Origin of the sequence: Mesorhizobium sp. B3-1-7 (assembly GCF_006439385.1) — a bacterium.
In the GTDB taxonomy this organism is placed as follows: Bacteria; Pseudomonadota; Alphaproteobacteria; order Rhizobiales; family Rhizobiaceae; genus Mesorhizobium.
The window spans coordinates 1-48,902 of sequence record NZ_VFTL01000048.1 but is presented as its reverse complement, the minus strand read 5'-3'; the positions used below and the strand labels follow the sequence as shown (position 1 = coordinate 48,902).

The 48,902-nt window shown below is 63.1% G+C and carries 54 protein-coding genes and 3 tRNA genes; 31 read left to right on the top strand and 26 right to left on the bottom strand.

All coding sequences use genetic code 11. The annotated features are described in order from the left end of the window. Positions 1-307 precede the first annotated feature (307 nt). A complete protein-coding gene (locus tag FJ417_RS29760) occupies positions 308-739 on the top strand; it encodes a CBS domain-containing protein (protein ID WP_140646924.1) in 432 nt (143 codons plus the stop codon). A gap of 47 nt (positions 740-786) precedes the next feature. Here FJ417_RS29760 and FJ417_RS29755 read toward each other — a convergent pair whose 3' ends face one another. Then, complete coding sequence (locus FJ417_RS29755) at positions 787-1,038, bottom strand: YjhX family toxin (protein WP_140785904.1); 252 nt, start codon at positions 1,036-1,038, stop codon at positions 787-789. 326 nt (positions 1,039-1,364) lie between these two features. On the opposite strand from FJ417_RS29755, the gene gatB reads away from it, so the two are divergent. From gatB to FJ417_RS29740, 3 genes are all read left to right on the top strand, one after another. Further along, positions 1,365-2,864, top strand: a complete 1,500-nt coding sequence (gene gatB, locus FJ417_RS29750; protein ID WP_140785903.1) for an Asp-tRNA(Asn)/Glu-tRNA(Gln) amidotransferase subunit GatB — start codon at positions 1,365-1,367, stop codon at positions 2,862-2,864. 2 nt (positions 2,865-2,866) lie between these two features. Continuing rightward, positions 2,867-3,361 (top strand): GNAT family N-acetyltransferase, encoded by a 495-nt coding sequence (locus tag FJ417_RS29745; protein ID WP_140657553.1) that lies wholly within the window; start codon positions 2,867-2,869, stop codon positions 3,359-3,361. Positions 3,362-3,517: 156 nt separating this feature from the next. After that, positions 3,518-4,216, top strand: coding sequence for an AIM24 family protein (locus FJ417_RS29740; RefSeq protein WP_140785902.1), 699 nt, complete (start codon positions 3,518-3,520; stop codon positions 4,214-4,216). 29 nt (positions 4,217-4,245) lie between these two features. Here FJ417_RS29740 and panC read toward each other — a convergent pair whose 3' ends face one another. Continuing rightward, positions 4,246-5,097: a pantoate--beta-alanine ligase gene (panC, locus tag FJ417_RS29735; protein WP_140785901.1), complete on the bottom strand. Its 852-nt coding sequence runs from the start codon at positions 5,095-5,097 to the stop codon at positions 4,246-4,248. Next, on the bottom strand, positions 5,094-5,933 hold the full coding sequence (gene panB / locus FJ417_RS29730; protein WP_140785900.1) for a 3-methyl-2-oxobutanoate hydroxymethyltransferase: 840 nt from the start codon (positions 5,931-5,933) through the stop codon (positions 5,094-5,096). The genes panC and panB overlap by 4 nt, the downstream gene beginning before the upstream one ends. Positions 5,934-6,204: 271 nt before the next feature. Between panB and FJ417_RS29725 the strand changes: the two genes are divergently transcribed. The 3 genes from FJ417_RS29725 (at position 6,205) to FJ417_RS29715 (ending at position 7,763) form a co-directional block, all read left to right on the top strand. Beyond that, entirely contained in the window at positions 6,205-6,603 is a 399-nt protein-coding gene (locus FJ417_RS29725; RefSeq protein ID WP_140678429.1) for an NADH:ubiquinone oxidoreductase subunit NDUFA12, read from the top strand. Between the two features lie 136 nt (positions 6,604-6,739). Then, positions 6,740-7,312: a DUF2155 domain-containing protein gene (locus tag FJ417_RS29720; RefSeq protein ID WP_140646932.1), complete on the top strand. Its 573-nt coding sequence runs from the start codon at positions 6,740-6,742 to the stop codon at positions 7,310-7,312. A 58-nt stretch (positions 7,313-7,370) separates the two neighbouring features. Next, the gene (locus FJ417_RS29715; RefSeq protein ID WP_140785899.1) at positions 7,371-7,763 is read left to right on the top strand and encodes a hypothetical protein; all 393 of its coding nucleotides are present in this window, start codon (positions 7,371-7,373) and stop codon (positions 7,761-7,763) included. On the opposite strand, the gene aat is transcribed toward FJ417_RS29715, so the two are convergent. The 6 genes from aat to FJ417_RS29685 all read right to left on the bottom strand — a co-directional run bounded on the left by aat (position 7,754) and on the right by FJ417_RS29685 (position 13,100). Then, on the bottom strand, positions 7,754-8,371 hold the full coding sequence (gene aat, locus FJ417_RS29710) for a leucyl/phenylalanyl-tRNA--protein transferase (RefSeq protein ID WP_140785898.1): 618 nt from the start codon (positions 8,369-8,371) through the stop codon (positions 7,754-7,756). The two genes, FJ417_RS29715 and aat, sit on opposite strands and share 10 nt — an antisense overlap. A gap of 12 nt (positions 8,372-8,383) precedes the next feature. Continuing rightward, positions 8,384-9,727 carry an acetyl-CoA carboxylase biotin carboxylase subunit gene (gene accC, locus FJ417_RS29705; protein WP_140707607.1) on the bottom strand — a complete coding sequence of 448 codons (1,344 nt, stop codon included), beginning with the start codon at positions 9,725-9,727 and terminating at the stop codon, positions 8,384-8,386. 19 nt (positions 9,728-9,746) lie between these two features. Then, on the bottom strand, positions 9,747-10,208 hold the full coding sequence (gene accB, locus FJ417_RS29700) for an acetyl-CoA carboxylase biotin carboxyl carrier protein (RefSeq protein WP_140785897.1): 462 nt from the start codon (positions 10,206-10,208) through the stop codon (positions 9,747-9,749). A gap of 26 nt (positions 10,209-10,234) precedes the next feature. Beyond that, complete coding sequence (aroQ, locus tag FJ417_RS29695; protein WP_140785896.1) at positions 10,235-10,669, bottom strand: type II 3-dehydroquinate dehydratase; 435 nt, start codon at positions 10,667-10,669, stop codon at positions 10,235-10,237. Between the two features lie 131 nt (positions 10,670-10,800). Continuing rightward, positions 10,801-11,628, bottom strand: a complete 828-nt coding sequence (locus FJ417_RS29690; RefSeq protein WP_140785895.1) for a DsbA family protein — start codon at positions 11,626-11,628, stop codon at positions 10,801-10,803. Positions 11,629-11,687: 59 nt separating this feature from the next. Further along, positions 11,688-13,100, bottom strand: coding sequence for a M48 family metalloprotease (locus FJ417_RS29685; protein ID WP_140785894.1), 1,413 nt, complete (start codon positions 13,098-13,100; stop codon positions 11,688-11,690). 187 nt (positions 13,101-13,287) lie between these two features. Between FJ417_RS29685 and FJ417_RS29680 the strand changes: the two genes are divergently transcribed. Both FJ417_RS29680 and FJ417_RS29675 read left to right on the top strand, forming a co-directional pair. Beyond that, positions 13,288-14,436 carry an aminotransferase class I/II-fold pyridoxal phosphate-dependent enzyme gene (locus FJ417_RS29680; RefSeq protein WP_140785893.1) on the top strand — a complete coding sequence of 383 codons (1,149 nt, stop codon included), beginning with the start codon at positions 13,288-13,290 and terminating at the stop codon, positions 14,434-14,436. Between the two features lie 5 nt (positions 14,437-14,441). Beyond that, positions 14,442-15,371, top strand: a complete 930-nt coding sequence (locus FJ417_RS29675) for a glutaminase (RefSeq protein ID WP_181183332.1) — start codon at positions 14,442-14,444, stop codon at positions 15,369-15,371. A 134-nt stretch (positions 15,372-15,505) separates the two neighbouring features. On the opposite strand, the gene FJ417_RS29670 is transcribed toward FJ417_RS29675, so the two are convergent. Then, a complete protein-coding gene (locus FJ417_RS29670; protein ID WP_140785891.1) occupies positions 15,506-18,445 on the bottom strand; it encodes a ribonuclease E/G in 2,940 nt (979 codons plus the stop codon). A gap of 702 nt (positions 18,446-19,147) precedes the next feature. Here FJ417_RS29670 and FJ417_RS29665 point away from each other — a divergent pair. The 9 genes from FJ417_RS29665 to FJ417_RS29630 all read left to right on the top strand — a co-directional run bounded on the left by FJ417_RS29665 (position 19,148) and on the right by FJ417_RS29630 (position 27,603). Continuing rightward, positions 19,148-20,347, top strand: coding sequence for an N-acetylmuramoyl-L-alanine amidase (locus tag FJ417_RS29665; RefSeq protein WP_246687589.1), 1,200 nt, complete (start codon positions 19,148-19,150; stop codon positions 20,345-20,347). Positions 20,348-20,572: 225 nt separating this feature from the next. Beyond that, positions 20,573-23,029 (top strand): penicillin-binding protein 1A, encoded by a 2,457-nt coding sequence (locus FJ417_RS29660; protein ID WP_140646943.1) that lies wholly within the window; start codon positions 20,573-20,575, stop codon positions 23,027-23,029. 17 nt (positions 23,030-23,046) lie between these two features. After that, positions 23,047-23,229 carry a hypothetical protein gene (locus FJ417_RS33290; RefSeq protein ID WP_181167089.1) on the top strand — a complete coding sequence of 61 codons (183 nt, stop codon included), beginning with the start codon at positions 23,047-23,049 and terminating at the stop codon, positions 23,227-23,229. Then, positions 23,158-24,289, top strand: a protein-coding gene (prfB, locus tag FJ417_RS29655; protein WP_140646944.1) for a peptide chain release factor 2 whose coding sequence is annotated in 2 segments (ribosomal slippage) — positions 23,158-23,223 and positions 23,225-24,289 — 1,131 coding nt in all. Because the reading frame shifts where the segments join, the coding sequence is not laid out codon by codon here. Before FJ417_RS33290 ends, prfB begins: the two co-directional genes overlap by 72 nt. 30 nt (positions 24,290-24,319) lie before the next feature. Further along, positions 24,320-24,724, top strand: a complete 405-nt coding sequence (locus tag FJ417_RS29650) for a GFA family protein (RefSeq protein ID WP_140646945.1) — start codon at positions 24,320-24,322, stop codon at positions 24,722-24,724. Positions 24,725-25,018: 294 nt separating this feature from the next. Next, positions 25,019-25,396 (top strand): hypothetical protein, encoded by a 378-nt coding sequence (locus FJ417_RS29645; RefSeq protein WP_140646946.1) that lies wholly within the window; start codon positions 25,019-25,021, stop codon positions 25,394-25,396. A 187-nt stretch (positions 25,397-25,583) separates the two neighbouring features. Beyond that, complete coding sequence (locus tag FJ417_RS29640; RefSeq protein WP_140646947.1) at positions 25,584-25,952, top strand: GFA family protein; 369 nt, start codon at positions 25,584-25,586, stop codon at positions 25,950-25,952. Positions 25,953-26,089: 137 nt separating this feature from the next. Then, positions 26,090-26,740 carry an OmpA family protein gene (locus tag FJ417_RS29635; RefSeq protein WP_112099652.1) on the top strand — a complete coding sequence of 217 codons (651 nt, stop codon included), beginning with the start codon at positions 26,090-26,092 and terminating at the stop codon, positions 26,738-26,740. Between the two features lie 254 nt (positions 26,741-26,994). Next, the gene (locus FJ417_RS29630) at positions 26,995-27,603 is read left to right on the top strand and encodes a hypothetical protein (RefSeq protein WP_140657581.1); all 609 of its coding nucleotides are present in this window, start codon (positions 26,995-26,997) and stop codon (positions 27,601-27,603) included. A 94-nt stretch (positions 27,604-27,697) separates the two neighbouring features. Here the strand turns inward: FJ417_RS29630 and FJ417_RS29625 are convergent, their stop codons facing one another. Both FJ417_RS29625 and FJ417_RS29620 read right to left on the bottom strand, forming a co-directional pair. After that, positions 27,698-29,251 carry a DEAD/DEAH box helicase gene (locus FJ417_RS29625; protein ID WP_181181703.1) on the bottom strand — a complete coding sequence of 518 codons (1,554 nt, stop codon included), beginning with the start codon at positions 29,249-29,251 and terminating at the stop codon, positions 27,698-27,700. A gap of 190 nt (positions 29,252-29,441) precedes the next feature. Continuing rightward, complete coding sequence (locus FJ417_RS29620) at positions 29,442-30,215, bottom strand: NAD kinase (protein WP_140646950.1); 774 nt, start codon at positions 30,213-30,215, stop codon at positions 29,442-29,444. Between the two features lie 245 nt (positions 30,216-30,460). Here FJ417_RS29620 and FJ417_RS29615 point away from each other — a divergent pair, with 245 nt between their 5' ends. After that, a complete protein-coding gene (locus FJ417_RS29615) occupies positions 30,461-30,625 on the top strand; it encodes a hypothetical protein (RefSeq protein WP_224532355.1) in 165 nt (54 codons plus the stop codon). A 19-nt stretch (positions 30,626-30,644) separates the two neighbouring features. On the opposite strand, the gene FJ417_RS29610 is transcribed toward FJ417_RS29615, so the two are convergent. From FJ417_RS29610 to FJ417_RS29590, 5 genes are read right to left on the bottom strand one after another with little or no spacing between them, the layout of a single operon-like run. Continuing rightward, on the bottom strand, positions 30,645-31,403 hold the full coding sequence (locus FJ417_RS29610; RefSeq protein ID WP_140785889.1) for an MBL fold metallo-hydrolase: 759 nt from the start codon (positions 31,401-31,403) through the stop codon (positions 30,645-30,647). A 3-nt stretch (positions 31,404-31,406) separates the two neighbouring features. Beyond that, positions 31,407-32,471 (bottom strand): ABC transporter ATP-binding protein, encoded by a 1,065-nt coding sequence (locus FJ417_RS29605; RefSeq protein WP_140785888.1) that lies wholly within the window; start codon positions 32,469-32,471, stop codon positions 31,407-31,409. Then, positions 32,468-33,250, bottom strand: coding sequence for an ABC transporter permease (locus tag FJ417_RS29600; protein ID WP_140785887.1), 783 nt, complete (start codon positions 33,248-33,250; stop codon positions 32,468-32,470). The genes FJ417_RS29605 and FJ417_RS29600 overlap by 4 nt, the downstream gene beginning before the upstream one ends. A 2-nt stretch (positions 33,251-33,252) precedes the next feature. Continuing rightward, positions 33,253-34,098: an ABC transporter permease gene (locus tag FJ417_RS29595; RefSeq protein WP_140785886.1), complete on the bottom strand. Its 846-nt coding sequence runs from the start codon at positions 34,096-34,098 to the stop codon at positions 33,253-33,255. A gap of 8 nt (positions 34,099-34,106) precedes the next feature. Next, a complete protein-coding gene (locus FJ417_RS29590) occupies positions 34,107-35,189 on the bottom strand; it encodes a spermidine/putrescine ABC transporter substrate-binding protein (RefSeq protein ID WP_140785885.1) in 1,083 nt (360 codons plus the stop codon). 93 nt (positions 35,190-35,282) lie between these two features. Here FJ417_RS29590 and FJ417_RS29585 point away from each other — a divergent pair, with 93 nt between their 5' ends. Next, positions 35,283-35,897 carry a TetR/AcrR family transcriptional regulator gene (locus FJ417_RS29585; RefSeq protein ID WP_140785884.1) on the top strand — a complete coding sequence of 205 codons (615 nt, stop codon included), beginning with the start codon at positions 35,283-35,285 and terminating at the stop codon, positions 35,895-35,897. Positions 35,898-36,173: 276 nt separating this feature from the next. On the opposite strand, the gene FJ417_RS29575 is transcribed toward FJ417_RS29585, so the two are convergent. The 4 genes from FJ417_RS29575 to FJ417_RS29560 form a co-directional block, all read right to left on the bottom strand. Beyond that, positions 36,174-36,401, bottom strand: a complete 228-nt coding sequence (locus tag FJ417_RS29575) for a hypothetical protein (RefSeq protein ID WP_140707641.1) — start codon at positions 36,399-36,401, stop codon at positions 36,174-36,176. An 8-nt stretch (positions 36,402-36,409) separates the two neighbouring features. Continuing rightward, a complete protein-coding gene (locus FJ417_RS29570) occupies positions 36,410-36,655 on the bottom strand; it encodes a hypothetical protein (protein ID WP_140657593.1) in 246 nt (81 codons plus the stop codon). 83 nt (positions 36,656-36,738) lie between these two features. Further along, on the bottom strand, positions 36,739-37,440 hold the full coding sequence (locus FJ417_RS29565) for a Crp/Fnr family transcriptional regulator (RefSeq protein ID WP_140785883.1): 702 nt from the start codon (positions 37,438-37,440) through the stop codon (positions 36,739-36,741). 331 nt (positions 37,441-37,771) lie between these two features. After that, positions 37,772-37,847: transfer RNA gene (locus FJ417_RS29560), tRNA-Thr, on the bottom strand. Positions 37,848-37,997: 150 nt separating this feature from the next. Between FJ417_RS29560 and FJ417_RS29555 the strand changes: the two genes are divergently transcribed. From FJ417_RS29555 to FJ417_RS29540, 3 genes are all read left to right on the top strand, one after another. Further along, positions 37,998-38,165, top strand: coding sequence for a hypothetical protein (locus FJ417_RS29555; RefSeq protein ID WP_095767587.1), 168 nt, complete (start codon positions 37,998-38,000; stop codon positions 38,163-38,165). Between the two features lie 168 nt (positions 38,166-38,333). Then, entirely contained in the window at positions 38,334-38,540 is a 207-nt protein-coding gene (locus FJ417_RS29550; protein ID WP_140785882.1) for a hypothetical protein, read from the top strand. A 203-nt stretch (positions 38,541-38,743) separates the two neighbouring features. After that, a complete protein-coding gene (locus FJ417_RS29540; protein WP_140785880.1) occupies positions 38,744-39,052 on the top strand; it encodes a BA14K family protein in 309 nt (102 codons plus the stop codon). 100 nt (positions 39,053-39,152) lie between these two features. Here the strand turns inward: FJ417_RS29540 and FJ417_RS29535 are convergent, their stop codons facing one another. After that, a complete protein-coding gene (locus FJ417_RS29535; RefSeq protein ID WP_246687587.1) occupies positions 39,153-39,524 on the bottom strand; it encodes a hypothetical protein in 372 nt (123 codons plus the stop codon). Positions 39,525-39,724: 200 nt separating this feature from the next. On the opposite strand from FJ417_RS29535, the gene FJ417_RS29530 reads away from it, so the two are divergent. Next, positions 39,725-40,084 (top strand): hypothetical protein, encoded by a 360-nt coding sequence (locus tag FJ417_RS29530; protein ID WP_140657601.1) that lies wholly within the window; start codon positions 39,725-39,727, stop codon positions 40,082-40,084. Here FJ417_RS29530 and bhcR read toward each other — a convergent pair whose 3' ends face one another. After that, the gene (gene bhcR / locus FJ417_RS29525; RefSeq protein WP_140785878.1) at positions 40,085-40,906 is read right to left on the bottom strand and encodes an HTH-type transcriptional regulator BhcR; all 822 of its coding nucleotides are present in this window, start codon (positions 40,904-40,906) and stop codon (positions 40,085-40,087) included. It lies immediately after the preceding gene. Between the two features lie 203 nt (positions 40,907-41,109). Between bhcR and gcl the strand changes: the two genes are divergently transcribed. Genes gcl through FJ417_RS29510 form a run of 3 tightly spaced genes read left to right on the top strand, consistent with a single transcriptional unit; the run spans position 41,110 to position 44,738 of the window. Continuing rightward, a complete protein-coding gene (gene gcl, locus FJ417_RS29520; protein WP_140785877.1) occupies positions 41,110-42,891 on the top strand; it encodes a glyoxylate carboligase in 1,782 nt (593 codons plus the stop codon). 26 nt (positions 42,892-42,917) lie between these two features. Then, entirely contained in the window at positions 42,918-43,715 is a 798-nt protein-coding gene (gene otnI / locus FJ417_RS29515; protein WP_140785876.1) for a 2-oxo-tetronate isomerase, read from the top strand. 33 nt (positions 43,716-43,748) lie between these two features. Beyond that, positions 43,749-44,738: a 2-hydroxy-3-oxopropionate reductase gene (locus FJ417_RS29510; protein ID WP_281405934.1), complete on the top strand. Its 990-nt coding sequence runs from the start codon at positions 43,749-43,751 to the stop codon at positions 44,736-44,738. A gap of 117 nt (positions 44,739-44,855) precedes the next feature. Here FJ417_RS29510 and FJ417_RS29505 read toward each other — a convergent pair whose 3' ends face one another. Then, entirely contained in the window at positions 44,856-45,713 is an 858-nt protein-coding gene (locus tag FJ417_RS29505) for an RNA methyltransferase (protein WP_140785874.1), read from the bottom strand. A 199-nt stretch (positions 45,714-45,912) separates the two neighbouring features. On the opposite strand from FJ417_RS29505, the gene FJ417_RS29500 reads away from it, so the two are divergent. Continuing rightward, a tRNA-Tyr gene (locus tag FJ417_RS29500) sits at positions 45,913-45,997 on the top strand. A gap of 87 nt (positions 45,998-46,084) precedes the next feature. Beyond that, positions 46,085-46,158 (top strand) — tRNA-Gly (locus FJ417_RS29495). 74 nt (positions 46,159-46,232) lie between these two features. On the opposite strand, the gene FJ417_RS29490 is transcribed toward FJ417_RS29495, so the two are convergent. Then, positions 46,233-46,682: a YidB family protein gene (locus FJ417_RS29490; RefSeq protein ID WP_140785873.1), complete on the bottom strand. Its 450-nt coding sequence runs from the start codon at positions 46,680-46,682 to the stop codon at positions 46,233-46,235. A gap of 130 nt (positions 46,683-46,812) precedes the next feature. Between FJ417_RS29490 and FJ417_RS29485 the strand changes: the two genes are divergently transcribed. Further along, entirely contained in the window at positions 46,813-47,070 is a 258-nt protein-coding gene (locus FJ417_RS29485) for a GlsB/YeaQ/YmgE family stress response membrane protein (RefSeq protein WP_027170387.1), read from the top strand. Positions 47,071-47,145: 75 nt separating this feature from the next. On the opposite strand, the gene FJ417_RS29480 is transcribed toward FJ417_RS29485, so the two are convergent. Continuing rightward, positions 47,146-48,033 carry a DMT family transporter gene (locus FJ417_RS29480; protein ID WP_140785872.1) on the bottom strand — a complete coding sequence of 296 codons (888 nt, stop codon included), beginning with the start codon at positions 48,031-48,033 and terminating at the stop codon, positions 47,146-47,148. Between the two features lie 228 nt (positions 48,034-48,261). Between FJ417_RS29480 and FJ417_RS29475 the strand changes: the two genes are divergently transcribed. Next, a partial coding sequence (locus tag FJ417_RS29475) for a GTP-binding protein (protein ID WP_140785871.1) occupies positions 48,262-48,902 on the top strand: 641 nt, incomplete at its 3' end.

Here is a 48,902-nt window from a genome sequence, read left to right as displayed (position 1 = left end):
TGCAAGACACTACCTTGCAATCGTAACCCTAGCCGCAACCATATTATGGCTCAGATAACTGTCCACACTTCCTAGAGCATGACCCCGAAAAGTGGGAACCGGTTTTCGGAGAAGATCATGCTCCAACAAGAGATAGATCAGGATGGCGATTCAACGAAACGCCGTCCTGATCTAGTCCTTAGGCGCACTTGAAATGCAATCAATCACGGCGCACCATGTTGCCCAAGCACCCAGTGTCTTCCTAAGGGCGCCGGGGCTCAAAAGCCGGTCAGGGCGGGAGCCGGCGTCAAAGGCAGTGGAGGACGCCATGACGGTTAAGGCAATTCTTGAAAGCAAGGGCCATGACGTGTTCACGCTCGGGCCCAATGAAAAACTCAGCGAGGCCATTCGCATGCTGGCCGAGCACAGGATCGGCGCGCTCGTCATCACCAATGGCGATCGCAAGATCGTCGGCATTCTCTCGGAACGCGATATCGTCAGGGTGGTGGCCAAGGAGGGCGCCGCGGCGCTCGACATCGCCGTGCGCTCGGCGATGACGCCGAAGGTCAAGATCTGCAACGAAAACCACACGGTCAACGAGGTCATGGAGATCATGACGCGTGGCCGCTTCCGTCATCTGCCGGTGGAAAAGGGCGGCCAGCTTGATGGCATCGTCTCCATCGGCGACGTGGTCAAGCGCCGCATCGAGGATGTCGAGCGCGAAGCCGAAGAGATGAAAGCCTACATCGCCACGGCCTGAAGCAAACGGAAAGGTGCCGCCGGCGTTTCGGCCGGCGGCATTGGGCATTAGCGATTGTCGAACTCGGCGCGCACGAGCGCGAGCCCGCGTCGGGTGATGCGGTAAGGACCGCCGTTCGTCGAAGAAACTGCCTTCTTGCGCCTCAACTTTCGGAAGAGCTCTAAGTCGAAGCCCGGATAGCGCCAGCCATCGCGGGTCAGGCACAGGACCGAGGCGATCTTCCTGCTTTCGTTCTTTTTGATTTGAATACGCCCGCCCTGCGCGAGCAGGATGCGCTGTTCATTGCGCGAATTATCCATTGGAGAAGTCCCGGGAAAAACAACAAAACCGCCGCCGCGAGACGTCGCGGCACGGGGTTCCAGGTTTTTCCGCCCCGCCTCGCTTAGGAGGTCAGGGCTTCACCGGGACCGAGCGTAAGTGGACATCCACTCTCCATTGGGATGGACGTTTCTTAGGCGAAGGTGGCGGAAAAGGCGAGCGTGCGGGCTTTGCGCTTGTCTCGCAGGGCGGTTTGCACTAGCGAAGTTGCGCACCCAAAATGTGCATTAATGCATCTCGGTGTGCATTAATGCATCTCAATGAGTGCATTAATGCAACTCCGAGAATTCAAAGTCCGTAGGCCTCCATGAGCATCATCGATACCCGCACCCCCGACGCAAAACGGCTGATCCCCGGCGCCACCGGCGACTGGGAGATCATCATCGGGCTCGAAGTGCATGCGCAAGTGATCTCTGAGGCAAAACTCTTTTCCGGCGCCTCGACGTCGTTCGGCGGGGCGCCCAATGCCAATGTCAGCCTTGTCGACGCGGCGATGCCGGGCATGCTGCCGGTCATCAACGAGGAATGCGTCAAGCAGGCGATCCGCACGGGGCTCGGCCTGAAGGCCGCGATCAATCATAAGTCGGTCTTCGATCGGAAGAACTATTTCTATCCGGACCTGCCGCAGGGCTACCAGATCTCGCAGTTCAAGCAGCCGATCGTCGGCGAGGGCAAAGTGATCGTCTCCGTCGGGCCCGACCGCCAGGGCGAGTTCGAGGACATCGAGGTCGGCATAGAGCGCCTGCATCTGGAACAGGATGCCGGCAAGTCGATGCATGATCAGCATGCGACCATGTCCTATGTCGATCTCAACCGCTCCGGCGTGGCGCTGATGGAGATCGTCTCGAAGCCCGATATCCGCTCCGCCGACGAGGCCAAGGCCTATGTCACCAAGCTGCGCTCGATCATGCGCTATCTCGGCACCTGCGACGGCAACATGGACGAAGGCTCGCTGCGCGCCGACGTCAACGTCTCGGTGCGCCGTCCGGGCGGCGAGTTCGGCACGCGCTGCGAGATCAAGAACATGAACTCGATCCGCTTCATCGGCCAGGCCATCGAATATGAGGCGCGTCGCCAGATCGCCATCCTGGAGGACGGCGGCAAGATCGACCAGGAGACGCGCCTGTTCGACGCCGTCAAGGGCGAGACGCGTTCGATGCGCTCCAAGGAAGAAGCGCATGACTACCGCTATTTCCCGGATCCCGACCTTTTGCCGCTGGAGTTCGACCAGGCCTATGTCGATGCGCTCGCCAGGAACCTGCCGGAGCTGCCCGACGACAAGAAGGCGCGGTTGGTCGATGCGCTCGGCCTCTCGGCCTATGACGCCTCGGTCCTGGTATCGGAAAAGCCGATCGCCGATTATTTCGAGAAGGTGGCGGCAGGGCGCGACGGCAAGCTCGCCGCCAACTGGGTCATCAACGATCTCCTTGGCCAGCTGAACAAAGCTGGCAAGGGCATTGAAAATGCTCCAGTTTCGCCCGAGCAGCTCGGCGCTGTTCTCGACCTGATCAAGGAAGGCACGATCTCCGGCAAGATCGCCAAGGACCTATTCGAGATCGTCTGGAACGAGGGCGGCGATCCGCGCCAGCATGTCGAGAGCCGCGGCATGAAGCAGGTCACCGACACCGGCGCCATCGAGAAGGCGGTCGATGAGGTCATCGCCGCCAATCCGGAAAAGGCCGAGCAGGCGCGCGCCAAGCCCACCATGGCCGGCTGGTTCGTCGGCCAGGTCATGAAGGCGACCGGCGGCAAGGCCAACCCGCAGGCGGTCAACGATCTCGTCAAGGCCAAGCTCGGCATCGAATAACGGTGTTTGTCCGCACCGCCAGCGACCGTGACATTGCGGCTATCCGGGCACTGCTGGCCGAGACCTGGCACGCGGCCTGCGACGCCATCTATGGCGCCGAGCGGATCGATCGAACCATCGCGCTTTGGTGTTCGCCGGAAAAGTTGAAAGCGCGCATCGAGCGGCCGGATGCGGAGTTCCTGGTCGCCGACGATGGCAAGCGCATCGGCGGCGTCGCCTATGCGGAAAGCGCTGACCAGGGCGCTTCGATCGATCTGGAGCAGCTTCATGTTGCACCGGACCTGCAGGGCCGCGGGATTGGCGGCATGCTGCTGGACGAAGTGATGGAGAGCTTCCCCGAAGCGCGCGCGGTACGCGTCGAGGTGGCGGAAGCGAACAAGCGCGCCGTCGCCTTCTATATGGCGAACGGTTTCGTCCAGATCGGCCGCGCCGACAATCGCGGGCCTGCGCAGTCCGGCGTCGCGTCACTGCTCCTTGAGCGGCCGCTGATCGCCTGATCGCTCGACGCCGCCGCAATTGCTTCACGTTGTTGCGAGCGGTGCGCCCAATGCCAGCTTTCATTTGACGGCCGAAAGCCCGGCGGCAATGCTGCCGCAGCCGACGCGCCGGCGACAGTCCGGTCGACCGGCAGCACGGTGATGAGGGGGACTGCCATGCCGAGCTTGCCGGAACTGATGCCGACCGAAGTGTCGGACGAGACGTTTGGCGGCGTGACCTATCACGTCGCCGGCGAATTGGTGCCCGTGCTGTCGGTCGATGTGACCAACATGCCGGTCTATTTCGAACACCACATCCTTTTGTGGAAGAACACCACGATCACCATCGGCCTGAAATCGCTGAAGGGCGCGCTGAAGCGCATGATCGCGGGCATGCAGATCTTCGTCACCGAGGCGTCCGGGCCGGGCGTCATCGCCTTCAGCCGCGACGGGCCGGGCCATATCGTGCCGATCCATCTTCGGCGCGGCGAGGAGATACAGGTGCGCGAGCATCAGTTCTTGGCCGCGACCGCCAGTGTCGACTACACGTTCGAGCGCGTCCGCGGCCTTGGAACGATGCTATTCGGCCAGAGCGGCTTCTTCATCGACCGTTTCCGCGGCGAGACAGGCGACGGCATCGTCTGGCTGCACGGCTACGGCAATGTCTTCGGGAAGGTGCTGGCGCCCGGCGAGACCATCGACATCGAGCCAGGCGGCTGGCTGTTCAAGGACGCTTCGGTCAAGATGGATACAAAGATCGACCGCCTTTCCAGCGGCTTCTTCGGCGCCAACATGAACTTCGTCGTCAACCGCTTCACCGGTCCTGGGCGCGTCGGCATCCAGTCGATGTATCTGCACATGCCGTCGGAAGAGTAGGTGCCGAGCCTGATCGAACGAACGTCCGATCAGGCGGAGGGAATTTCCATATTGTCGATCAGCCGCGTCGTGCCGAGCCAGGCCGCCGCCAGCAGGCGGCCGTCACGATCCCGCTGCCAGGGCTCGAGCGTGACACTCGCGCGGGCGGCGACGTAGTCGACCTTTTGGAAACCCGCGGAGGCCAGGGCCTTCGCGGCGGCATCAATAGCGCCGGCTTCATCCGCGCCGGTTGAAAGTGCTGCCGCCGTGCGGCGCAGGATCAAATTGAGCTTGCGCGCGATGTTGAGCTCGGCTTCGCCCAGATAGGCGTTGCGCGACGACATGGCGAGGCCATGAGCATCGCGCACGGTCGGTGCGCCGACGATCTCGACGGGCAGGTCGAGATCGCGGCAGAGCTGCCTGACGACGCAGAGCTGCTGGTAATCCTTCTCGCCGAACACGGCGCAATCGGGCGCCGCCTGCAGGAAGAGCTTGGCCACCACGGTCGCGACGCCGTCGAAGAAACTCGGCCTGAAGTCGGTCTCCAGGCCGCGGGAGGGGCCGCCGACCGAGATTTTCGTAGCGAAGCCGGAGGGGTACATCTCGCTCACGTTTGGCGTGAAGGCGAGATGCGCGCCCGCATCCCGCAACCGGTCGAGATCCCGCGCCAGCTGGCGCGGGTATTTGTCGAGATCTTCCGTCGGCGCGAACTGCGTCGGGTTGACGAAGATCGAGACAACGCAGCGCTCGGCCCGTTCGAGCGCGATCCTGACCAGCGAGATATGACCGTCGTGCAGCGCGCCCATGGTCGGCACCATGGCCACCTTGAGGCCGGCCTGCCGCCAGTCCCGGACCAGCGCCCGAAGGGCGGTGACGCTGTCGACGACGATTGGCGCGTTCATGTCTTGTCCTTGCCGGATGCCGTCGTGAAGACGTGGTCGGGGCCGGGGAAGGCGCGGCTCCGCACCTCGGCTGCGTAGCGCGCCGCCGCATCCGCTATCGCGCTGCGCAAATCGGCGTATTCCTTGACGAATTTCGGCACGCGGTCGACGGTCAGGCCGACCATGTCGTCGATCACCAGGATCTGGCCGTCGCAGTCGGCGCTGGCGCCGATGCCGATGGTCGGTATCAAAATGTGATGGGTAAGCTTCGCGGCCACGGCCTCCATCGTGCCTTCGATGACGACCGAGAAGGCGCCGGCTTGTTCCACCGCCTCGGCATCGCTGAGCAGCGCGGCGATATTGTCCTCCGTCCGGCCCTTGATCTTGTAGCCGCCGTCCTTCTCCACCGATTGCGGTTGCAGGCCGATGTGGCCCATGACCGGTATTCCCTCGGCGGCGATCGCGGCGATCCGGGAGGCCATGTCGACGCCGCCTTCGAGCTTCACGGCCTGGCAGCCTGTTTCCCCGACGATCCGCCTTGCCGACGCCGCGGCCTGCGCCGGCGAGGCCTCATAGCTGCCCGCCGGCATGTCGACCACGACGCAGGCCTTGGCCGAGCCGCGCATCACGGCCTGGCCGTGCGCGATCATCATCTCCAGCGTGGCGCCGAGCGTTGTGGTGTGGCCATGCAGGACCATGGCGACGCTGTCGCCGACCAGCAGCAGATCGACATGGGGATCGAGCAGGCGGGCGACGGGATAGGTGTAGGCGGTAAGGCAGACGATCGGCACGCCGCCTTTGCGGCGGCGAATGTCTTCGGCGCTGATCCGGCTGTCGGCGGACGGATCCCGGGTCAATCGTCACCTCCCTCAAGGCGCGCCCGAAACGGGCGGGCCGAGCTTTAGAAAGACAGGCGGCGCTTGGCAAGCCGCGTTGCCGCCGGCGGCACAACTGCATCGATTTAATGCATGTCGCCCAGAGGCGCGGAGCGGTTCTGGGACGACGACATGCTTCAAGACAAGGACGCACGAAGCATTTACGTCGGGACATGGCAAAACCCTTGCCTTCGCGGTGGCGTGACGCCATAAGCAGGGGAAAGGCGCAGCCGCTGCCGCCGCGAGGATGTGGATGAAAACTTTCCTGCTGCAGTTTTTCACCTGGTGGAACAGCCAGACGCTCGGCACGCGCTTCCACACCTGGCGCTTCGGCAAGAGGGTCGGCGAGGACGAAGCCGGCAATGTCTACTATGAGGGCGGCATCGATTCGGAAGGCCGCACCCGCCGCTGGGTCATCTATCGCGATTATTCGGAAGCCTCGAAGATCCCGCCGGGCTGGCATGGCTGGATCCATCATCGCGTCGATACACCTCCATCGAGCGAGAGCTACAAGGCTCGCGAGTGGCAGAAGGAGCATCGGCCGAACCTGACCGGAACGCCCGGCGCCTATCGTCCGCAGGGTTCCATCCTGACCAACCAGCATCGCCCGCAGGTGACTGGCGACTACGACGCCTGGACGCCGGGGTCGTAATCCCTCGGATCGTAATCCAAGACGCCGCTTCGGTCCTTTATCGCCACAATTGGCATTTAGCTGCTTGCTGACTGCGCAGCCATGACTAGCCTTGGGCGTTGAGAGAATCACCCGGGCGCAACCACCGGTATTTTGCATGAGTTCTTTCGGCCATACCTCAAAGGCGCTGATCGCGGCGGCGTCCATTCTGGTTGCCTCGACGGCGGCCTTCGCCGCCGCGCAGGCGCCGGCCGCGGCACCCGCGGCCTCCGACCGCGTCACCAATGCGGTGGCCGAGTTCGCCGGCATCGACAAGATCACCGGCCGCATCATCACCTTCGACGTCTATATCGACGAAACCGTGCAGTTCGGCGCTTTGCAGGTGACGCCGCGCGTCTGCTATTCGCGGCCGGATACGGAGCAGCCGAAGACCGATTCCTTCGTCGAGGTCGACGAGATCACGCTCGACCGCAAGATCCGCCGCATCTTCACCGGCTGGATGTTTGCCGAAAGCCCGGGCCTCAACGCCGTCGAGCACGCCGTCTATGACGTCTGGCTCAAGGGTTGCAAGCAGAAGTCGGACGTGCCGCCGCCGACCGCGGCCAAGGCCGACACGGCCAAGCCGAAGACCGAAGCCGCCAAGCCCAAGGCTCCGGCGCAACCGGCCGACGCCGCATCCGAGCCGGCTGACGCGGCGCCGGCCCCGGACGATACCACCGACACGAACTGATCTCGGAACCTGCCTGCCCTTTGGCCGTTCAAATCGGCAAGGCGAGGAGGATTCCGCGATGACTGTCACGAAAACAATCACCGCCAACAAGCAGGAGCTTCTCGATATCGAGAAGGGCTTTTGGTCAGGCGATTCCGCCTACTATGAAGCCAATGCCGATGTGGAGTGCCTGGTGGCGTTCCCGCAGATGGCGCAGGCGATGACCAATGCCGATCTCGCAAAGACCGCAACCAAGCCCAACAAATGGCGCGACCTGGACATCAAGTTGAAGGGCATGGTCGAGCCCGGCAGTGACATCGTCATGCTGACCTACGAGGCGCGCGCGACGCGCGAGAACGGCGAATCCTATGTCGCTTTGGTCAGCACCGGCTATGTCCATCGCGCCGACGGCTGGAAGATGATGTTCCATGCGCAGACGCCGATCGAGGCGGCAGAGCGAACTCAAGGATAAAAGACGGCCTCGCCCTTCAGCGCTTCGGCGAGCAGCTTCTCATACTGGCCGCGCGGCACGTCGACGGCCCCGAAGCGCTTCAAATGCTCGGTGGTGAACTGCGTGTCGAGCAGCGCGAAGCCGCGCGCCTTCAGCCGCTCGACGAGATGGTGGAGGCAGGTCTTTGAAGCGTCGGTCTCCCTGGCGAACATGCTTTCGCCGAAGAACACGCGTCCGAGCGAGACACCGTATAGGCCGCCGACCAGGCGTTCCTCGCGCCACGCCTCGACCGAATGGCAGTGGCCCAGGCGATAGAGATCGACATAGGCTTCGCGGATCGGCGCATTGATCCAGGTCGAGCGGCGCTCCTCGCGCTTTTCGGCGCAGCCGTCGATCGTCGCCTCGAAATCGAAGTCGTAGCGGATCTCGAACGGATGCTTGCGGATCGTCTTCTTCAGGCTGCGCGGCGTGTGGAACCGGTCCAGCGGAATGATGCCGCGCGTTTCCGGCCGCACCCAGAACACTTCGGGGTCGTTGGCGCTCTCGGCCATCGGGAAGACACCAGAGGCATAGGCCCTGAGCAACAGGTCGGTCGGAATGCGATAGCCTGGCGCGTAGGGGCGGGTCATCGCATCCCCGTGCTATTCACCCTTGGCCAGGTATTTTTCCAGCCAGTGGATGTCGTAGTCGCCATTGGCGATGTCGGGATTGCCGACAAGGTCGCGGAACAGCGGCAGCGTCGTCTTGATGCCGTCGACGACGAATTCGTCGAGCGCGCGGCGCAGCCGCATCATGCATTCGACGCGGTTGCGGCCATGCACGATCAGCTTGCCGATCAGACTATCGTAATAAGGCGGGATTTTGTAGCCGGAATAAACGCCGGAATCGACGCGGATGCCGAGGCCGCCGGGCGTATGGAAATGCGTGATCGTGCCGGGCGAGGGCGTGAAGGTGCGCGGATCCTCGGCGTTGATGCGGCACTCGATGGCATGGCCGTTGAACTTGATGTCTTCCTGCCTGACCGACAGCCCGCCGCCCGAGGCGACGCGGATCTGCTCGTGCACGAGGTCGATGCCGGTGATCGCTTCGGTCACCGGATGCTCGACCTGAAGACGCGTGTTCATCTCGATGAAATAGAACTCGCCATTTTCGTAGAGGAACTCAATCGTGCCGGCGCCCGAATAGCCGAGATCGGCAATCGCCTTGGCGCAGATGCCGCCGATGCGCGAACGCTCCTCGGCATTGAGCGCCGGCGAATTGGCTTCTTCCCAGACTTTCTGGTGGCGCCGCTGCAGCGAGCAGTCGCGCTCGCCGAAATGCACGCCGCGGCCGGCGCCGTCGCCGAACACCTGCACCTCGATATGGCGAGGCTTCTCCAGGTATTTCTCGATATAGACGGCGTCGTCGCCGAAGGCGGCACCCGCTTCCGACTTGGCCGTCTGCAGCGCGACTTCGAGGTCCGCTTCGCTATGCGCCACCTTCATGCCGCGGCCGCCGCCGCCGGCAGAGGCCTTGATGATCACCGGATAGCCGATCTCGGCGGCGACGCGCTTGGCTTCCTTCTCCTCGCTGATCGCGCCGTCGGATCCAGGCACGACCGGGATGCCGAGACGCTTTGCCGTGCGCTTGGCCTCGATCTTGTCGCCCATGATGCGGATATGGTCGCCCGACGGGCCGATGAAGGTGATGTTGTGAGCCGCCAGGATGTCGGCGAACTTGGCATTCTCCGACAGGAAGCCGTAGCCCGGATGCACGGCGTCGGCGCCGGTGATCTCGCAGGCGGCGACGATCTGGTGGATGTTGAGATAGCTTTCGCGCGAGGGCGGCGGGCCGATGCAGACGCTCTCGTCGGCAAGCCGAACATGCATGGCGTCGGAATCCGCGGTCGAGTGGACCACCACCGTCTGGATGCCGAGCTCCTTGCAGGCGCGCAGCACCCGGAGCGCGATTTCGCCGCGATTGGCGATGAGGATCTTCTGGAACATCTCTTGGTTGTTCCCGGCTCTACTCAAGGACCACCAGCGGCATGCCGTATTCGACCGGCTGGGCATCCTCGATGAGGATCGCCGTCACCGTGCCGGCCCGCGGCGAGGGGATCTGGTTCATCGTCTTCATCGCTTCGATGATGAGCAGCGTCTGGCCTTCCTTGACCTTCTGGCCGACCTCGATGAACGCCTTGGCGTCGGGCGAGGGTGCCAGGTAGGCGGTGCCGACCATCGGCGAGGGCACTGCGTTCTTGGACACATCGGCGGCCGCGGCTGCCGTTGCGGGCTGAGCCGCTACCGTGGCAACAGGAGAAGCCGCGGCAAGCGGCGCGGCGACGGCGTGGACGGCCTGCGTTTGGCGCGAGACGCGCACCTTGAGGTCGCCGAGTTCGACCTCGATCTCGGTCAGATTGGTGTCGTTCAGAATGCCCGCCAGATCGCGGATCAGCTGCTGGTCAACACCGGTCTTTTTTATCGACATTTTCGAGCCTTCTGTTTGGGGGCCGGTCACAGGCGAGCCGCCAGTGCCTGCAGCGCGAGGGTGTAGCCGAGCGGCCCGAACCCACAGATCATGCCGACAGCGACCGGCGCGACCATGGAGACGTGGCGGAAGGGCTCCCGCGCGTGGATGTTGGAAAGATGGACTTCCGCGACGGGCAGCGGTGCTGCGGCGCGGATGGCGTCGTGAATGGCGATCGATGTGTGGCCGTAGGCGCCGGGATTGATGACGATGCCTGCCGCCTTCTCGCTGGCTTCCTGGATCCAGTCGACCAGATCGCCCTCATGGTTGGATTGGCGAAAATCGATTTCGAGCCCGAGCGCGGCGCCGGCCGCCTTGCAGTCCTCGGCGATGGCCGCAAGCGTCTTGCCGCCATAGATCCCCGGTTCGCGCTTGCCGAGCGCATTGAGATTGGGACCGTTGAGGACGAAAATCGTTTTCAATATGCCGACCTTGTTCTACGCCGACCCCAAGCCGGCGCACTGCGCCTCTATAATGGGCATAGCCGCCCGCGAAAAGAGCGCAAGTGCGTTCTTTCGCTGTCCACAGCGGCCGGCTTTTGCACTGCGGGCGTCTAGAGCGCGCTCTTTGCCTCTTCGATCTTTTCCGCCAGAACCTGCTGGCCGAGCGCTCCGAAGATCACCTCGTTGCCAACCACATAGGACGGCGTGCCGGTGATCGACAATTTCGTCGCAAGGTCATAGGTGCGCGAAAGCGTTTCGGCGATGCGCGGATCCTTCATCTTCTCGCGCAGCGCTGCCTCGTCGGCGCCGAGCGAAAGCGCAACCTTCATGGCGGTCGCTTCGGTGGCGCGACCCTGGCCGCCGAGCAGCGCGGTGTGGAATTGGCCGTATTTTTCCGGATGCATCAGGTGGAACGCCATGGAGACGACGCTGGCCTTCTGCGAATCCGGGCTGAGGATCGGGAATTCCTTGAGCACGAAGCGCAGGTCCGGGTCGGACTTGGTCAGCACCTGCATGTCCTCGATGGCGCGTTTGCAGAAGCCGCAATTGTAATCGTAGAACTCGACGATCGTGACCTTGCCCTTCGGATTGCCGACGACGCCGTCGAAGGTGGAGTTGAAGATCTCGTCCTTGGAGTCCTTGATCACGCCAAGTGCTGCGAGCCGCTGCTCTTCCTTCTGCTTGGCCTCGAGCGCGTCCTGCACCTCGAGCAGAACCTCCGGGTTCTTCAGGAGATAATCGCGGATGATACCTTCGACCTCTTTGCGATCGACCTTGGTGTCGGCGGAGGCTTTGGTATCGGTGGAGGACGTGACCTGCGCGATTTGCACGGTGTCGGCCCTCGCGGCCTGCGGGTTTCCCGCCACGAAGCCGAAGGCCAGCATCCCGAGCGCCACAGCCAGACCGCCAGCGCTGCCAAGCAGGATTGCCTTGTTCATGATTGTCGATCCTTTTGCCTTTTCCGGTCCGCCTTGGTCGCCGCCAACGTCCGGGAGGTTCATTTGAGTTTGTTCGATGGCGTGTAGTTTATAATATCCTGCGCGCGGACCCAGCGGGGTTCGCCGCGCTTCAATTTCTGTTGAGCGCGCATGGCGAAGATCTTAGCGTTTTTGTAGTCGCCCGCATAATAGTGGCCCTCGGCGGTGGCGAGATCGGCAGCCGGAATCTCGCCGAGTTCGCCATATGCCTGCGCCAGAAAGCGATAAGCGTCGGCATTTTCCTTGTCCCGCCCGACGCCATTGTTGAGCTGGACCACTGCCTTCTGGGTCGAATCGGGCGTTCCCACCGCCATCAGCGCCTGGCCGAGCGAGACCAGCAGCAGGCCGGAGCGCGCTGGATCGAGGCTGACCGCCTTGGCATAGGCGTCCGCCGCATCCTTCGACTTGTTGGCCTTCATCAGGATATCGCCGCGCAATTCATGGAAATAGGGGTTCTTCGGTTGTTCCTTGATCAGCGCCGCCGTCTTGGTGAGCGCCGCGCCCGGACTGCCGAAGAGATAGGTCTGCTGCGCATCGCCATAGCGCGAGGCAAGGCTGGCCGGGTTCTTGCGCATCAGCCGCGCGACGGCTGCCTGGCCCTGCATATAGGCGGCGATCTTGATGCGCATCATGTCGTGCCGCTGCTGCAGCGACGGCGGGTCGGCAACGTTGACGAACGGGCTCTGCTTGACGAGCACTTCCAGGTTGGCGATGCGCTCCTGCGGCATCGGATGGCTGATCCGGTAGGGGTCGACATGGGTGCCGGCGAGCGAGAGCGCGCTCTGGAAGCGGCCGAAGGTCTTCAGCATGCCCATGCCGGATTGGCCGGTGGCGTTGAGATAGGTGATCGCCGAACGGTCGGCGGTGATTTCTTCGGTACGCCGATAGGCGAGGATCGAGCGTTGCGCCATCTCGCCGCCGCCGGCGGCGACGCCCATGCCGGCGCCGGCAAGGCCGCGGCTGTTGGTGGTGGCGCCGGCCACCATGGCGCCGGCGCCGAGCAGCGTGGCGATGATGGCCATGGTCTTGGCGCGGTCGAGCTGGTCGCGCAATTTCTGCTGGTGGCCGCCGGCGATATGGCCGGCCTCGTGCGCGATGACGCCAATGATCTCGTTCGGCGTTTCGGCGGTCACCAGCGCGCCGGTGTTGATGAACAGTCGCCGCCCGGTGACGAAGGCGTTGAAACTCTGGTCGTTCACCAGAACGATGTCGATGCCGTCATTGGCAAGCCCCGCAGCCTCGAAGATCGGCCGGGCATAGTCGCGCACCAAGGCCTCGATCTCGGCGTCGCGCACCACCGGCACGCCTTGCGCGAAGGCGCTGACCGAGCTCGACACGGCGACCGCGGCGGCAAGCAGAAGCGTCGCGAAGTCGCGCGCGGTTCGGCTGAGGGAGGTCGATTCGCCAAGCGATGGTCGGGGTCGGCTCAACATAAGGTCCACTGGTAGACGAGCGGGCGAAAGATGAAAAGTCGGCGCCGGTAACTTCCTGCGCGCTTGTGATCCCCACATCAATCGGGCATTTGTGCGGCGCTGCCCTCGAACCGGGGCAGTTCAACGGCGATCCAGGACGACTTCCGCCCCGGAATTTCGCCGGATAATGGCAGTTGGAAGAGGTCAAATGGTCGTTTCGCTTTCACGCCGAGGGGAAGTCGAGCCCTTCCACGCCATGGACATCCTGGCCGAAGCCAACCGGCTGAAGGCCACCGGAGTGCCCGTGGTGTCGATGGCCGTCGGCCAGCCATCAGATCCCGCGCCGGTCGGCGTCCGCGAGGCGGCGGCCGCGGCCCTGCGGCATGGCCGCATCGGCTACACCGACGCCTTGGGTCTCGCCGATCTGCGCAAGGCGATCGCGGCGCATTATGGCGAGCACTATGGGATCGACGTCGCGCCGTCGCGCATTGCCGTCACGACCGGCTCGTCCGCCGCCTTCAACCTCGCTTTCCTGGCCATGTTCGATCCGGGCGACCGCGTCGCCATCGCCGCGCCCGGCTATCCGGCCTACCGCAACATCATGGCCGCGCTCGGCATCGAGATCGTCGAAATCGAACTCGGCGCGGATGCCTATCTGCATGCCGAGCACCTCAAGACCGCGCATCGCGACAAGCCGCTGAAGGGCGTGCTGTTCGCCAGCCCCGCCAATCCGACCGGCGCGGTCATTCCGGCGGATGAACTTGCGGCGCTGGTGAAGACGGCCGAGGAACTCGGCATCGCCGTGATCTCGGACGAAATCTATCACCGGCTGGCCTACGCGGCGCCCGATGTCACCGCGCTGGCGCACGGCGCCGGCGTCACCGTGATCAATTCCTTCTCGAAATATTATTGCATGACCGGCTGGCGCATCGGCTGGATGGTGCTGCCGGAAGAGCTGGTGCGGCCGATCGAGCGTGTCGCCCAGAGCCTCTACATCTCGCCGCCTGAACTGTCGCAGGTCGCGGCGATCGAAGCCTTCAAGGCGACCGAAGAGCTGGAAATGGTGAAGGCGCGCTATGCCTGGAACCGCGACCTTCTGATGAAGCGCCTGCCGGAACTCGGCTTCGCGCTCGCCGCGCCGATGGACGGCGCCTTCTATGCGTTCTGCGATGTCACCTGCCACACCAACGACAGCATGGCTTTTGCGTGCAAGATGCTGGCCGAGGCGCATGTCGCGGCAACGCCCGGCCGTGATTTCGACCCGCAGCAGGGCCACCGCACCATGCGCTTTTCCTATGCCGGCAGCCATGACGAGATGGTCGAGGCGCTGGCGCGCATCGAACGCTGGCTGAAATAGAAGCCATGCCGGAACTCGAGCAGGCACTGGCCGAAGTGGCCGCCGAAATGGCGCAGCGTACCGATCGCGGCGAGGTGGCGACCTACATCCCGCAGCTCGGCAAGGTCGACCCGAAGAAATTCGGCATCGCCGCCGTGACCAATGACGGCCGCGTCATGCTTGCCGGCGATGCCGATCAACCCTTTTCGATCCAGAGCGTCTCGAAAGTCTTCACGCTCACGCTGGCGCTTGGCAAGGTCGGCGATGCGCTGTGGCATCGCGTCGGCCGCGAGCCGTCCGGTAATCCGTTCAACTCGATCGTCCAGCTCGAACACGAGAACGGCATCCCGCGCAATCCGTTCATCAATGCCGGCGCCATCGTCGTCTCCGACGTCCTGCTCGCCGGCCATCAGCCGCGCGAGGCGATAGGCGAAATCCTGCGCTTCATCCAGTTCCTCGCCGATGACGAGACGATCATCATCGACCGAGAGGTCGCGGCATCCGAGCGCGCCACCGGCTACCGCAACTTCGCCCTGGCCAACTACATGAAATCCTTCGGCAATCTCCATCACGAACCGGAGCTGGCGCTGGGTGTCTATTTCCATCATTGCGCGATTGCGGTGAGCTGCCGCCAGCTTGCCATGGCCGGCCGCTTCCTCGCCAATGGCGGCAGGAACCCGGCAACCGGGTATTCGGTCGTCTCGGCCGAACGGGCACGCCGCATCGGCGCGCTGATGCTGACCTGCGGCCACTATGACGGTTCCGGCGACTTTGCCTTCCGCGTCGGTATCCCCGGCAAAAGCGGGGTCGGCGGCGGCATTCTCGGCATCGTGCCAGGGGTTGCTTCGCTGGCAGTGTGGTCGCCCGGACTCAACGAGAACGGCAACTCCAAGCTCGGCTCAATCGCCATGGAGAAGCTCGCCCGGATGATGAACTGGTCGATCTTCGCGCCGTAGAGCAGCAAAGTGCTGGCGGTTTTCCACCGGACCCAAGCTGAAAAAACTAAAAAGGGCTGCCGGCGAAATGAAAAATCCCGCGCCGGGTGCGGCGCGGGATTCTTTCGAAAGATCAGCCTAACAACCTGGAAGGCTTAGAAAAAGCCTTTGCGCTGCCACCAGCCGCCGCGCTTCGGCTTGTCCTCGGCCTTGGCTTCGTCGCTTACATTCGACGACACGACGGGAACAACCGGCGCGTCGACTGACTGTGGCTTGCGCCGCGTCGGGTGGGCGCCGGCGGCGGGCTCCGCCTCGGATGCCGCAGCTGCCACGGGCTCCGGCTCGGCAGCCACGGGCGGCGCGACCTGGGCCTCGGCCACAGGTTCGGACACCGTCTCGGCCGCGGCTTCCTCGGTCACCTTCTTAGCCCTCGAACGGCGGGGCTTCTTCGGCTTTTCGATCGCCTCGGCATCGTCATTAGCCGCCGCCGGAGCGGCAGGTTCTTCCGCGGGAGCGGCTATTGCCGGCTCGCTTACGGCGTCCTGGCCTTCAACCGACTCACGCTCGATATCGCCGACAGTTTCGCCGGCAACGGCGTCTGAAGCTTCGTCCTCACGGCGGTTGCGCTTGCCGCCGCGCTTCCCGCGCCGGCGCTTCTTTCCGGAACCGTCGTCGGCAGCGGCCGCCACGGCCTCGTCGCCGGCGGTCACCTCCTCGGTGGTCTCTTCCGTTGCATCATCATCGGCTTCGCCGGCTTCCATCGGCGCCGCCGCGGCGTCCCCGTTGTGCTCGCGGTCGCGATCCCTGCCGCCGCGCCGCCGCCGACGCTTGCGACGCTTGCGATCACGGCCTTCGCCATCCTCGGATCGCTGCTGATGCTGGCCCTGCTGCGCGTGGCGCGGCTGTTCGGCCGGGACCGAGACTTCCTCTTCATCTTCCTCGACGACGATCTCGTCCTCGGGCTCTTCCGGCTCGACATAGGCCGGCAGGCTGCGCACCTCGACAAAGCCTTCCGGCTTCTCGGCAACGGCGCCGCGGAAGATCGCGTAGTGTTGGGTGCCGAGCGTCTCGTCGGCCTCGATCGTGATCGTCAGGCCGAAGCGGGCTTCGAGCTCCAGCAGGTTGGCGCGCTTGTGGTTGAGCACATAGAGCGCGGTCGCCGCCGGTGTGCGCACGATGATGTGGCTGCGCGAATCCTTGAGCAGGAATTCCTCGATCGCCCGCACGACCATCAGCGCCACGGAGGAATCGGAGCGTACATGGCCCGTGCCGCCGCAATGCGGGCAAGGCTTCATGGTCGATTCCAGCACGCTGGCGCGGATGCGCTGGCGCGACATTTCCATCAGGCCGAAGTGTGAGATGCGGCCGACCTGTATACGGGCGCGATCGTTCTTGAGGTGATCCTTCAGCCGCTTCTCGACGGAGCGGTTGTTGCGGTTCTCCTCCATGTCGATGAAGTCGATGACGATCAGGCCGGCAAGGTCACGCAATCGCAACTGCCGCGCGACTTCCTCTGCCGCTTCCAGGTTGGTGTGGAGCGCGGTCTCCTCGATCGAATGCTCCTTGGTGGAGCGGCCGGAGTTGACGTCGATCGAAACCAGCGCCTCGGTCTGGTTGATGATGATGTAGCCACCGCTCTTCAGCGTCACCTGCGGCTGCAGCATGCGATCGAGCTGCGCCTCGATGCCGTTGCGCACGAAGATCGGCGTGGTGTCGCGGAATGGCTGAACCACCTTGGCGTGGCTCGGCATCAGCATGCGCATGAAATCCTTGGCCTCGCGGTAGCCATCTTCGCCGGAGACAAGGATCTCGTCGATGTCCTTGTTGTAGAGGTCGCGCACCGAACGCTTGATCAGGCTGCCTTCCTCATAGACCAGGGCAGGGGCCGAGGACTGCAGCGTCAGGTTGCGGACGTTCTCCCAAAGCCGCATCAGATATTCGTAGTCGCGCTTGATCTCCGCCTTGGTGCGGCTTTCGCCGGCGGTGCGCAGGATGACGCCCATGCCCTGCGGCACGTCGAGGTCGGTCACGACCTCCTTCAGCCGCTTGCGGTCCTGGGCGTTGGTGATCTTGCGCGAGATGCCGCCGCCGCGCGCCGTGTTCGGCATCAGCACCGAATAGCGGCCGGCAAGCGACAGATAGGTGGTGAGCGCCGCGCCCTTGTTGCCGCGCTCTTCCTTGACCACCTGCACCAAAAGGATCTGGCGGCGCTTGATGACTTCCTGGATCTTGTACTGGCGACGCACCGGCTTGCGGCGGTTGCGGATTTCCTCGAGCGCGTCCTCGGCGCCGACCGATTCGACCTCGTGCTCGTCCGAGTGCGAGGCCGAGACGTCCTCCAGCATGCCGCGATCATTGTCGCTGGCGGCGGCTTCGCCGCTCTGCTCGGGCTGATCCGCCTGCGGGACCGCCTCGGAAATCACATCTGCTTCGATGCTGGCGGCAATCGAGGTCGGGCCACCTTCGGATGGCATGCCATCCTTATCGTCCGTGGCGTCATCTCCGCCAGCTTCGCCGGCGGGTTCTTCAGCCGCTTCCGATACGGCCTCGACGGCCTCGGAGACTGCTCCGGCATTTTCTGCCGGGGTATCGGCGGTCTCGCCGCCGGCTTCCTCGCCCCCGACAACCTCAGCGGCGGTTTCGTCAGCTATAGCCTCGACCGTGCTTTCCTCGTTCTCCGAGGAAGCGTGCTTGTGCTCGCCGCGGTCGCGGTTCTTGCCGCCGCGCCGGCGGTTGCGCCGGCCGCCGCGATCGCGCGCCTGCTGCTCTTCGCCGTTCTCGGCCTCCTCGTCGTCTTCGTCTTCGGCCTCCTGCGCTTCGGCGCGCAGCAGGGCCTGACGGTCGGCGACCGGGATCTGGTAATAATCTGGATGAATTTCACTGAAGGCGAGAAAACCGTGACGGTTGCCGCCATATTCGACAAAAGCTGCCTGGAGGGAAGGTTCGACGCGGGTTACGCGGGCGAGGTAGATGTTTCCTTTGAGCTGCTTTTTGTCCTGGGATTCAAAGTCGAATTCTTCGATGCGGTTACCGCGAACGACAACAACGCGTGTTTCCTCCGGGTGGGAGGCGTCTATCAGCATCTTGTTGGGCATTATTTTGTTTCCTGCCGGCAGCCGACAGCCGCAGCTGGCGTGGCAATGCCCGCCGCTGTGCGCCTGTATCTGTGTGCATGCCGGATAATTGAACGTCCGCCGGCCGCCGCTTGAGCGCAATGGCGGTGCCGCCCGCAGCCATTATGGCGCGGTTCGATGCGGACCTTTCCATGATTGCGCTTGAAGCCATCGGCACCCAGCAGAACCTTTTGAACCAAAGCCCGGGCTGAGCCGGACCAGCTTGTTTGCTCATAAAGAGCCGGCACGGGACCAACCCGGCCGTTTTCCTCACGCAAGCGATTCCCCGCCACGAGGGCACACCTGCGAAAATCGTCGCGACCACCCGAGCCTGGAAGGGTAAAGGAGCCGCCTTTGCATCCAACCTTTGGCAGGAAACTGCTGAGGCGAGCGGTTCCAGGATTGCAGTGATCCAACGTCGCTTTTATGATTTGGCGGGATGGAAGGCAACCCCGATTTCGGATGCCGGCAAAAAGCGCTTCCCCCCGGGAAGGTGCCTTCTTCCCGCTCCATGAAAGGCTTGGTTAACCTTCTCTGAATACCAATCGTTAATCGAGTTGGCGGCCTGACAGGCACTCTGCGAGAAAACCGGGCGCAATGCGTCAAATCGGGAGCGACGAATAAGAGATGGGACCGGCGGGCGCCGCAGACAAGAGGGGTGGGGCCGCTGGGCATTTCCTGCGCGTGGCCTGGACTGCCTTGCTGCTGGCACTGTTGTTCTGCCTTACAGCCGCCGCGCGTGCCGACACCCTGCTTGGCGCGACCGGCTACAAGATGGCCGGCGACGCCACAAAGATGCGCATCGTCGTGAATTTCGACCGCGAGCCGGACGTCAAATGGTTCCTGCTGCGCGGCCCCAATCGCCTCGTCGTCGATCTGCCGCGCACGCGATTCGGGCTCGACGCCAAGGATGTGAAGCCGCGCGGCCTTGTACGGGCCGTTCGCTACGGCGATCAGGGACATGGCTCGCGCCTGATCCTCACCGGCAAGGGCCCTTTCGCCGTCGACAAGATCGACGTGCTCAAGAACGACGACGGCAGCGGCTATCGCATCGCCATCGATATGTCGGCTGCCTCCGAGCGGGAGTTCGACGAAGCTCTCGCCAACCAGTCGCTGACGACCGGTTCGACGGTTTCGACCGAAAAGGGCGAGCGGGTGGGTACCGGACCGGTCTCGGCGCCCGGCCATCGCTTCACGGTGGTTATCGATCCCGGCCATGGCGGCGTCGATGGTGGCGCCGAAAGCTCCGCCGGCACGGTCGAGAAGGACGTCACGCTCGCTTTTGCCAAGGAACTGCGCGACAAGCTGGCCGCGGTCGGCAAATACGATGTCTACATGACACGCGACAACGACGTGTACCTGGCGCTGGACGAGCGCGTGCGCATCGCGCGCCAGCACGAGGCTGACCTCCTGATTTCCATCCATGCCGATACGATCGCCGTCAAAGGCCTTCGCGGCGCCACGGTCTACACGCTCTCGGACAAGGCTTCCGATCCGGAGGCCCAGGCGCTCGCGGATCGCGAGAACCTGTCCGACCAGTTCGCCGGAATGAAGATCGAGGACGACAATAAGGAAGTCACCGACATCCTGATCGACCTGATCCGCCGTGAAACGCATGGTTTCTCGATGAGCTTCGCCCATACGCTGGTCGGTCAGCTGTCGACCAGCGTCGGCCTGATCAACAATCCGCAGCGCTCGGCCGGCTTCAGGGTGCTCAGGGCCCCGGACGTGCCGTCCGTCCTGGTCGAACTCGGCTACCTCTCCAACGTCAAGGACGAGGCGCAGCTGCTGAACGCTGACTGGCGCGGCAAGGCGGCGCAAAGCATAACCAACGCGGTTGCCCTGTTTGCCGCCGCCAAGACCGGAACCGCGACGGGTGGCTGACCCCGCCGCCCACGACCGCCGGACGTCTACAACCACAAGCAGCGTTGCATGACGACAACACCCGGCGTTATTATTCGCCAACCGAGTCCTCAAATTTCGCGCTGCCGTATTTTGTCCACATGGTCGCGACATGGGTTTTTCGATTGCGGATTGGGACCGCCCCTGGAAGCTTGCGCGACTGTCGGCTTCGTCTAGGAAATTCCCGAACCTCGGACTGGAGCGGGCATGATTCGTCTCATCGGCTATTTCTTTGGCATCGGCACGACGCTGGCGCTGCTGGTGGCGGCCGGTCTTGCCATCTACATCAGCCATCTGACGAAGGACCTGCCCGACTACGAGGTTCTGGCCAAATACGAACCGCCGGTGACGACGCGCATCCATGCCTCCGACGGCGCGTTGATGGCTGAATATGCGCGCGAGCGGCGTCTCTATCTGCCGATCCAGGCCATCCCGGACCGCGTCAAGGCCGCCTTCATGTCGGCCGAGGACAAGAACTTCTACAACCATCCGGGCATCGACATCACCGGTCTTGGCCGCGCCATCATCGTCAATCTGCAGAATTTCGGTTCCGGCCGGCGGCAGGTCGGCGCCTCGACGATCACCCAGCAGGTGGCCAAGAACTTCCTGCTCTCTTCCGATCAGACCTATGAGCGCAAGATCAAGGAGATGATCCTGGCCTTCCGCATCGAGCAGGCCTATTCGAAGGACCGCATCCTCGAGCTCTATCTCAACGAAATCTTCTTCGGCTTCGGCGCCTATGGCGTCGCGGGCGCCGCGCTCACCTATTTCGACAAATCGGTCAACGAGCTGACGGTCGCCGAGGCGGCTTATCTCGCCTCGTTGCCGAAGGGCCCGAACAACTATCACCCCTTCAAGCACGCCGACCGTGCCCTGGAGCGCCGCAACTGGGTCATCGACCAGATGGTCGAGAACGGCTACGTCACCCGCGAGGAGGGCGACAAGGCCAAGGCCGAACCGCTCGGCGTAACGCCGCGCCGCAACGGCTCCTATCTGTTTGCCGGCGAGTACTTCACCGAGGAAGTCCGCCGCCAGATCATCGCGCGCTACGGCGAGAATGCGCTTTACGAGGGCGGCCTGTCGGTGCGCACCACGCTCGATCCCAAAATCCAGCTTATCGCCCGTAAGGCGATGCAGAACGGCCTGCTCAAATACGACATGCTGCGCGGCTATCGCGGTCCGGTGACGCATATCGACGTTTCCGGCGACTGGGGCGTGCCGCTCGGCAATGTGAAGGGCCTCGAGGATGTGCCGGAATGGACGCTGGCCGTCGTGCTCGACAGCTCGGCAACCGGCCTGACCATCGGCATCCAGCCGACGCGGCAGATTTCCGGCGATCTGGTCAAGGAACGCGTCCAGGGCACCGTCAGCAAGGAGGACATGGGCTTCGCCATGCGCCACTTCGTCAACGGCAAGTCCGTCAGGGCGAAGTCTCCGGCGGAAGTGCTGGAGCCCGGCGATGTGGTCTTCGTGCAGAAGAATGACGGCTCCGACAACACCTACATGCTGCGCCAGGTGCCGGAGGTCGAGGGCGGCCTCGTCGCCATGGATCCGCACACCGGCCGCGTGCTCGCCATGGTCGGCGGCTTCTCCTACGCGCAGTCGGAATTCAACCGCGCCACCCAGGCGATGCGCCAGCCCGGTTCCTCGTTCAAGCCGATCGTCTATTCGGCGGCGCTCGACAATGGCTATACGCCGGCCTCGGTGATCATGGACGGCCCGATCACCATCCAGAGCGGCAACACCACCTGGACGCCGAAGAACTATGACGGCACGGTCGCCGGCCCGGCCACCTTGCGCTCTGGCATCGAGAAGTCGCGCAATCTGATGACCGTGCGGCTGGCCAACGACATGGGCATGAAGCTGGTCGTGGAATATGCCGAGCGCTTCGGCGTTTACGATCATCTGGCGCCCTATCTGCCGATGGCGCTGGGCTCCGGCGAGACGACCGTCATGCGCATGGTCTCGGCCTATTCGATCATGGCCAATGGCGGCAAATCGATCAAACCGTCGCTGATCGACCGCATCCAGGACCGCTACGGCAAGACGGTGTTCAAGCAGGACGAGCGCGGCTGCGAAGGCTGCAACGCCACCGAGTGGAAGAACCAGCCGGAGCCGGAGCTGGTCGACAATTCCGAGCAGGTGCTCGACCCGATGACCGCCTACCAGATCACCTCGATGATGGAGGGCGTCGTGCAGCGCGGCACCGGCGCCACCGTCGGTGAGCTCGGCCGCCACATCGCCGGCAAGACCGGCACGACCAATGACGAGAAGGACGCCTGGTTCATCGGCTTCACCCCGAACCTCGTCGTCGGCCTCTATATGGGCTACGACACGCCGCGCGGCCTTGGCCATGGCGCCACTGGCGGCGGTTTGGCAGCCCCGATCTTCAAGGACTTCATGCGCGTTGCGCTCGACGGCAAGCCGAACACCGACTTCCAGGTTCCCGATGGCATGAAGCTGATCGCAATCAACCGCAAGACCGGCATGCGTGCTGCCGAAGGCGATCCGAACACCATCATCGAGGCTTTCAAGCCCGGCACCGGTCCGGCTGACAGCTACTGGGTGATCGGCATGGGCGCCGATGGCTCCAACGGTTCCGGCGCGGGGCTGTCGCCGCAGGCCAACCAGGCCATCCAGGACGGCGGCGGCGGCCTCTACTGACGTTGCCGGATTTCGCAATGGGCCGGCAGGTTGATGCCGGCCCATTTCGCTTTACAGGCAGCGATGCCGTGCCTATGTATCGCGCCTATTCCGAAAAGACCGAAAAGAACAGGACCGAACGAAGAGCCATGCGCGCGGAAACGCTCAACATTGTCGACGAGATCAGGCAGGCGATAACCCTGCTGAGGAGGCATCTTTGACTGGGACCAGGCTGTAAAGCGGCTTGAATACCTGAATTCGCGCGCCGAGGATTCCAGCCTCTGGAATGATCCGATCGAAGCGCAGAAGCTGATGCGGGAGCGCCAGGAGCTCGAGGACGGCATCGCCGCCGTCAAGGGGATGACGCAGGCGCTGGAAGACAATATCGGCCTGATCGAACTCGGCGAGGAAGAGGGCGACGACGGCATTATCGCGGAGGCGGAGGCGGCGCTGCGTTCGATGCAGGGCGAGGCGAAGGCCCGCCAGGTCGAGACGCTGCTCTCGGGCGAGGCCGACGCCAACGACAGCTATCTCGAAATCCATGCCGGAGCCGGCGGCACCGAGAGCCAGGACTGGGCCTCGATGCTCCTGCGCATGTACACGCGCTGGGCCGAGCGCCGCCGCTTCAAGGTCGAGATTCTGGAAATCCATGACGGCGAAGAAGCGGGCATCAAGTCCGCCACCGTGCTGATCAAGGGCCACAACGCCTATGGCTGGCTGAAGACAGAGTCCGGCGTCCATCGCCTGGTGCGCATTTCGCCTTACGACAGCAACGCGCGGCGCCACACCTCCTTCGCCAGCGTCTGGGTCTATCCGGTCATCGATGACTCGATCGAGATCAATGTTTCCGAATCCGATGTACGCATCGACACCTATCGCTCCTCGGGTTCGGGCGGCCAGCACGTCAACACCACCGACTCGGCGGTGCGCATCACCCATTTGGCGACCGGCATCGCGGTCGCCTGCCAGGCCGAGCGCTCGCAGCACAAGAACCGCGCCAAGGCATGGGAAATGCTGCGCTCGCGGCTTTACGAGGAAGAGCTGAAGAAGCGCGAGGCGGTCGCCAATGCCACCGAGGCGTCGAAGAGCGACATCGGCTGGGGCCACCAGATCCGCTCCTACGTGCTGCAGCCCTATCAGCTCGTGAAGGATCTGCGCACCGGCGTCGAAAGCACTTCGCCGTCGAGCGTGCTCGACGGCGATCTCGACGAGTTCATGGAAGCCTCGCTCTCGCATCGGATCGAGGGCGGCGCCGGCGAAGCAGTGGCGGACCTCGACTAGGGGGCCCCGCGTCGCACGAGGGAGGAGCCGGTGACGCGCAAACTTACCGGAAAATGCTTCTGCGGCGCAGTCCACTATGAGGTTGCGGACGAATTCGTTTATGCCGCCAACTGCCATTGCTCGAACTGCCGGCGCACCACGGGGTCGGCGTTCAAACCCTTCGCCGGCATCGAGCGCGAAAAGTTTCGCCTGACCGCCGGCGATGACCCGCTGCTGATCTACGGTGACGAAACTGGCCACGACGCGCATTGCGGGCGATGCGGCTCGCTCATCTATTCGTTGGTCCGCGACGGCGCCTATGTGCATATCGCCATGGGGACGCTGGTCGACGATCCGACCATACGGCCGACCGCCCACATCTTTGTCGGGTCCAAGGCGAAGTGGTTCACAATCGCCGACGACCTGCCGCAATATGATGGGCATGTTCCCGGCTGAACGCTTGGAACCAGCTTGAGCCGAATCCCGTTGTCCGGCACCAGTTCCGTGCGGCTAACCGGTCGTTAACCAAGCCGGCACACGATTCTGGATAGCAGGGGTTGGCGTGAAGCGCGGCTTTGCCGATGCAAGCGGATGCTTGCGCCAACCGAGGAATCAGCCCAGCCTTTGCGCTGGGAATAAAAGCATTTATGGCCGGGTGCGGCATATCTGCGACCGACGATCCGGCCACTGGGAAGATACGTTCCGGGAACGGGCAAGCGAAAACGCTTGATGCTCGAAAGGAACGTTTCGATGTCTGCTGCCATATCAAGATCGGCCCAAGCCGTTCGACCGGCTGGCCGACTTTTGTTCTCCCTGTTCGCTGTTGGAGCCATCTCGGTGCTGGCGCCGCCGGCCATCGCGCACGACGCCCAGCCTACGGCGGTTATGCCGCAAGGCTGGAAATACCCCTTTGCCTGTTGTGCCAACTTCGATTGCAAGGAGGTGCCGCAGTCATCGATCAGCGAGCGGCCCGAAGGCTATGTCATAAAAGGCACGGGCGAGGTGGTGGCCTATAGCGACAAGCGGGTCAAGAATTCGCCCGACGGCGAATATCACTGGTGCGCGCATCAGGCCGGGCTCGACGCCGGCAAGACGATCTGCCTGTTCGTGCCACCACCCTCTTACTAGGGCTTTGGACCTGCCGCGGGAGGCAAGACCCGGGCCTCGATCCACGGCAGCAGAAGGCTGCATACCCTGCTGACAGACGGTTGTCAGGACGGCTTCTTTATGTTGCCTTGCCACGGAGCAATTCCAGGTTTTCCGTTCGGAATTGCGTGAAAGAAACCGCGTGGCGGACAATGGGAGAGGTGAGTTCATGACCATCAAGGGAAGCTGCCATTGCAAGGCGACAACCTTCGAGGTTGCCGAGGCGCCGCGGACGGTGACGCAATGCACATGCTCGTTCTGCTCGAAGCGCGGGTCGCTATGGGCGTATTATGTGCCGTCGCAATTCAAGCTCACGAGCCCGCCGCAGAACGTCTCCTTCTACCGCTGGGGCTCGAAGACCGTAAAGCATGGTTTCTGCGCCACCTGCGGCTGCGGCACCTTCACCGAAACGCCTGATTGGTCGACCGGAAAGCCGGACTTCGACAACCCGAAGATCAGCGTCAATTCGCGCCTGTTCGACGATTTCGACCTGGATAAGGTCGAGGTGGTGGTCATCGACGGCAAGAATTTGTGGTAGACGCGAAGCGGGAACGACCGCCGGACTTTGCCGGCCGCATTCCCGTTCCGTTTTTCGCCGCATTTCATGCTACAAGGCTGCGGAAGGGCTGATTTGGCGCGGCCGCAAAGGCTGCGAATTGGAGAGGGACCAATCTCATGAAGAAGACTGTGCTCGTCGCCGTGGCGACGGCTCTATTGGTGAGCGCCTGCACCACCACCGATCCGTATACCGGCGACCAGAAGATCTCCAATACGGCAGCCGGTGCCGGCCTCGGCGCGCTGGCAGGTGCCAGCCTCGGTCTGCTGGCCGGCGGCAATGACCGCCGCAACGCGTTGATCGGTGCCGGCATCGGCGCGCTCGCCGGCGGCGCGATCGGCGCGACGATGGACCAGAACGAGGCGGAGCTTCGCCGTCAGCTGCAGGGCACCGGCGTCAGCGTCACCCGCAGCGGCGACCAGATCATCCTCAACATGCCGTCCGACATCACCTTCAATGTCGACCAGGACGCGGTGAAGCCGGGCTTCTATCCGGTGCTGAATTCGGTCGCGCTGGTGCTGAAGAAATTCCGCCAGACGACGGTGGACGTTTTCGGCCACACCGATTCGACCGGCGGCGACCAGCACAATTTCGATCTTTCGCAGCGTCGCGCGCTTGCCGTCGCAAATTACCTGTCCGGCCAGGGCGTCGATCAGCGCCGCTTCGCCGTCACCGGCTTCGGCAAGACCCGCCCGATCGCATCCAATGCGACCGCCGCCGGCCGCGAGCAGAACCGCCGCGTCGAAATCCAGCTGTCGCCGCTCACCTGAGAGAAAACGGAGCGTAGAGGCGCAAAACACCATCAAGGCAAACGGCCCCGTACGGGGCCGTTTTTGTTTGAAATGGTCCAAAGATGGGATCGGAGGTCTTATGGCATTAGCTTTTTCTAATTGATACTTTTCCGGAACCCGTGAAAGGACTACCATCCTGCTGTTCCAGAGGGATGGGGTGGTCAATTGGCCGCGCAATCAACACCTGCCGCCCCGGTCTTGCACGGCCAGATCAAGGAATCTGGGAGGAATGCATGACAAGAACAGCTCGCTTGGGGCGCTGCGGCGTCCTCGCTTTGGCGTATCTTATCGGCACATCGTTCGGGGTCGCGACGGCCCGCGCCGAGGACGCCAACAAGGCCGACATCGAAGCCTTGAAGAAATCGCTGGCCAAGTATGAAGATTACACGACCGCTGTCCGCGACCTCTATTTGTCGACCGTCGGCTGCGTCCACTATAGCGGCGAGAAGATAGATGGCGCGATGTACTATCCGAAGGGCGCGATGGGCATCCATTTCGTCAACGTCCCGAGCGTCGGCAAGCCGCTCGACCCGATGAAGCCCAACGTCCTGATCTACGAGCCGACGAAGAAGGGCTTGAAGCTGGTCGGCGTGGAATGGCTGGTGCCGCTGACACCGGACACCAAGGCGGCCCCGACATTGTTCGGCCAAAAATTCATGGGGCCGATGGAAGGCCACTATCCGCTCATTCCGAGGGAGTTCGTCCACTACGACCTGCATGCATGGCTGTTCAGGGACAATCCGAACGGCATGTTCAGTCCAACGAACCCGAACGTGAAATGCAGCAAGGCCGAGTTCCCGATGCTTGAGAAGCCGACCAAGATGATGCCGGGACCGATGTAGGCATCGCCTTTGGCCGGCTTGCTTCGGGCGAAGCAGAAAAAGAAAGCGGCCCCGTTTGGGGCCGCTTTCATTCCAGGCTATGCTGGGATCGACTTCAGACCTTCGCGACGATCCGCATGAAGGCCGGCACGTCGTCGCCGAAGCCGACGGTTGCGTCGTCTTCTTCCTGACGGTGGCGGCCGGGGCGGTCGCGCTGCGGGCGGGCGTCGCCGCGCTGCTCGTGACGGTTGCCCGGGCCCTTGCGCTCGTTCTCGGAACGGATCGCGTCCTTGCGGGCGCGGCGTTCGGCGATATCGGCCACTTCGGCGACGGGCTGTTCCTCGCGCGCGGTATCGGGCGTCTCGTCGCGCTTGGCGTGACGGTCCTTCTTGCGCTCGCCGCGTTCTTTGCGATCGTCCTTGCGGTCCTCGTCCTTGCGGCCGGCGCGACGCGGGGCGCCGCGGCCGCGGCGCGGCTGCTCCTCGCCCTCGCTCTCGGTCACGGTCGACAGGTCGCCGTCATGCCACTCGATCTTGGTGCCGATCAGCCTCTCGATCGCGTCGACATATTTGGTGTCGGAGCGGGTGGCGATGGTGAAGGACTTGCCGGCGCGGCCGGCGCGGCCGGTGCGGCCGATGCGGTGGACATAGTCCTCGGCATGGATCGGCACATCGTAGTTGAAGACGTGGCTGACGTCGGGAATGTCGAGACCGCGCGCGGCGACGTCCGAGGCTACGAGGTAGCGCAGCTTGCCGTCGCGGAAATTGGCGAGCATCTGCATGCGGGCGCGCTGGTCCATGTCGCCATGCAGCGCGCCGGCATCGAAATCATGCTTCAGCAGCGAGCGGAACAGCTCCGATACTTCGATCTTGCGGTTGCAGAAGATGATCGCGTTCTTCAGTTCCGCGTCTTCGGCCTTGATCAGGTTGCGCAGGGTCTCGCGCTTGTCCCATGGCTTCGCGCCGGATTTCACCAGCCGCTGCGTGATGCTGGTTGCGGTGGAGGCCGCCTTGGAAACCTCGACGCGGACCGGCGCATGCAGGAATTTCTCGGTGAGCTTGGTGATCTCCGGCGGCATCGTCGCCGAGAAGAACAGCGTCTGGCGCGTGAACGGGATCATCTCGCAGATGCGCTCGATGTCGGGAATGAAGCCCATGTCGAGCATCCGGTCGGCCTCGTCGATGACGAGAATCTCGACGCCGTTGAGAAGGAGCTTGCCGCGCTCACGGTGGTCGAGCAGGCGGCCGGGCGTAGCTATCAGCACGTCGGCGCCGCGCTCGAGCTTCTTGTCCTGCTCGTCGAATGAGACGCCGCCGATCAGAAGCGCGATGTTGAGCTTGTGGTTCTTGCCGTATTTGATGAAGTTTTCCTCGACCTGCGCGGCCAGCTCACGGGTCGGTTCGAGGATCAGCGTGCGCGGCATGCGGGCTCGCGCCCGGCCCTTTTCCAGGCGCGTCAGCATCGGCAGCACGAAGGAAGCGGTCTTGCCGGTGCCGGTTTGGGCGATACCCAGCACGTCCTTGCCGAGCAGCGCATGCGGGATGGCGCCGGCCTGGATCGGCGTCGGCTTGGTGTAGCCGGCATCGGTGACTGCGGAGAGCACCTTCGGCGACAGGCCGAGGTCTGAGAATGTCAACGCTTCTTGAGCGATCGTGGTGTCTGAGGACAAGTGTTTGTTGTCTTTGTTGGTTGGGAAAATCGCGACACAGTAGCCGCGGCAGGCGCCGCGCGCCTGCAAGATCGGTGTTGCAGTTAGGCGCAAGTCCTCGATTTGTCAACAGAAACGGACCGAAATACAGCGATTGTGAAGACGTAACCTTAATCGCGACGCTTGATCGAAACAGTATCGTTGCGCCGGCTCAGTAGCGGAACTGCTCGGCAAGGATGCGTTCGTTCCATGAATGGTTCGGATCGAACAGCAAAGTTGCCGTCGCCGTCGGCGATTCCCGCACGGTGATGGAGGCCACCGCCTTGACCTCGGTATGATCGGCCGCGGCATTCACTGGGCGCTTTTCGGCTTCCAGGATGTCGAAGCGTATGGTCGCCTTGTTGGACAGCAGCGCCCCACGCCAGCGGCGCGGTCGGAAAGGACTCACTGGCGTCAGCGCCAGAAGCGGCGCATCGAGCGGCAGGATCGGCCCATGCGCCGACAGATTGTAGGCGGTGGAGCCGGCGGGCGTCGCGATCATCACGCCGTCGCAGTTGAGCTCCTCCAGCCGCACCTGGCCATCGACGGTGATGCGGATCTTCGCCGTCTGGTAGGACTGGCGCCAAAGCGCCACCTCGTTGATGGCCGGCGCCGAAACGGTTTCGCCGTCATGCGTCACCGCGACCATTTCGAGCGGCCGGATCGTCTCGGCGACCGCGGCGGCGATGCGTTCCTCGAGGCCGCCGGCGCGATATTCGTTCATCAGGAAGCCAATGGTGCCACGGTTCATGCCGTAGACCTTCTTGCCCGTGCTCATCGTGTCGCGCAACGTCTGCAGGAGAAAGCCGTCGCCGCCGAGCGCAATGATGATCTCGGCCTCCGCGACAGGCACCTGCCCATAGCGCGCGGACAGGCTTTCCAGCGCCGCGCGGGCGTCGTCGGTGTCGGAAGAAACGAAGGCGAAACGGCTGGCGGCTTTGCTCATGGCTCCCGGAGGGCGACCGTCTGCGGGGCCGCGCCGGCGACGGCGTAGCATGCGGCGCCCACATCTGTGAAGGGCGCTGCGCCGGCCGACGGGCACATCCGACAATCGCGCTTCGTGACAGCCGCGACACGAATGTGATGGCCGCAATGGTTAAGGCGAAGCTTAAACACTCGTAAAGCCGGATCGATCATGTTAGCCGACAGTGGATGGGTTGGCGGGGGCTAGCCAGTCGAGAGACCTGTCTATTGCCGGTAACGCGTCTGATCATAGTCTTCCTGATGATGGGAAGTTTCGCGCTGATGTTCGCCGAGCTGGTGCGTCATTCCGAAGAGATGAGCCAGCGGCCGCAGCCGACAGCTTCCCGCTGCGGCGACGCCACGGGAACACTGTGCCCGCAAAGGGCGCTGTAGGCTTCGCTTCCCTCATCGCTCAGCCGCTCTGCAAGTGGCACCCGGCCTTGCGCTTGCCCGCGACATACTCATCGATGAGTTGCCGGTAGCGCACCTTGCCGAAGCTTGGGAAATGGCCGCCATGCACGACCGAGACGTCGAGCTCGCGCATGGCAAGCAGCGTCTCCACATAGTCGCCGATGTCGGAGTGATAGACGTCGTCGATCAGCGGCCCGTCATAAACGATGTCGCCCGACAGCAGGATGCCGGTCTTTTTCTCATAAAGCGCGATCCCGCCGGGCGAGTGTCCAGGCGTGTGGATGACCTCGAAGGCGCGGTCGCCGAGATCGATGACGTCGCCATGCTCGAGCAGCCGGCCCGCCGGCGCGGGCAGGATGCGGTAGCGCGCCGTATCCCAGCCTTCAGGCGCACCGTCGAACATCTCCTCATTGGCGTAGCGGTCCGCCACCGTCCATTCGTTGCGTGGATCGGCGAGGATTGCCGCTTCGGCGGAGTGCACGCAGCGGTCCGGGAATTCGTGATGGCAGCCGATATGGTCGAAATGCGTGTGGCTGGCGACGCAGGTAAGCTTGTGCTCGCTCACCAGCGGCACATGGTGTTTCAGGCTGAAATGGCCTAGGCCGGTGTCGAACAACAGGTCGCGGTCGCGCCCGCGCGCATGCCAGATGTTGCAGCGGAAGAATGGTTTTATCCACGGCTCATGGATGAGCGTGATGTCGTCGCCCACGCGGATGGTTTCGTACCAGTCCGGAGCCTCGATGACCGGAAGCGTGCTCATGGATCAGTCCGCCAGCAGGATGATGTCTTGAACGTTGCATGAAACCGGGATCGTGTCGCCTGCCTGAATGGCAGCGGAAGCGGGCGCCTTCGCGATAAATTGCAGTGCAGGATCCAGCGTCGAGGCGGCCAGCACGCGCTTGAAACTGCCCTGGAAGACGACATCGCCGACCTTGGCCATACCTAGCGCGACATTGCCTTTCGCTTCGCCCAGGACCAGGTGCTCGGGTCGGATGGCAAGCGCGACCGTGGCGCCGGCAGGCGATACACCGCGCAGTGAAATCGACCCGACCGCCGTCATGGCCGTGACGATCCCGTTCCTCGCCTCGGTCACGCTGCCGGCAAGGATCGTGCTCTCGCCCATGAAGGTGGCGGAAAAGCGCGTCGCCGGCCGCGCATAGACCCGCTCGGGCGATCCTTCGTCCTCGATGCGGCCGTCATTCATCACCACGCAATGGTCGGCCAGCGCCATCGCTTCCTCCTGATCGTGCGTGACATGGATGAAGGCGGTGCCGACGCGCTTCTGGATCGCCTTCAACTCGTCCTGCATCTGCCGGCGCAGTTTCAGGTCCAGCGCGCCGAGCGGTTCGTCGAGCAGAAGCACCGCCGGCACGATGACCAGCGCGCGGGCGAGTGCCACGCGCTGGCGCTGGCCGCCGGAGAGCTGATGCGGCTTCTTGTCGAAGGCGGCCGCCAGCCCCACAAGGGCGAGCGCCTCGCGCGCCTTGGCCGCCCGCGTCGCCCCGTCGACGCCCTGCATGCGCAGCCCGAAGCCGACATTACCGCCGACGCTCATATGCGGAAACAGCGCGTAGTCCTGGAACACGGTGGTCGTCGGACGCTTAGCCGGCGGCAGAGCGGTGCAATCCGTGCCGCGGATGAACACCTTACCCTCGCTGGGCGTGACGAAGCCGCCAAGGATCGAAAGCAGCGTCGTCTTGCCGGAACCGGACGGTCCGAGCAGGATCGTGTAGCTGCCGGGCTCGATCGCCAGCGAGACATTCTTCAGCACCGATAGCTGGCCGAAGCGGTGCGAGACATTGCGGATGTCGACCAAGGGCGCGCTCATGCCGGCTTTCTCCGCAACAGTGTCAGCTCGAAAAGCACCACCATCACGATGGAGACGGCAAAGACCAGCGAGCCGACGGCATTGGTCTTGGGATTGAGGCCGGAACGCAGCAGGTTCCAGATCTCCACGGGCAGCGTCGTCTCGAAGCGGGTGAGCAGGAAGGAGATGACGAACTCATCCCAGGAGAAGGTCATCGACAGGAAGAAGCCGGCAAAGATCGCCGGCGCCATCACCGGCACGGTGATCATGAGCAGCACCTTCCACTCGGCGGCGCCGAGGTCGCGCGCGGCGCGCTCGATGTTGATCTGGTGATCGCCCATCTGGCTGTAGATGATGGCGAAGCAGAGCGGCAGATTGATCACCACATGGCCGATGCCGGCCGCAAGCAGCGATTTCGGCACGCCGGCCCAATTGAACAGCACCAGCAGACCCATGCCGATGATGAGATAGCTCACAGTGAGCGGCAGCGTGATCAGGCCGCGCAGGATGGCCGAGCCCGGCAGCACGAAGCGGGCGAACCCCCAGGCCGAGAGGAAGCCGAGCATGACTGAGGCAAGCGAGGAGAGCACCGCCACGAGCAGCGAATTGAGGAGCGCCGAGGTGAGCCGCGCGTCTGAGAGCACCGCCTGATACCAGCGCAGCGACGGGCCGGTGAAGGGCGGGATCGGGAAAGAGGTCGCCTGCAGCGAGAACAGCACCAGCACGACCACCGGCAGGAAGATGAAGCCGTAGACGGCGATGGCGTAGGTACAGGCGGCGAGGCGGACGGCGGCGCGCATGGTCAGGCCCGCTCGATCTTCAGCCAGCGTGCGCAGGCAAGATAGGCGATGGTCACCACAGCCATGAGGATGATCGACAGCGCCGAGGCCAGCGGAAAATCGCCGCGGCGGCCGATCTGCATCATGACGAGCTGCGGCACGACCAGCTCGTTGTTGCCGCCGAGTATCTGCGGCGTGATGTAGTCGCCGATGCAGAGCACGAAAGTCAGGAAGGCGCCGACCATGATGCCCGGCAAGGTGAGCGGCAGCACGACATGCAGGAAGGTGCGCACCGGCCCCGCGCCGAGATCGGCGGCAGCCTTGCGGTAACTCGGGCTGAGCTGCTTGAGATTGGCGAAGATCGTCAGCGTCAGAAGCATGACGAAGAAATGCACGAAGCCGGTGACAGTGGCGAAGCGCGTGTTGGCGAGCTGCAGCGGTTCGCCGATCAGGCCGATGCCGGTCAGCGCCCGGTTGATGACGCCGTTCTGCGCCAGCACCAGCAGCCAGGAATAGGAGCGCACGACATAGGAGGTCCAGAATGGCAGCACGGCCAGCATCAGCGCCAGCCGCTGCCACCGTTCCGGCACCATCTCGGCAAGGATCCAGGCAAAGGGATAGGCGAGCAGGATCGAGATCACGGTGACGGTTGCCGTGACCTCCAGCGAGTTGACCATCGCCCGCCAGTAGGACGGGTCGGTGAAGAACTGGCTGTAGTTGGCCAAAGTGAAGCCGCCGCCTTCATGCGCCGTGAGGCTGGAAAACCCCATGGCGATGAAGGGCAGCACGAAGAATGCACACGTCCATGCCAGCGCCGGCGTGACCAGCGCCCAGGGCAGGGCACGCGAATTGTTTCCCGCGGATGCCATCGGCCGATTTACTGCGCCTGCAGCATCTCGGTCCACATGTCCTGCATCTTCTTGTCGAGATCGGCGTTCGGCGCCGGATAGGCCTGGGCGCGGGCGAGGAAGCCGGGCTGCTCGTCGAAGCGAAGGATCTTCTTCTGCTCGTCACTCAGCGCCGCCTTCTTGTTCGACGGCATGCCCCAGTAGCAGGAGGAGGTCGCAAGCCGCGCCTGGCCCTCCGGACTCATGATGTACTGGATGAATTTCAGCGCCATGTCCTTGTTCTTGGAATCCTTGAACATGGCGAGCGACTGCGACCACAGCACAGCGCCTTCTTTCGGGATAGAGAAGTCGAGCGCCGGGTTCTCCTTGGCAAGGCCGGCCGTCACCCATTCGCCGCCGCCGACCAGGATGTCGACCTCGCCGGTTGCAAGGGCGGTCTGGCTGGCGGTGACTTCGCCGACGAGCTTGGCATTGGCCTTCATCTTAAGAAGCTCGGCCTTGAGCGCCGGCAGGTCGGCTTCGGTGAGGTCGGCGGTCTTCTTGCCGATGGCCAAAGCGGCCATGCCGATCACCGGCAGGTAATAGTCGTAGATCGCGACCTTGCCCTTGTATTTGTCGCTGGTGAGCGAGGCCAGCGACTGCATGTCGGCCGGATCGACCTTGGTCTTGTTGAAGCCGATCGTGTTGTAGCCGAACTTTTCGGTGATGCCGTAGCGCTTGCCGTCGACGACGGTGGACTTGTCCATCTTCACTTCCGGGAAGAGGTCGGCGAAGGGCAATTTGTCCTCAGGCAGCGGCTCGAACAGGCCCTTTTCGACACCGCGCGGCACGTCGATAGAATCGATCACCATCACGTCCCAGTCGCCAGGCTGCGACTGCTCGACGATTGCGAGACCTGCACCGGTGCCCTCGAACTCCTTGAGGTTGACCTTGACGTTGTTGGCCTCCTCGAAGGGCTGCAGCAGCGCCGGATCGGAATGGTCGCACCAGATCAGCGCATTGAGGTCGGCGGCCTGGGCGCTGCCGGCCGCGAGCAGCAATGCGGCTGTCGCGCAGGCGGCTGAAAGATGAGATTTCAGAATGGAAAGCGGATTCCGGACATTGACGGTCATCGAGTGTTCTCCCTGCCTTTGCTGGCTTGTTGGAAGAAAAGTTGAACCAATTCTAAAATTGAGTCAATTATGATTTGTGGCAGAGAGGCTGGTATGAGCGGATTGCGCGAACGGCAGAAGGCGGACCGGCACCGCCGCATCATCGATGCGGCGACGGAGCTTTTCCGCGAGGCCGGCTATGAAGGCGCCAAGATCGAGGCGATCGCAGCACAGGCCGAGGTCTCGATCGGCACCATCTACAACTACTACCAGAACAAGGGCGACATCCTCGGCGCCATCGTGTCGATGGAAGTCAACGAGGTGCTGAATGCCGGGCGAGGGGTGGTCGCCAGCCCCCCGGCCAATGTTGGCGACGCGCTGGACACGCTGATCGGCATCTATATCGAGCACTCGCTGAATTATCTGAGCAAGGAGATGTGGCGTCAGGCGATGGCGATCTCGACCCAATTGCCCGACAGCCCCTTCGGCCAGGCCTACACGGCGCTCGACCGCGCGCTAACCGAGCAAATAAGCACCCTGATGGCGCGGCTGCAGGAGATCGGCCTCGTGCGGCCGGACATCGACGGGGCGGCGGTGGGAGAGCTGATCTTCAACAACATGAACATGATGTTCATCGAGTTCGTCAAGCGCGACGAAGCGAGGATACCGGAGCTGCGCGCGGCGGTGCGAAGGCAGAACCGGATTTTGGTGTCGGCGATTGGGATGTGAGCCCTCAGGAAAGGTCCCGGCATGCAAGGTTCGCTTGATGAGCGGGCGCTAATCGAGTTTCAGGATGCGCCCCTTGTCGAGACGGAATATTCCGTCATTGCCTCCCTGGGACTCAAAATCGGTCTGCAAATCGTCCCATGTGCCGAGATATTGCCCGCAATCAGCGCATCTGATTGGCGTTGAAGGCTGGGCGTCGGCCGGGATCTGGAGGCGGATCGTCCCGCAAAAGGGGCACTCCAAAAGGTGATCCAGATATGCGCCCGCCATTGTCTTCATTCAGGGAACCTCGGCGTCGAATTCAACCGCAAATCCTGCGTCGATCGCGGCTCGTGCGATGTGATCGCCAAGTTGCCAATCCGTCAGCTCGCAGAGTGGGAACATCTCTCTCACGGCATGGACAGAGTCGGCGATCGAAATGCTCGTGTCGTCGACCTTATCGATCAGGTAACGGACAATCGCCTGCCGAACGTCCGACGAAATGGCTGTCTGGGCGATCGTGAGCATCTCCGACCCTACGAATGGAGCCGCATTTCCTCGCCCTCGGCCATCGTTGCGTCGAAGGCCACGGGAATGCCATGAACGATGCAGGCCGCCGCCAACATACCCTCCAACTCGTGGTCGCTGGTTCTGCAGGCAGGCATAAGTGTCCGGATGGCGCGGATTGCTTGTGAGATGGAAAGGAACCGGGCTCGACCCCTGGAAAGGACATAGGCCTCGGTCGCCTTTTCAACCGTGACGCTGTGAAAAGCGTTGGTCATTGCGAGTTCCTCCCTGAACCCAAACCAACGTGATTTACGCCCTATTTTCAGCGGCCATCAAGCATATGTACGCTTCCGGACAATCAGCCGGAGACAACGTCGAAATGGCGTTGCTCTTCCTCGCCATAGGCACCGTGTGTGAGCTTAATCAGTCCGCTGCGATCGACGATCGTGATCTCGCCGCGTCTGGCTTGGACCAGCCCCCGATATTCAAGCATTTGCAGGGCCGTTGTGACCCCTGGGCGCCGGGCGCCAAGCATGGTCGCCAGAAATTCGTGCGTCAGGTAAATCTTGCTTCCTGAAGAGCGATCGTGGACCATGAGCAGCCACCGAGCCAGTCGCTCCTCGATCTTCGAGTGGCCGTTGACCAGCGCGGTCCGGGAGGCCTGGATGAGGAAGGCGTTGGCATAGCGAAGCAACGATCGGCCAAGGGTCGGGCTTTTTGCGAGGGCTGCGCGAAGATTTTCAACCGGCAGGCACCAGCCCTGGCCAGCGATCTGAATATAGGTCTCGTTGGGAGAGCTCTCCTGGCCGAGAATGACCGTAACACCCGTCATACCATCGTGGCCGATGATGCCGACTTCGCTTTGGCGCCCTCCAGTCATGGCAGCGACTACCGAAGCGATCCCCGTCTCGGGAAAATACACCTGCTCTATCGGCTGATAGGCGACCTCTAGCTGTTCTCTGATGCCCAGTTCGACGTGATGCATCGACGGTTGCAAGAGGGCGAAATCGTCACGGGCGAGGGATTTCAGTACGTGGTTGCGAAAAGTGGATTGAGGCATGGCTCTTCTCCCGTTGCGGGCAAGAGCACTTTCCTCTCACTGTCGGCTGCATCCGTACGTGCCTGGCGACCGATATCGAAAGCATAGGCTTCGGACGGCCGATTAGCAACGACGCTCGCTTGCATGCCAAACTTTGCATGCCGGATTTCGCATCGTTTCGCTTGATGATTTGCGCGAGTGTCACAAGCTTGGCTAGGGCGGCACGTTACCCCTGCGTATACCCCTTAACCCCCGGCGTTGAAAAAGATAGCGGCTTTGCAAAGTGTTAGGCGATTGAACGAGCCCGCCAGCTCAAGTGCCGCGTTTAGATTTGCGGGGAAGACTGACTTTCTGGTGCCCCCGGCAGGGATCGAACCCGCGACCTTCGGTTTACAAAACCGCTGCTCTACCAGCTGAGCTACAAGGGCATGGCGCTCCGGTAGCATATTTCGTGCGCCAGTAAAGACAAAACTCCGTTTCGGCTGGCTAATGGAGCCGGCGCTAAGCCGGCATGCTGAAAAGCAGCACGCCGCTTCCTACATCTTGCTCAGGTGCAATCGCATCGAACGGGGTGCCGCATGATCAGATTCGTCATCATCCTGCCGCTTATCGTCGTGACCTGGCTTCTGCTGGTGAAGGTCGTCAGCGATCTGAAGAAGGCCAATATCGACTGGACCGGCGTCGCCACCTTCGTCGGCTTTATCGTGCTGGCCTTCTGGCTGAGGCATGTCACGGGGATGGGATAGAGTGAGTAGTCAGTAGTCGATAGTGAGTAGTGAGTATTTGTCGCCAGCCCTGCAGGCTCCTACCGACTACTGACTACTCACTCGATCCTTCGAACCTTTTGCCGCTTCGCCACGACTGATCTCCCGAGAGGCGAATGGTCGCCTCGATCAAGGTTCCAGGAGATCATCATGTTGAAGCGTACCTTCATGTCCGGCCTCGTCGCCGTTTTCGTTGCCACCGGCGCGCTCGCCGCCACGGTCGAAACGTCCTCGGCCCATGGCAATCATCATCACCACCATAACCATCATCACCACAATCATCACGGCAAGCCCTGGTGGTGGTGGCACCACAATCATCATCACCACCACCACGGCAAGGTGATCATCTTCCTTTGACGAGAAGACCATTTGTCTTCGAAGGGCGGCCTCGGGCCGCCCTTTTTTGCATTTCGGGCGATCGGCAGTCGGAGGCGGGAGAAAGGCCGCGAAAATCGTCGGCGAAAAAATCTCGAAAAATCTTCGAACCTTTTTTCGGCTTGCTGCGACCCATGATCAAGAGGCGGATGGTTCGCCTCTCCACCGAAACCCAGGAGATCGTCATGTTCAAGCGCACCATCGTTTCCGGCCTCATCGCCACCTCCGTCGCCGCCGGCTCGCTCGTCGGCACCGTCCAGCCTTCGGCCGCCCACGACCATCATCACCGCCGCGAGCTCGGCATCGGCATCGCCGCCGGCGTCGGCGGTTTCGTGCTCGGCAGCCTGCTCGCCCAGCAGCCCCGTGCGGTCTATGTCGAAGACGACGGCTACGACTCGATCCACGTCCGCCGCTGCTACGCCCGCTACGCCAGCTACGACGAGCGCTCCGACACCTATATGAGCTACGACGGCCCGCGTTATTGCAGGCTCTAAGGGGAGCCAAATCAACGACAGGACAAGGGGCTGTACGCGCCCCTTTTCTTGCGTTCGAGCACTACGCATCCGCCCGATTGGTTTGAGGCGAACAGCGTTCTTAGGAATTGGGTTTCTGCTCGGGCAACGCCAATCCCGCCATGCGGCAGGCGCCGCTGACTGAAGCGTCGTTTATCGCGACGAGTTCAAAACTGTTTCCGGCATCGGGATAAATCTTGCCGATGAACGCTTCGCTGCCGCCGGGAGAACCCTTGTCGTCGACATAGCCGCACACAACGGTCTCGTCGCGGCCGTTCAGCGTGCGCTCTCCGGCAAGCATCGTTCCGAACTTTGCGGCGAGAGGGTTTTTCAGGTGCTGGCGGACGCCGGCGGTGATGATCTCCTCCAGGGCTAGTGAAATCGGAATAGGATCGACCTGTGGTTTGCCGCTGGGGCCGCCGACGGGTGCTGTCGGCGGCGGTGTCGTCGCCACGCATCCGCAAAGCGAGGCGGCGGATAGGAGATAAGCTGTTTTCCGCATCCATGCCCTTTCGCATGCATTCAAACGCCGCGGCAAGACAGCCCTGCGTCCGGCCCGGCAGTGACCGGCCGGCTCCTGCGCAGCAACCACCGATGTACAGCGATTTTGCAAGCGTCTAGTCTGGCTTTGACGCCAATCGAGGGGAGGGTGGCTTGGACAATCAGGATCCCAGAGAAGAACGGGTCGAACCGGTTTTCCGCAACGGCACCATCACCATCGTCGGCATTCTGCTGGCGTTCTCGCTAGGCTTCATCACCCATTGGGCGGCCAACCCGATCCCATGGCAGACCTACCATCTGATTGCCGTCCTGCCGATCCTGGTCGGCATTGCGCTGCAGATCCGGGCGCTGGCCATTCTGCTCGACATCAAATCCCTGCAGCGAAGCATTCATGACCGCGCCAGTCGCATATTCATCGCCGGCCTCATCTTGGCGGCCTGTGGCGTCGGCTTGGCCATCCTGCTCGATTTCTTCGACATATCGGCCAAGAGCGCTTTGCCGGGCGCTTCCTAGTCAGAACGCTTTACCGCCGCCGATCATCTTCGTCACTTCGACTGCGGCGTCGCGCACCAGCGGACCGATCTCGGCCAGCCGCTCGGGCGTGACCCGCACCGTTGGCCCGGACACCGAAACGCCGCCGATCGGCTCGCCATATTCGTTGAAGATGGCGGCGGCCACGCAGCGCATGCCAGGATGGCGTTCCTCGTCGTCGACCGACCAGCCGCGATGCTTGATGGTCGCGAGGTCGTGGGCCAGCGCCGAGATGTCGGACAGCGTCTTGTCGGTATAGCGCTGCAGGCCCGCCTTGCGCAGGATGGCCGCGACCCGTTCCGGCTCGAGATGCGCCAGCACCGCCTTGCCGATTCCGGAAGCATGGAAGGGGCTGCGCGTGCCCGGCCGGAAGAAGGCGCGGATCGCCTGGTGCGTCTCGACCTGGCTGACGAAGACGACGCAATCGTCCTCGGCGACGCCGAGATTGGCCGTTTCGCCGGTCTTTTCCATGAGTTCCTGCATGACGATGCGGGCGCGGTCGACGAGCTTGCGCCGGCGCAGGAAGGCCGCGCCCATGCGGTAGGTCTCAACGCCGACCGACCAGAGCTGGTCGGTCGTATCGAACTCGACCATGCCGTGGTTTTCCAGCGTCGTCAGCATGCGATAGGCGGTGGAGGCGGCAATGCCGCTTTGCGCCGCGATTTCGCTGAGCGACAGCCCGCTGGCCTCGGCGACGATCGCGAGGATCCGCAGCGCCCGGTCGAGCGACTGCACCGACGCCGCTTCGGAGGGGCGGTTGAAGGCGCGCGGCCGGCCGCGCTGGCGTTTTTCCGTCGTTTCCATGCCCGGCATTCTCGCCGATTTGACGTCGGATGCAATGAAAAAGTTTTTCAGTGATCATCGCGGTGGATTTTCTGGAAAACGAAAAACAAAATAAAATCAGTCAACAAGGGGGGGTTTCTAGAAATGAAAAAATATTCTGAAAAAATTGAAAAATCAAAGGCGCGCTGGCATTGTCAAGCCAACCAACGAAATGGAGGTTTGTCATGGCCAGGATGCGTGCTGTCGACGCAGCGGTCCTCGTTCTCGAAAAGGAAGGCATCACCAATGCCTTCGGCGTGCCCGGCGCGGCGATCAACCCGCTCTATTCGGCACTGAAGGCGCGCGACACCATACGCCACGTGCTCGCCCGCCATGTCGAGGGCGCTTCGCATATGGCCGAAGGATATACGCGCGCCAAGGCCGGCAATATCGGGCTGTGCATCGGCACCTCCGGTCCTGCCGGCACCGACATGATCACCGGTCTCTATTCGGCCTCGGCGGATTCGATCCCGATCCTCTGCATCACCGGCCAGGCGCCGCGCGCCCGTCTCAACAAGGAGGATTTCCAGGCCGTCGACATCGCTTCGATCGCCGCACCCGTCGCCAAATGGGCGGTCACCGTCATGGAGCCCTATCTGGTGCCGATGGCGCTGCAGAAGGCGTTCCACCTGATGCGCTCCTCGCGGCCGGGGCCGGTGCTGGTCGACCTGCCGGTCGACGTGCAGCTTGCCGAAATCGAATTTGACATCGACGCCTATGAGCCGCTCGCTCCGTTCAAGCCGGCGATGACGCGCGCCCAGGCCGAAAAGGCGCTTTCGATGCTCAACGAAGCGGAAAAGCCGCTGATCGTCGCCGGCGGCGGCATCATCAACGCCGACGCTTCCGATCTTTTGATCGAGTTCGCCGAAGTGACCGGCGTGCCGGTCATCCCGACGCTGATGGGCTGGGGCGCGATCCCCGACGACCATCGGCTGATGGCCGGCATGTGCGGCCTGCAGACCTCGCACCGCTACGGCAACGCGACGATGCTGGCGTCCGACTTCGTCTTCGGCATCGGCAACCGCTGGGCCAACCGCCACACCGGCTCGGTCGACGTCTACACCAAGGGCAAGAAATTCATCCATGTCGACATCGAGCCCACCCAGATAGGCCGCGTCTTCGCGCCGGATCTCGGCGTCGTCTCCGATGCTGGCGCAGCACTCAAGATCCTGCTCGACGTCGCCACCGAATGGCGCACCGCCGGCAAGCTGCGCGACTGGTCGGGCTGGGCCAAGGAGTGCCAGCAGCGCAAGAAGACCATGAAGCGCAAGACGCATTTCGAGCAGGTGCCGCTGAAGCCGCAGCGCGTCTATGAGGAAATGAACAAGGCGTTCGCCCGCGACACCACTTATGTCACAACGATCGGCCTGTCGCAGATCGCCGGCGCGCAGTTCCTGCACGTCTACAAGCCGCGCAACTGGATCAATTGCGGCCAGGCCGGCCCGCTCGGCTGGACGCTGCCGGCGGCGCTCGGCGTGCGCGCCGCCGATCCGGACCGCGACATCGTCGCGCTCTCCGGCGATTACGACTTCCAGTTCATGATCGAGGAACTGGCCGTCGGCGCGCAGCACAAGCTGCCCTACATCCATGTCGTCGTGAACAACGCCTATCTCGGCCTGATCCGCCAGGCGCAGCGGGGTTTTTCGATGGACTACGAGGTGAGCCTCGCCTTCGAGAACGTCAACCGTGCAGGCGATCCGGAGGCGGGCTACGGCGTCGACCATGTCGCGGTCGCCGAAGCGATGGGCTGCAAGGCGGTCCGCGTGAAGAAGCCCGCGGAATTCTCCGCCGCCTTCAAGGAAGCGCAGCGGTTGATGAAGGAGCACCAGGTTCCGGTCGTCCTCGAATTCATCCTCGAGCGCGTCACCAACATTTCCATGGGCACGGAAATCGACAAGATCACCGAGTTCGAGGAACTTGCCGAACGCAACGAGGATGCGCCGACGGCCATCATGATGTTGGATTGAGTTCAGGCGGGCGAAGGAGAAAAAGCATGCCGCGTTTTTCAGCCAATCTTTCGATGCTCTTCGGCGAGCATGAGTTCCTCGACCGTTTCGACGCCGCGGCCCGCGCCGGCTTCAAGGGCGTCGAATACATTGGCCCCTATGATCATGCGCCGGACGTCGTCGCGGCTCGCCTGAAGAAGAACGGCCTCAGCCAGGTTCTCTTCAACCTGCCGGCCGGCGACTGGGCGAAGGGCGAGCGCGGCATTGCCGTGCTGCCGGACCGCGTGCCGGAATTCCGCCAGGGCGTCGCCAAGGCGATCAGCTACGCCCATGCGCTGGGCTGCGAGCAGATCAACTGCCTGGCCGGCATCGCGCCGCAGGGGGCTGACCGCACGGTGTTGGAGAATGTCTTTGCCGACAATCTCGCCTTCGCGGCCGAGAAGCTGGAGCAGGCCGGGATCAGGCTGCTGATCGAGCCGATCAACACCCGCGACATACCGGGCTTCTTCCTCAACTTCAGCGATCAGGCGCTGGCGCTGATCGACCGCATCGGGTCGAAGAATATCTTCCTGCAATACGACATCTATCACATGCAGATCATGGAGGGGGATCTCGCCCGTACCATCGAGGCGAACCTCGGCCGCATCGCGCATATCCAGCTTGCGGACAATCCCGGCCGTCATGAGCCGGGGACGGGCGAGATCAACTATCCTTTCCTCTACGACCACATCGACCGCCTCGGCTATTCCGGCTGGATCGGCGCCGAGTACAAGCCGAAGGCCGGCACGGAATCCGGGCTCGGCTGGTTCCGCGAATTCGCCGGGCAGGGAAGCGCCGCGGCTTAAGAGCCGGCGCCGAAGCTGCCAATCTCCCCCCTCGTGGGGGATGTCCGGCAGGACAGAGAGGGGCGCGAAGCAACGCGACCTCGACAAACACGACGGAGAACTTTCATGGAAACCATCGGTTTCATCGGTCTCGGCATCATGGGCGCGCCGATGGCGGGACATCTTCTCGACGCCGGCTACAGGGTCATCGCCAGCGATCACCGCTCCAAGCCGCCGGCCGGTCTCTTGGCCAAGGGCCTGAAGACCGTTTCCGGCCACAATGCGCTGGCCAAGGCCGCCGAAATCATCGTTACCATGGTGCCTGACACCCCGCAGGTCGCCGACGTGCTGTTTGGCGAGAACAGCGTTGCCTCCGGTCTGTCGAAGGGCAAGCTCGTCATCGATATGAGCTCGATCTCGCCGATCGCGACCAAGGAATTCGCGAAAAAGATCAATGAACTCGGCTGCGATTACCTCGACGCGCCGGTATCTGGCGGCGAGGTCGGCGCCAAGGCGGCGTCGCTGACCATCATGGTCGGCGGCGAGGAAAAGTCATTCGAACGCGCCAGGCCGATCTTCGAGAGGATGGGCAAGAACATCACGCTGGTCGGCCCGAACGGTGTCGGCCAGACCACCAAGGTCGCCAACCAGATCGTCGTGGCGCTCACCATCGAAGCCGTCGGCGAGGCTCTTGTCTTCGCCTCCAAAGCTGGCGCCGATCCGGCCAAGGTCAGGCAGGCGCTGATGGGCGGGCTCGCCGCTTCGCGCATCCTCGAAGTGCATGGCGAGCGCATGATCAAGCGCACCTTCGCGCCCGGCTTCCGCATCGAACTGCACCAGAAGGATCTCAATCTGGCGTTGGAAGGCGCCAAGGCGCTGGGCGTGTCGCTGCCCAACACTTCAACGACACAGCAGCTGTTCAATTCCTGCGCCGCCAATGGCGGGTCCAGCGAAGATCACTCGGCGCTGGTCAGGGCGCTGGAGCGGATGGCGGCGCATGAGGTTGGCGCGGAAGCAACGCAAGCCAAGGGCAAGGCGGCTTAGGTCAGGAGCGGGCGGCTCAACGTTCCCACGTCGCCTGCTCTTTTCCTGTCAGAGAACGGGTTCCTGCGTCGTCGCTGGGACCCGTTTTCGCTTCGATGCCCAAGGACCGATCCGGGTTCAGCGCCTCAGGAATGCGTTCGCCGCGTAGAGGCTCACCGCCGCCGCGTTCGATACGTTGAGCGAGTGGATGGCGCCCGGCATGTCGAGGCGAGCGAGCGCGGCGACCGTCTCGCGGGTCTTCTGGCGCAGGCCCTTGCCTTCGGCGCCCAGCACCAACGCGATTTTCTCGCCGTCGAAGGTCTTCTCGAGCTCTGCCGGCCCCTCGGAATCGAGTCCGATGGTCTGGAAGCCGGCCTCGTGCAATTGACCCAGCGCATCGGCGAGGTTCTTCACCTCGATCTGGTCGATATGCTCCAGCGCGCCGGAGGCGGATTTGGCCAGCACGCCGGATTCCTGCGGGCTGTGGCGGGCGGTTGTGATCAGCGCGCCGGCGCCGAAGGCGACGGCGGAGCGCAGGATAGCGCCGACATTGTGCGGGTCCGTCACCTGGTCCAGCACCAGCACCAGCTTTGTGTCGCCGAGGGCGTCGAGGCGCTTGGCCTTGAGCGGCTCCGCCTCGATCAGCACGCCTTGGTGCACGGCGTCCGAACCGGTAATCTTGTCGATGTCCTTCGGTTCGACCAGTTCGGCCTTGAAGGGCAGGGCGGCAAGGTCGTCGATCGAAAGCCGCTCGGCTGCGTTGCGGGTCACCAGCATCTTGCTGATCCTGCGGCGCGGATTGTCGAGCGCGGCCCGCACCGTGTGCAGGCCGTAAAGCCGCACCAGTCCGTCGGCGGGCGCGTCGCCCGGCTGCATCGGCTGGCGCGGCCGGAATGCCGGCGGCCCGCCCGCTTTCTGGTCGCGGTGCGCGCGCCTCAGCTTGGCGTAGTGGGTGTCCTTGCGCGTGCCGGGCTTGTTGCTTTTATCGTCGCTCATGGCGGCTTCTATAGCCGTCCCGTCCGGCTAAGGATATGGGCTGAAGACATGAATGCCGGACATCCTCGAAAAACCCTCGCCACGCCGGTTGACACCCACCGGCCTTGCCGCCATAAGGCGCTTCGCTGATTTCGGAGAAGATCTTACTCGGGCTTCGGATCGGCGAAAATGCCTCGTTGCATGGCTCCGGCGGCAGACTGGAGAGGTGCCCGAGTGGTTAAAGGGGACGGACTGTAAATCCGTTGGCTTAGCCTACGTTGGTTCGAATCCAACCCTCTCCACCACTGCCGGCCCGGAAGCCCTGAAACGAAAAGTCTCGGACCGAAAGTGCATGGCGCTTTTCGGGTGAATCCGGTACCTCAGTGCAGGGCGCGGGTATAGCTCAGTGGTAGAGCAGCAGCCTTCCAAGCTGAATATGCGGGTTCGATTCCCGCTACCCGCTCCAGATTTCCTCCTCGCATGCCCCAAAAGAAAACGCCGCGCGCCGTGGCACGCAGCGTTTCCATCTCATCCAGCCGTTTAGCTGTTGAAGGCCGAGGCGACCTGATGGTTCTGCGGCACCTGGCCGTTCGGCGTCAGCTTGTCGACGATGCCGGGCAGCGCCGTTGAGAGCTGCTGCAGCAGTTCCTGCTCGTTCATACCGGTGCGCTGCGCGATTTCGCGGATCACCGCCGGGCCGAGCGCCGAGCCGAGATCGCCCGGGTTGATCGACTGGTTCTGGCCGGTGCCGACCCACGAGTCGGCGACGTTGCCATGGCCGGCATTCTTCAGCTTGTCGAGCAGGCCGCCGAGACCGCCGAGCAGGCCGCCATCGGCGGACGCGTCGGTTCCCGCGGGCGCCGGCGCTTGCGGCGTGGCCGCCTCTTCGCTTCTGCCGCTCAGCATCTTGCCGACCAAAAGCGCGCCGAGCGCGATCATCAGGGGTTTGGTGATATTGCCGCCCGGAACGGCGTTGTCGAAAAGGCCCATAGTGGATCTCCTTGTCCAGCCAAGTCCGCCCGGCCCCACAATGGCGCAAACGGACGGAATTTCAAGCTGTCTTGAGCTTTTGACAATCATATGACCATGATGGCGCGGCGGGGAAATTTGGAGGGAAATTATGGGCATTATCAGCTGGATCATTCTGGGCATCGTTGCCGGCTTCATCGGCAGCAAGATCGTCAACAAGACCGGTCAGGGCATGATCATGGATATCGTGCTCGGCATCGTCGGCGCCATTGTCGGCGGCGTTATCTTCAGCGCGTTCGGCGCGTCGGGCGTCACCGGCCTCAACATCTGGAGCCTGATCGTGGCCGTCATCGGCTCGGTCGTCGTGCTGTGGGCCTATCACCAGATTTCCGGCAAGCGCACGCTGTAGAGGCAAGCAAAGCCGCATTTGATCGGCTGCTGAAGGTCGACCCATTCCGGGTCGACCTTGGTTGGACTCGTGTCGTCAGGCGACCATCGCCAGTCGGCGCCTTCGTTCGTCGAGCGAGACGATGGCGAGGCCGCTGGCCATCACCAGCAGGATGCCGCAGACGGCGAGCGCGTTGGGAAACTGGCCGAACACCAGCAGTCCCGAAATAACCGCCCAGACGGTAAAGCAGTAATAGAAGGGTGCGACCGCGCTTGTCGGCCCGACCCGGTAGGCCATGAAGATGAAGAAATGGCCGAAGATCAAGAACAGGCCGGCGCCGGCGATCAGGAGAAGATGATGTCCTTCCGGCATCACCCATTGCTCGGAGACGAGATGCGCCGCGCCTGAGCCGACCAGCACCACCACGACAGCCGAGATGGCGACGATCATGCCCGGCACCTCGGCGCCCACCTTGCGCCCGGCAAGGTCGCGCACCGCCGCGAAGGCGGCGTTGCCGAGCGCGAGCAGCGCATAGACCGAAATGCCTTGCATGGTCGGCTGCGCCACCATGAGCGCTCCGACAAAGCCAAGGCCGATCAGCGCCATGCGCGTGGCGCCGATCTTTTCGCCGAACAGCATCGAGGAGCCGACCAGCACGATGAGCGGCGTGACCTGCCCGAGCGCGGTGGAATCCGCGATCTGCATGTTGGCCAAGGCGACGACATAGCAGAGGATCGCCAGAAGCTCGAACAGGTTGCGGCGCAGCACTTTGCGCTCGAAGAGCAGCGGGATCTGCCTTGCGTAGCCAAGCATCAGAAGCAGCGGCACGCCCCACAGCGTGGCGGCCGCGCCGCGCAGAAGGAGCACTTCATAGGGCGGCAGTCCGGCGGTCGCGAGCTTCATCATCGTGTCGTTGACGAGGTAGGACCCCGTCGAGACGGTCATGAACAGCGGACCGCGGATATTGGATGGAATGAACTGCATCCGGCGAACAAGATCAGAGCGGCGCGGCGGCGGCAATGGGCCAGCCCGGAGCCTTTGATTTTACGCGCGGCGCCCCTATATCCGCGCCATATCCCACTGAAATCGACCGTTGGTTCGGGTCGAGCGGGAATCCGCTCAGCCACAAGGCACTTGTGTTTTTCGGCCGTTGTCGCTAATCGCCCCGCATTCGACTGAACTGAAGGTCAAGGCCGTCCAAGGAAAGAGACTATGGCAAAAGGTAAATTCGAGCGCACCAAGCCGCATGTGAACATTGGCACGATCGGCCACGTCGATCATGGCAAGACGTCGCTGACGGCGGCGATCACGAAGTATTTTGGCGAATACAAGCGCTATGACCAGATCGACGCGGCGCCGGAAGAGAAGGCGCGCGGCATCACGATTTCGACGGCGCATGTCGAGTATGAGACGGCCAACCGTCACTATGCCCATGTCGACTGCCCCGGCCACGCCGACTATGTGAAGAACATGATCACCGGTGCGGCGCAGATGGACGGCGCGATCCTGGTCGTGTCGGCGGCCGACGGCCCGATGCCGCAGACCCGCGAGCACATCCTGCTTGCCCGCCAGGTCGGCGTTCCCTCGATCGTGGTGTTCCTGAACAAGGTCGACCAGGTCGACGACGCCGAGCTTCTGGAATTGGTCGAGCTCGAGGTTCGCGAGCTTCTGTCGAAGAACGAGTTCCCCGGCGACGACATTCCGATCGTCAAGGGCTCGGCGCTGGCTGCGTTGGAAGACTCCAACAAGACCATCGGCGAGGACGCCATCCGCGAACTGATGGCTCAGGTCGACGCCTACATCCCGACGCCGGTTCGTCCGCTGGACAAGCCGTTCCTGATGCCGATCGAGGA

What these genes read in the sequence shown, in the direction of transcription:
- FJ417_RS29760 (WP_140646924.1), top strand. Translation starts at nt 308, where the DNA reads ATGACGGTTAAGGCAATTCTTGAAAGCAAGGGCCATGACGTGTTCACG.
- FJ417_RS29755 (WP_140785904.1), bottom strand. Translation starts at nt 1,038, where the DNA reads ATGGATAATTCGCGCAATGAACAGCGCATCCTGCTCGCGCAGGGCGGG.
- gatB (WP_140785903.1), top strand. Translation starts at nt 1,365, where the DNA reads ATGAGCATCATCGATACCCGCACCCCCGACGCAAAACGGCTGATCCCC.
- FJ417_RS29740 (WP_140785902.1), top strand. Translation starts at nt 3,518, where the DNA reads ATGCCGAGCTTGCCGGAACTGATGCCGACCGAAGTGTCGGACGAGACG.
- panC (WP_140785901.1), bottom strand. Translation starts at nt 5,097, where the DNA reads ATGAACGCGCCAATCGTCGTCGACAGCGTCACCGCCCTTCGGGCGCTG.
- FJ417_RS29725 (WP_140678429.1), top strand. Translation starts at nt 6,205, where the DNA reads ATGAAAACTTTCCTGCTGCAGTTTTTCACCTGGTGGAACAGCCAGACG.
- FJ417_RS29720 (WP_140646932.1), top strand. Translation starts at nt 6,740, where the DNA reads ATGAGTTCTTTCGGCCATACCTCAAAGGCGCTGATCGCGGCGGCGTCC.
- FJ417_RS29715 (WP_140785899.1), top strand. Translation starts at nt 7,371, where the DNA reads ATGACTGTCACGAAAACAATCACCGCCAACAAGCAGGAGCTTCTCGAT.
- aat (WP_140785898.1), bottom strand. Translation starts at nt 8,371, where the DNA reads ATGACCCGCCCCTACGCGCCAGGCTATCGCATTCCGACCGACCTGTTG.
- accC (WP_140707607.1), bottom strand. Translation starts at nt 9,727, where the DNA reads ATGTTCCAGAAGATCCTCATCGCCAATCGCGGCGAAATCGCGCTCCGG.
- accB (WP_140785897.1), bottom strand. Translation starts at nt 10,208, where the DNA reads ATGTCGATAAAAAAGACCGGTGTTGACCAGCAGCTGATCCGCGATCTG.
- FJ417_RS29690 (WP_140785895.1), bottom strand. Translation starts at nt 11,628, where the DNA reads ATGAACAAGGCAATCCTGCTTGGCAGCGCTGGCGGTCTGGCTGTGGCG.
- FJ417_RS29685 (WP_140785894.1), bottom strand. Translation starts at nt 13,100, where the DNA reads ATGTTGAGCCGACCCCGACCATCGCTTGGCGAATCGACCTCCCTCAGC.
- FJ417_RS29680 (WP_140785893.1), top strand. Translation starts at nt 13,288, where the DNA reads ATGGTCGTTTCGCTTTCACGCCGAGGGGAAGTCGAGCCCTTCCACGCC.
- FJ417_RS29675 (WP_181183332.1), top strand. Translation starts at nt 14,442, where the DNA reads ATGCCGGAACTCGAGCAGGCACTGGCCGAAGTGGCCGCCGAAATGGCG.
- FJ417_RS29670 (WP_140785891.1), bottom strand. Translation starts at nt 18,445, where the DNA reads ATGCCCAACAAGATGCTGATAGACGCCTCCCACCCGGAGGAAACACGC.
- FJ417_RS29660 (WP_140646943.1), top strand. Translation starts at nt 20,573, where the DNA reads ATGATTCGTCTCATCGGCTATTTCTTTGGCATCGGCACGACGCTGGCG.
- FJ417_RS33290 (WP_181167089.1), top strand. Translation starts at nt 23,047, where the DNA reads ATGGGCCGGCAGGTTGATGCCGGCCCATTTCGCTTTACAGGCAGCGAT.
- FJ417_RS29645 (WP_140646946.1), top strand. Translation starts at nt 25,019, where the DNA reads ATGTCTGCTGCCATATCAAGATCGGCCCAAGCCGTTCGACCGGCTGGC.
- FJ417_RS29640 (WP_140646947.1), top strand. Translation starts at nt 25,584, where the DNA reads ATGACCATCAAGGGAAGCTGCCATTGCAAGGCGACAACCTTCGAGGTT.
- FJ417_RS29635 (WP_112099652.1), top strand. Translation starts at nt 26,090, where the DNA reads ATGAAGAAGACTGTGCTCGTCGCCGTGGCGACGGCTCTATTGGTGAGC.
- FJ417_RS29630 (WP_140657581.1), top strand. Translation starts at nt 26,995, where the DNA reads ATGACAAGAACAGCTCGCTTGGGGCGCTGCGGCGTCCTCGCTTTGGCG.
- FJ417_RS29620 (WP_140646950.1), bottom strand. Translation starts at nt 30,215, where the DNA reads ATGAGCAAAGCCGCCAGCCGTTTCGCCTTCGTTTCTTCCGACACCGAC.
- FJ417_RS29610 (WP_140785889.1), bottom strand. Translation starts at nt 31,403, where the DNA reads ATGAGCACGCTTCCGGTCATCGAGGCTCCGGACTGGTACGAAACCATC.
- FJ417_RS29605 (WP_140785888.1), bottom strand. Translation starts at nt 32,471, where the DNA reads ATGAGCGCGCCCTTGGTCGACATCCGCAATGTCTCGCACCGCTTCGGC.
- FJ417_RS29600 (WP_140785887.1), bottom strand. Translation starts at nt 33,250, where the DNA reads ATGCGCGCCGCCGTCCGCCTCGCCGCCTGTACCTACGCCATCGCCGTC.
- FJ417_RS29595 (WP_140785886.1), bottom strand. Translation starts at nt 34,098, where the DNA reads ATGGCATCCGCGGGAAACAATTCGCGTGCCCTGCCCTGGGCGCTGGTC.
- FJ417_RS29590 (WP_140785885.1), bottom strand. Translation starts at nt 35,189, where the DNA reads ATGACCGTCAATGTCCGGAATCCGCTTTCCATTCTGAAATCTCATCTT.
- FJ417_RS29585 (WP_140785884.1), top strand. Translation starts at nt 35,283, where the DNA reads ATGAGCGGATTGCGCGAACGGCAGAAGGCGGACCGGCACCGCCGCATC.
- FJ417_RS29575 (WP_140707641.1), bottom strand. Translation starts at nt 36,401, where the DNA reads ATGCTCACGATCGCCCAGACAGCCATTTCGTCGGACGTTCGGCAGGCG.
- FJ417_RS29570 (WP_140657593.1), bottom strand. Translation starts at nt 36,655, where the DNA reads ATGACCAACGCTTTTCACAGCGTCACGGTTGAAAAGGCGACCGAGGCC.
- FJ417_RS29565 (WP_140785883.1), bottom strand. Translation starts at nt 37,440, where the DNA reads ATGCCTCAATCCACTTTTCGCAACCACGTACTGAAATCCCTCGCCCGT.
- FJ417_RS29555 (WP_095767587.1), top strand. Translation starts at nt 37,998, where the DNA reads ATGATCAGATTCGTCATCATCCTGCCGCTTATCGTCGTGACCTGGCTT.
- FJ417_RS29550 (WP_140785882.1), top strand. Translation starts at nt 38,334, where the DNA reads ATGTTGAAGCGTACCTTCATGTCCGGCCTCGTCGCCGTTTTCGTTGCC.
- FJ417_RS29540 (WP_140785880.1), top strand. Translation starts at nt 38,744, where the DNA reads ATGTTCAAGCGCACCATCGTTTCCGGCCTCATCGCCACCTCCGTCGCC.
- bhcR (WP_140785878.1), bottom strand. Translation starts at nt 40,906, where the DNA reads ATGGAAACGACGGAAAAACGCCAGCGCGGCCGGCCGCGCGCCTTCAAC.
- gcl (WP_140785877.1), top strand. Translation starts at nt 41,110, where the DNA reads ATGGCCAGGATGCGTGCTGTCGACGCAGCGGTCCTCGTTCTCGAAAAG.
- otnI (WP_140785876.1), top strand. Translation starts at nt 42,918, where the DNA reads ATGCCGCGTTTTTCAGCCAATCTTTCGATGCTCTTCGGCGAGCATGAG.
- FJ417_RS29505 (WP_140785874.1), bottom strand. Translation starts at nt 45,713, where the DNA reads ATGAGCGACGATAAAAGCAACAAGCCCGGCACGCGCAAGGACACCCAC.
- FJ417_RS29490 (WP_140785873.1), bottom strand. Translation starts at nt 46,682, where the DNA reads ATGGGCCTTTTCGACAACGCCGTTCCGGGCGGCAATATCACCAAACCC.
- FJ417_RS29485 (WP_027170387.1), top strand. Translation starts at nt 46,813, where the DNA reads ATGGGCATTATCAGCTGGATCATTCTGGGCATCGTTGCCGGCTTCATC.
- FJ417_RS29480 (WP_140785872.1), bottom strand. Translation starts at nt 48,033, where the DNA reads ATGCAGTTCATTCCATCCAATATCCGCGGTCCGCTGTTCATGACCGTC.